Origin of the sequence: Spirilliplanes yamanashiensis (assembly GCF_016863475.1) — a bacterium.
GTDB lineage: Bacteria > Actinomycetota > Actinomycetes > Mycobacteriales > Micromonosporaceae > Spirilliplanes > Spirilliplanes yamanashiensis.
Window position 1 is genome coordinate 1 of sequence record NZ_BOOY01000008.1, and the last position, 57,013, is coordinate 57,013.

At 72.7% G+C, this 57,013-nt stretch carries 56 protein-coding genes (1 of these 56 cut by a window edge); 43 read left to right on the forward strand and 13 right to left on the reverse strand.

What is annotated here, in order from left to right:
- Positions 1-110 precede the first annotated feature (110 nt).
- The 30 genes from fliD (at position 111) to Sya03_RS07055 (ending at position 26,636) form a co-directional block, all read left to right on the forward strand.
- Positions 111-1,430, forward strand: coding sequence for a flagellar filament capping protein FliD (fliD, locus tag Sya03_RS31480; RefSeq protein ID WP_203937353.1), 1,320 nt, complete (start codon positions 111-113; stop codon positions 1,428-1,430).
- A 23-nt stretch (positions 1,431-1,453) separates the two neighbouring features.
- Positions 1,454-1,846 carry a flagellar export chaperone FliS gene (gene fliS, locus Sya03_RS06915; RefSeq protein WP_203937354.1) on the forward strand — a complete coding sequence of 131 codons (393 nt, stop codon included), beginning with the start codon at positions 1,454-1,456 and terminating at the stop codon, positions 1,844-1,846.
- 4 nt (positions 1,847-1,850) lie between these two features.
- Entirely contained in the window at positions 1,851-2,171 is a 321-nt protein-coding gene (locus Sya03_RS06920; RefSeq protein WP_203937355.1) for a hypothetical protein, read from the forward strand.
- Positions 2,172-2,349: 178 nt separating this feature from the next.
- A complete protein-coding gene (gene flgB / locus Sya03_RS06925; protein ID WP_203937356.1) occupies positions 2,350-2,697 on the forward strand; it encodes a flagellar basal body rod protein FlgB in 348 nt (115 codons plus the stop codon).
- A gap of 2 nt (positions 2,698-2,699) precedes the next feature.
- Positions 2,700-3,095: a flagellar basal body rod protein FlgC gene (locus Sya03_RS06930; RefSeq protein ID WP_203937357.1), complete on the forward strand. Its 396-nt coding sequence runs from the start codon at positions 2,700-2,702 to the stop codon at positions 3,093-3,095.
- Positions 3,095-3,418 (forward strand): flagellar hook-basal body complex protein FliE, encoded by a 324-nt coding sequence (fliE, locus tag Sya03_RS06935; RefSeq protein ID WP_203937358.1) that lies wholly within the window; start codon positions 3,095-3,097, stop codon positions 3,416-3,418. The genes Sya03_RS06930 and fliE overlap by 1 nt, the downstream gene beginning before the upstream one ends.
- Positions 3,418-5,019 (forward strand): flagellar basal-body MS-ring/collar protein FliF, encoded by a 1,602-nt coding sequence (fliF, locus tag Sya03_RS06940; RefSeq protein WP_203937359.1) that lies wholly within the window; start codon positions 3,418-3,420, stop codon positions 5,017-5,019. Before fliE ends, fliF begins: the two co-directional genes overlap by 1 nt.
- 75 nt (positions 5,020-5,094) lie before the next feature.
- A complete protein-coding gene (fliG, locus tag Sya03_RS06945) occupies positions 5,095-6,114 on the forward strand; it encodes a flagellar motor switch protein FliG (protein WP_203937360.1) in 1,020 nt (339 codons plus the stop codon).
- Complete coding sequence (locus Sya03_RS06950) at positions 6,098-6,781, forward strand: FliH/SctL family protein (RefSeq protein WP_239107173.1); 684 nt, start codon at positions 6,098-6,100, stop codon at positions 6,779-6,781. Before fliG ends, Sya03_RS06950 begins: the two co-directional genes overlap by 17 nt.
- Positions 6,778-8,076 carry a FliI/YscN family ATPase gene (locus Sya03_RS06955; protein ID WP_203937361.1) on the forward strand — a complete coding sequence of 433 codons (1,299 nt, stop codon included), beginning with the start codon at positions 6,778-6,780 and terminating at the stop codon, positions 8,074-8,076. Before Sya03_RS06950 ends, Sya03_RS06955 begins: the two co-directional genes overlap by 4 nt.
- A 529-nt stretch (positions 8,077-8,605) precedes the next feature.
- A complete protein-coding gene (locus Sya03_RS06960; RefSeq protein ID WP_203937362.1) occupies positions 8,606-9,109 on the forward strand; it encodes a flagellar FliJ family protein in 504 nt (167 codons plus the stop codon).
- Positions 9,106-10,107, forward strand: coding sequence for a transglycosylase SLT domain-containing protein (locus tag Sya03_RS06965; RefSeq protein ID WP_239107174.1), 1,002 nt, complete (start codon positions 9,106-9,108; stop codon positions 10,105-10,107). The genes Sya03_RS06960 and Sya03_RS06965 overlap by 4 nt, the downstream gene beginning before the upstream one ends.
- A gap of 15 nt (positions 10,108-10,122) precedes the next feature.
- Positions 10,123-11,607: a flagellar hook-length control protein FliK gene (locus tag Sya03_RS31485; protein WP_203937363.1), complete on the forward strand. Its 1,485-nt coding sequence runs from the start codon at positions 10,123-10,125 to the stop codon at positions 11,605-11,607.
- Positions 11,608-11,624: 17 nt separating this feature from the next.
- A complete protein-coding gene (locus Sya03_RS06975) occupies positions 11,625-12,071 on the forward strand; it encodes a flagellar hook assembly protein FlgD (RefSeq protein ID WP_203937364.1) in 447 nt (148 codons plus the stop codon).
- Between the two features lie 39 nt (positions 12,072-12,110).
- Positions 12,111-13,274 (forward strand): flagellar hook protein FlgE, encoded by a 1,164-nt coding sequence (locus tag Sya03_RS06980; protein ID WP_203937365.1) that lies wholly within the window; start codon positions 12,111-12,113, stop codon positions 13,272-13,274.
- 191 nt (positions 13,275-13,465) lie between these two features.
- On the forward strand, positions 13,466-13,759 hold the full coding sequence (locus Sya03_RS06985; protein ID WP_203937366.1) for a flagellar FlbD family protein: 294 nt from the start codon (positions 13,466-13,468) through the stop codon (positions 13,757-13,759).
- A 2-nt stretch (positions 13,760-13,761) separates the two neighbouring features.
- Positions 13,762-14,541 (forward strand): flagellar motor protein, encoded by a 780-nt coding sequence (locus tag Sya03_RS06990; protein ID WP_203937367.1) that lies wholly within the window; start codon positions 13,762-13,764, stop codon positions 14,539-14,541.
- Positions 14,542-14,546: 5 nt separating this feature from the next.
- Complete coding sequence (locus Sya03_RS06995; RefSeq protein WP_203937368.1) at positions 14,547-15,512, forward strand: flagellar motor protein MotB; 966 nt, start codon at positions 14,547-14,549, stop codon at positions 15,510-15,512.
- Positions 15,513-15,542: 30 nt separating this feature from the next.
- The gene (locus tag Sya03_RS07000) at positions 15,543-16,007 is read left to right on the forward strand and encodes a flagellar basal body-associated FliL family protein (RefSeq protein WP_203937369.1); all 465 of its coding nucleotides are present in this window, start codon (positions 15,543-15,545) and stop codon (positions 16,005-16,007) included.
- A 97-nt stretch (positions 16,008-16,104) separates the two neighbouring features.
- Positions 16,105-17,010, forward strand: a complete 906-nt coding sequence (locus tag Sya03_RS07005; RefSeq protein ID WP_203937370.1) for a flagellar motor switch protein FliM — start codon at positions 16,105-16,107, stop codon at positions 17,008-17,010.
- On the forward strand, positions 17,007-17,744 hold the full coding sequence (gene fliN / locus Sya03_RS07010) for a flagellar motor switch protein FliN (protein ID WP_203937371.1): 738 nt from the start codon (positions 17,007-17,009) through the stop codon (positions 17,742-17,744). The genes Sya03_RS07005 and fliN overlap by 4 nt, the downstream gene beginning before the upstream one ends.
- 4 nt (positions 17,745-17,748) lie before the next feature.
- Positions 17,749-18,156 carry a flagellar biosynthetic protein FliO gene (gene fliO / locus Sya03_RS07015; RefSeq protein ID WP_239107175.1) on the forward strand — a complete coding sequence of 136 codons (408 nt, stop codon included), beginning with the start codon at positions 17,749-17,751 and terminating at the stop codon, positions 18,154-18,156.
- A complete protein-coding gene (gene fliP, locus Sya03_RS07020; RefSeq protein WP_203937372.1) occupies positions 18,153-18,932 on the forward strand; it encodes a flagellar type III secretion system pore protein FliP in 780 nt (259 codons plus the stop codon). Before fliO ends, fliP begins: the two co-directional genes overlap by 4 nt.
- Before the next feature lie 74 nt (positions 18,933-19,006).
- Complete coding sequence (locus Sya03_RS07025) at positions 19,007-19,282, forward strand: flagellar biosynthetic protein FliQ (protein WP_203937373.1); 276 nt, start codon at positions 19,007-19,009, stop codon at positions 19,280-19,282.
- A 25-nt stretch (positions 19,283-19,307) separates the two neighbouring features.
- Positions 19,308-20,075: a flagellar biosynthetic protein FliR gene (locus Sya03_RS07030; RefSeq protein ID WP_239107176.1), complete on the forward strand. Its 768-nt coding sequence runs from the start codon at positions 19,308-19,310 to the stop codon at positions 20,073-20,075.
- A 46-nt stretch (positions 20,076-20,121) separates the two neighbouring features.
- Positions 20,122-21,219, forward strand: a complete 1,098-nt coding sequence (locus Sya03_RS07035) for an EscU/YscU/HrcU family type III secretion system export apparatus switch protein (RefSeq protein ID WP_203937640.1) — start codon at positions 20,122-20,124, stop codon at positions 21,217-21,219.
- A 102-nt stretch (positions 21,220-21,321) separates the two neighbouring features.
- The gene (locus Sya03_RS07040; RefSeq protein ID WP_239107177.1) at positions 21,322-23,376 is read left to right on the forward strand and encodes a flagellar biosynthesis protein FlhA; all 2,055 of its coding nucleotides are present in this window, start codon (positions 21,322-21,324) and stop codon (positions 23,374-23,376) included.
- Positions 23,366-25,045 carry a hypothetical protein gene (locus tag Sya03_RS07045; RefSeq protein WP_239107178.1) on the forward strand — a complete coding sequence of 560 codons (1,680 nt, stop codon included), beginning with the start codon at positions 23,366-23,368 and terminating at the stop codon, positions 25,043-25,045. Before Sya03_RS07040 ends, Sya03_RS07045 begins: the two co-directional genes overlap by 11 nt.
- A gap of 44 nt (positions 25,046-25,089) precedes the next feature.
- The gene (locus Sya03_RS07050; protein WP_239107179.1) at positions 25,090-25,317 is read left to right on the forward strand and encodes a hypothetical protein; all 228 of its coding nucleotides are present in this window, start codon (positions 25,090-25,092) and stop codon (positions 25,315-25,317) included.
- A gap of 137 nt (positions 25,318-25,454) precedes the next feature.
- The gene (locus tag Sya03_RS07055; protein WP_203937375.1) at positions 25,455-26,636 is read left to right on the forward strand and encodes a sulfotransferase family protein; all 1,182 of its coding nucleotides are present in this window, start codon (positions 25,455-25,457) and stop codon (positions 26,634-26,636) included.
- A 36-nt stretch (positions 26,637-26,672) separates the two neighbouring features.
- Here Sya03_RS07055 and Sya03_RS07060 read toward each other — a convergent pair whose 3' ends face one another.
- The 10 genes from Sya03_RS07060 to Sya03_RS07105 are packed head-to-tail and all read right to left on the reverse strand — an operon-like array spanning position 26,673 to position 34,901.
- Complete coding sequence (locus Sya03_RS07060; RefSeq protein WP_239107180.1) at positions 26,673-27,143, reverse strand: hypothetical protein; 471 nt, start codon at positions 27,141-27,143, stop codon at positions 26,673-26,675.
- 46 nt (positions 27,144-27,189) lie between these two features.
- Positions 27,190-27,552, reverse strand: a complete 363-nt coding sequence (locus Sya03_RS07065; protein ID WP_203937377.1) for a response regulator — start codon at positions 27,550-27,552, stop codon at positions 27,190-27,192.
- Complete coding sequence (locus Sya03_RS07070) at positions 27,549-28,037, reverse strand: chemotaxis protein CheX (protein WP_203937378.1); 489 nt, start codon at positions 28,035-28,037, stop codon at positions 27,549-27,551. The genes Sya03_RS07065 and Sya03_RS07070 overlap by 4 nt, the downstream gene beginning before the upstream one ends.
- Positions 28,034-28,420 (reverse strand): response regulator, encoded by a 387-nt coding sequence (locus tag Sya03_RS07075; protein ID WP_203937379.1) that lies wholly within the window; start codon positions 28,418-28,420, stop codon positions 28,034-28,036. The genes Sya03_RS07070 and Sya03_RS07075 overlap by 4 nt, the downstream gene beginning before the upstream one ends.
- Positions 28,421-28,425: 5 nt before the next feature.
- Entirely contained in the window at positions 28,426-29,271 is an 846-nt protein-coding gene (locus tag Sya03_RS07080; RefSeq protein ID WP_203937380.1) for a CheR family methyltransferase, read from the reverse strand.
- The gene (locus Sya03_RS07085; protein ID WP_239107181.1) at positions 29,271-30,410 is read right to left on the reverse strand and encodes a protein-glutamate methylesterase/protein-glutamine glutaminase; all 1,140 of its coding nucleotides are present in this window, start codon (positions 30,408-30,410) and stop codon (positions 29,271-29,273) included. Before Sya03_RS07085 ends, Sya03_RS07080 begins: the two co-directional genes overlap by 1 nt.
- Positions 30,410-31,285, reverse strand: a complete 876-nt coding sequence (locus tag Sya03_RS07090) for a hypothetical protein (RefSeq protein ID WP_203937381.1) — start codon at positions 31,283-31,285, stop codon at positions 30,410-30,412. The genes Sya03_RS07085 and Sya03_RS07090 overlap by 1 nt, the downstream gene beginning before the upstream one ends.
- A 6-nt stretch (positions 31,286-31,291) precedes the next feature.
- Positions 31,292-31,729 (reverse strand): chemotaxis protein CheW, encoded by a 438-nt coding sequence (locus Sya03_RS07095; protein ID WP_203937382.1) that lies wholly within the window; start codon positions 31,727-31,729, stop codon positions 31,292-31,294.
- Positions 31,726-34,146 (reverse strand): chemotaxis protein CheW, encoded by a 2,421-nt coding sequence (locus Sya03_RS07100; RefSeq protein ID WP_203937383.1) that lies wholly within the window; start codon positions 34,144-34,146, stop codon positions 31,726-31,728. Before Sya03_RS07100 ends, Sya03_RS07095 begins: the two co-directional genes overlap by 4 nt.
- A gap of 56 nt (positions 34,147-34,202) precedes the next feature.
- Positions 34,203-34,901, reverse strand: coding sequence for a response regulator transcription factor (locus tag Sya03_RS07105; protein WP_203937384.1), 699 nt, complete (start codon positions 34,899-34,901; stop codon positions 34,203-34,205).
- 166 nt (positions 34,902-35,067) lie between these two features.
- On the opposite strand from Sya03_RS07105, the gene Sya03_RS07110 reads away from it, so the two are divergent.
- From Sya03_RS07110 to Sya03_RS07130, 5 genes are all read left to right on the forward strand, one after another.
- Complete coding sequence (locus Sya03_RS07110; protein WP_203937385.1) at positions 35,068-35,787, forward strand: sensor histidine kinase; 720 nt, start codon at positions 35,068-35,070, stop codon at positions 35,785-35,787.
- A gap of 141 nt (positions 35,788-35,928) precedes the next feature.
- Positions 35,929-37,617 carry a substrate-binding and VWA domain-containing protein gene (locus tag Sya03_RS07115; protein WP_203937386.1) on the forward strand — a complete coding sequence of 563 codons (1,689 nt, stop codon included), beginning with the start codon at positions 35,929-35,931 and terminating at the stop codon, positions 37,615-37,617.
- Positions 37,614-41,867 (forward strand): alpha-(1->3)-arabinofuranosyltransferase, encoded by a 4,254-nt coding sequence (locus tag Sya03_RS07120; protein ID WP_203937387.1) that lies wholly within the window; start codon positions 37,614-37,616, stop codon positions 41,865-41,867. The genes Sya03_RS07115 and Sya03_RS07120 overlap by 4 nt, the downstream gene beginning before the upstream one ends.
- Before the next feature lie 968 nt (positions 41,868-42,835).
- The gene (locus Sya03_RS07125) at positions 42,836-44,800 is read left to right on the forward strand and encodes an MmpA family trehalose lipid delivery protein (RefSeq protein ID WP_203937388.1); all 1,965 of its coding nucleotides are present in this window, start codon (positions 42,836-42,838) and stop codon (positions 44,798-44,800) included.
- Positions 44,797-44,970, forward strand: a complete 174-nt coding sequence (locus Sya03_RS07130; protein WP_203937389.1) for a DUF2613 family protein — start codon at positions 44,797-44,799, stop codon at positions 44,968-44,970. Before Sya03_RS07125 ends, Sya03_RS07130 begins: the two co-directional genes overlap by 4 nt.
- A gap of 568 nt (positions 44,971-45,538) precedes the next feature.
- Here the strand turns inward: Sya03_RS07130 and Sya03_RS07135 are convergent.
- Positions 45,539-46,666 (reverse strand): glycosyltransferase family 4 protein, encoded by a 1,128-nt coding sequence (locus Sya03_RS07135; RefSeq protein ID WP_203937390.1) that lies wholly within the window; start codon positions 46,664-46,666, stop codon positions 45,539-45,541.
- A gap of 92 nt (positions 46,667-46,758) precedes the next feature.
- Between Sya03_RS07135 and Sya03_RS07140 the strand changes: the two genes are divergently transcribed.
- Positions 46,759-47,481 carry a class I SAM-dependent methyltransferase gene (locus tag Sya03_RS07140; RefSeq protein ID WP_203937391.1) on the forward strand — a complete coding sequence of 241 codons (723 nt, stop codon included), beginning with the start codon at positions 46,759-46,761 and terminating at the stop codon, positions 47,479-47,481.
- 43 nt (positions 47,482-47,524) lie between these two features.
- Here the strand turns inward: Sya03_RS07140 and pgfA are convergent, their stop codons facing one another.
- Positions 47,525-48,583, reverse strand: coding sequence for a cell envelope lipid trafficking protein PgfA (pgfA, locus tag Sya03_RS07145; RefSeq protein WP_203937392.1), 1,059 nt, complete (start codon positions 48,581-48,583; stop codon positions 47,525-47,527).
- Between the two features lie 265 nt (positions 48,584-48,848).
- Between pgfA and Sya03_RS07150 the strand changes: the two genes are divergently transcribed.
- Positions 48,849-49,334: a CAP domain-containing protein gene (locus tag Sya03_RS07150; RefSeq protein ID WP_239107182.1), complete on the forward strand. Its 486-nt coding sequence runs from the start codon at positions 48,849-48,851 to the stop codon at positions 49,332-49,334.
- A gap of 3 nt (positions 49,335-49,337) precedes the next feature.
- Here the strand turns inward: Sya03_RS07150 and Sya03_RS07155 are convergent, their stop codons facing one another.
- Positions 49,338-50,411: a UDP-N-acetylmuramate dehydrogenase gene (locus Sya03_RS07155; RefSeq protein WP_203937393.1), complete on the reverse strand. Its 1,074-nt coding sequence runs from the start codon at positions 50,409-50,411 to the stop codon at positions 49,338-49,340.
- 55 nt (positions 50,412-50,466) lie between these two features.
- On the opposite strand from Sya03_RS07155, the gene Sya03_RS07160 reads away from it, so the two are divergent.
- From Sya03_RS07160 to Sya03_RS07185, 6 genes are all read left to right on the forward strand, one after another.
- Positions 50,467-51,222, forward strand: a complete 756-nt coding sequence (locus Sya03_RS07160; protein ID WP_203937394.1) for a maleylpyruvate isomerase family mycothiol-dependent enzyme — start codon at positions 50,467-50,469, stop codon at positions 51,220-51,222.
- Positions 51,223-51,455: 233 nt separating this feature from the next.
- Entirely contained in the window at positions 51,456-52,778 is a 1,323-nt protein-coding gene (locus Sya03_RS07165; protein ID WP_203937395.1) for an ABC transporter substrate-binding protein, read from the forward strand.
- Between the two features lie 106 nt (positions 52,779-52,884).
- A complete protein-coding gene (locus Sya03_RS07170; protein WP_203937396.1) occupies positions 52,885-53,883 on the forward strand; it encodes a carbohydrate ABC transporter permease in 999 nt (332 codons plus the stop codon).
- Positions 53,884-54,000: 117 nt separating this feature from the next.
- On the forward strand, positions 54,001-54,813 hold the full coding sequence (locus Sya03_RS07175) for a carbohydrate ABC transporter permease (protein ID WP_239107216.1): 813 nt from the start codon (positions 54,001-54,003) through the stop codon (positions 54,811-54,813).
- Positions 54,810-56,243 carry a GH1 family beta-glucosidase gene (locus tag Sya03_RS07180; protein WP_203937398.1) on the forward strand — a complete coding sequence of 478 codons (1,434 nt, stop codon included), beginning with the start codon at positions 54,810-54,812 and terminating at the stop codon, positions 56,241-56,243. Before Sya03_RS07175 ends, Sya03_RS07180 begins: the two co-directional genes overlap by 4 nt.
- A 1-nt stretch (position 56,244) precedes the next feature.
- Positions 56,245-57,013 carry the 5' portion of a LacI family DNA-binding transcriptional regulator gene (locus Sya03_RS07185; protein ID WP_203937399.1) on the forward strand. It continues 248 nt past the right edge of the window, so 769 of the gene's 1,017 nt are visible here — the first part of the coding sequence; its start codon is at positions 56,245-56,247; the stop codon falls past the right edge of the window.

The following is a 57,013-nucleotide window of genomic DNA, read 5'->3' on the forward strand; positions in this document are numbered from 1 at the left end:
AAAACTAAACAAGCGACATCGACAACCGAATAGGAAGGGCGACCGGCCCCGCGCCGGTCGCCCTTTCCCATAGTTCCGCGCACGTCCTCCCCCCTCCCGAAGGGACCGCCATGACCAGCACGATCGACGGCCTCGTCAGTGGTCTGTCCACCAGCGCGCTCATCTCGAGCCTGATGCAGGTCGAGGCGGCCCCCCAGAACCTCCTCAAGAGCAAGGTCACCAAGCAGCAGACGGCGCTGACGGCCTACCAGGGCCTGAACACGAAGCTGGCCGCGCTGGAGACCGCCGCGCAGAACATGCAGAAGCTGTCGACCTGGCGGTCGGTGGCGCCCAGCTCGACGTCGACCTCGGTGACCGCCAGCGCGACCAGCTCGAACTCGAACCAGACCGGCTCGGTCACGTTCGACGTCACGCAGCTGGCCACCACGCAGGTCTCGACCGTCGACGCCGCCTCGCCGACCACGCAGATCGTCAAGAACAACGTCCAGAACCTGACCGTCACCGTCGGCGGCGTCGCCACGCAGGTCGACGTGAGCGCGGACCGGACGATCACCGGCGTCGCCGCGGCCATCAACAACTCGGGCACCGGCGTCAAGGCCACGCTCGTCACCGACAGCGCCGGCAAGACGATCATGCAGCTCACCGGCCCGAAGGCCGGCGCCGCCAACTCCTTCACCATCACCGGCCTCGACACCGGCTACGCGATGGCGCCGATCACGGCCGCCGCGGACGCGAAGATCAAGGTCGGCGGCGCCACCGCCGGCGCCTACGAGGTGTCCAGCCCCACGAACACGTTCACCAACCTGATCCAGGGCACCTCGATCACCGTCAGCAAGGTCGAGTCCGGCGTCACCGTCGGCGCCGAGACCGACGTCGCCGCCATCTCGAACATGATGAAGGCGCTGGTCGAGGCAGCCAACAGCGCGCTGTCCGAGGTGAAGACCAAGTCGGCCAGCAGCACCAGCACCACCGGCGGCAAGACCACCGTCACGGGCGGGCCGCTGTCCGGCGACTACATGGTCAAGCAGGTCGCCGACAAGATCCTCAGCAGCGTCAGCACCGGCCTCGACGGCTACGGCAGCCTCAGCAAGTTCGGCGTCCAGCTCAGCCGGGACGGCAAGCTGACCTTCGACGAGGCCAAGTTCAAGTCGGCGTACACCGCCGACCCGGCCGCGCTGAAGACCGCCGCCAGCGGCTTCGCCGCCAAGGTCGAGAAGATCGCGGACGACCAGCAGACGAACGTCACCAACGTCGTCACCAGCCGCACCAGCGTCATCAAGACCCTGAACGACCAGATCAGCGCCTGGGACATCCGCCTCTCCAGCCGGCAGGCGGCGCTGCAGAAGCAGTTCGCCAGCCTGGAGACGTCCATGGGCAAGATGCAGAGCCAGTCGCAGTGGCTGGCCGGCCAGATCTCCAGCCTCGGCTGAGACCGGCAACGAAGAGGGGACCCATGAGCACTGCCGCGATGCGTGAGCGTTACCTGCAGGACTCCATCAGCACCGCGTCACCGGCCAAGCTCCTGGTGATGCTGTACGACCGTCTCGTGCTCGACCTGGTGCAGGCGGAGGAGGCCCTCGCCGGTGGCGACAAGGTGGCCGCCGGCCCGCCGCTGATGCACGCGCAGGAGATCATCCTGGAGCTGCGCAGCACTCTCGACATGGACGTGTGGGAGGGCGCCCAGGGGCTGGCCGACCTCTACGGCTTCCTGCTCACCGAGCTGATCGACGCCAACGTCAAGGGCGACGCCGGCAAGGTGGCCACCAGCCGGCAGATCCTCGAGCCGCTGCGCGACGCCTGGCGGGAGGCCGCCCTGACGGTCGGCGCCTCCGCCGGCGCGCGCTGAGGAGATGACCGGCGACTGGCGCACCGAGTGGACCACCGCGCTCGACGCGCTGGAGCTGGACGTGAGCCGGGCCGAGGCGATGCTCGCCGAGGGACACCGCCTGGCGGACGAGCCGGCGGCCGACCCGTGGCACCCGCCGGCGAACATCGGGCCGCTGCCGCTGGACCTGCGCCCGCGCGCCGACGCGATCCTGGCCCGCCAGATCGCGGCGGCCGAGGCGATCGCCGGCCGGCTGGCCTCGAACCGCCAGCAGTCCGCCGTGGTGTCGCGGATGGAGACGGGCGAACGCGTCAAGCGCCCCGTCTACCTCGACTGCGCCATGTGACACAGCAGCACCCCGGACCCGGGCGCCCGACGGCGCCCGGGTCCTGTGCTGCAACCGACCTGCTCCGCGGCGCCCCTCAGCGCGCAACCGGAGCCACCGATCGTTGGGTACGAGCACGGAACGCTCGACGACCTCGCCACGGACCGGCGGCCCAGATCTGCGAACAGGAGCTGCCGCCGTGTTCAACGACGTGTCGACGTCCTCCCTGCGCGTCGCCCTCTCGGGGTTGCACGCGCGGCAGAACGCCATCGCGGACAACATCGCGAACATCGAGACCCCCGGCTACCGCGCCAAGAAGGTCAAGTTCGAGGAGGCGCTCAACCAGGCCGTGGCCGACGGCGACGCGCCCGGCTCGGTCTCGCCGGCGCAGCTGACGTCGCTGGAGCCCACCCGCCTCAACGGCAGCAACGTCAACCTGGACCAGGAGACGCTGTCGCAGGTCGACACCTCCATGCGCTACCAGCTGGCGATCCGCGCGCTGGACGGCAAGTACAGCACCCTCCGCTCGGTCATCAAGGGAGCCTGATCGTGGCCATCTTCAACGCGGTCGGCGTGGCCGGCACCGGCGTGACGGTCTACCGCAAGTGGCTGGACGCCGTCAGCGACAACATCGCCAACATGAACAACGTCAGCCGGACCTCGGAGAACGCGTTCCAGGCCCGCTACGTCATCGCCCAGGAGGCGCAGGACGGCAACGGCGCCCAGGTCGGCGGCACCGTCCTGGGCAGCGCCGAGGGCAAGCTCGTCTACGAGCCGTCCCACCCGCTCGCCGACTCCGACGGGTACGTGCGCTACCCGGACATCGACCTCGGCAGCCAGATGGGCCAGATGATCATGGCCCAGCGCGCTTACCAGGCCAACCTGTCCGTCGTCGACCGCGCCCGTGACGCCTACACGGCCGCCATCCAGCTCGGGAGCAAGTGATGACCTCACCCATCGGCGGCATCGGCTCCATCGGCTCGATCACCGGCCTGTCCGGCATCGGCGAGCTCAGCGGCGCCGGCAACGATGCTGCTACCGGCCCCAACTCAGACTTCGCGAGCGTGCTGTCGAACAGTCTGAAGAACGTGCAGGAGCTGCAGAACAAGTCGAACGAGCTGGCGGTGAAGGTGGCCGACGGCACGCTGCAGGACCCGGCGCAGTACACCATGGCCAGCACGGAAGCGGGTCTGGCGCTCGATCTCACGATGGCTGTCCGGAACAAGGCCGTTGAGGCCTTCCAAGAGATCATGAGGATGCAGGCCTGATGGGTGACCGTCTTCCGAAGCCGCTCCGCAAGGCCCTCGCGGCCTTCGGGTCCTTCACCGCCGGCCAGAAGGCCGTGACCATCGCCGCTGTGCTGGCGCTGGCGGTCGGTGGCTACTTCTTCGCCACCTGGGCTTCGACGCCGGCCTACGCCATGCTCTTCAACAACCTCTCCGGCAAGGACGCCTCGGCCGTCGTCGAGTCGCTGCAGGCCTCCGGCACCCCGTACGAGCTGGAGAACAACGGCGCCACCATCATGGTGCCGGCCGACAAGGTCAACGACCTGCGCATCCAGCTGTCCGGCGAGGGCCTGCCCGCCGAGGCCGACAGCGGCTACGCGCTGCTCGACGAGCAGGGCATCACCACCAGCGACTTCATGCAGCACGTCGGCTACCAGCGCGCCCTGGAGGGCGAGCTGTCGAAGACCATCAAGTCGATCGACGGCGTCGAGGCCGCGACCGTGCACCTCGTCATCCCGCAGAAGGACGTCTTCAGCGACGACGAGAACAAGCCGACCGCCTCGGTCCTGGTCGCCTCGCAGGGCAGCTCCGGGCTGTCGAACCAGCAGGTGCAGGCCATCGTGCACCTGGTCGCGTCCAGCGTCGAGGGCCTCGAGCCCGCCGCCGTGACCGTGGCCGGCGCCGACGGCAAGGTGCTCTCCTCCGGCGACGGCACCGCGGTCGTGTCCGGCGACGGCGACGCCCGCAGCCAGGCCACCAACGCCTACCAGAACAAGCTCAACACCCAGCTCCAGCTGATGCTCGACAAGATCGTCGGCCCGGGCAACACGGTCGTCACCAGCACCGTGGACCTGGACTTCGACCAGACGCAGACGCAGAGCGAGACGTTCTCCTCGGACCCGAACACCGCCCCGCTGGCCGAGTCCAACAAGAGCGAGACGTACAACGGCGCGGGCGGCCCCAACGCCGGCGGCGCCCTGGGCCCGGACAACATCCAGAACCCGGCGGCCGGCGCCAACGGCAGCGGCCAGTACCTCTCGTCCGAGTCGACCAAGAACAACGCCGTCAACAAGGTCATCGAGACCCGCAAGAACGCCGGCGGCAACGTCCGCCAGCAGAGCGTCTCGGTGCTGCTGAACAGCCGCACCGCCGGCAACGTGCAGGCCGCCGACGTGCAGCAGCTGGTCGCCGCGGCCGCCGGCATCGACGCCGCCCGGGGCGACACCATCGCGGTCAGCGCGATGCCGTTCGACACCAGCGCCGAGCAGGCCCGCAAGGACGCCCTGGCGCAGGCCGGCGCGGCCGAGCAGCAGGACGCCATGATGGGCTACATCCGCATCGGCGCGATGGCGTTCGTCGTCCTGGTGCTGCTGTTCCTGGCCTGGCGGGCCAGCAAGCGCAACAAGCGCTCGCAGCTCACCGAGGCCGAGCTGGCCCAGCTGGAGGAGATGCAGGCGGCCCTCGAGCGCCAGCGCCAGCTGGAGCTCGCCGGCGGCGGCCTGACCGCCCTGGAGGCGGCGCCCGGCCCCACCGCCGACGACGAGGCCCGCGAGGCCCGCCAGAAGGAGATCGCGCAGATGGTCCAGGACCAGCCGGACGAGGTCGCGGCGCTGCTGCGCGGCTGGCTGGCCGAGCGCCGCTGACGGAACCAGGCGGGTCGCCCCGAACACGGGGCGGCCCGCCTTCTTCGTCCTCAGAATGGGATGGGGGGTGACGACATGACCAGTGTGACGTCGACGGAGCTGAGCGGCCTGCGGAAGGCAGCGGTGCTGCTGGTGCGCATGGGCAAGGAGAACTCGGCCAAGATGATGGCCAATCTCCGCGAGAACGAGGTCGAGGAGCTGTCGGCCGAGATCGCCCGCCTGGGCAAGATCGACCCCGACACGGCCGACGACGTCGTCGACGAGTTCTACGCGCTCGCCACCGCCCGCAACGGCGGCGTCGGCGGCATGGAGTACGCCCGCGAGCTGCTGGAGGCGTCGCTGGGCCCCGAGCGGGCCTCGATGATCCTGGACCGGCTCCAGGCGCAGATGACCGACATGCCGTTCAACTTCCTCAGCCACGCCGACCCCCGGCAGGTCCTGTCGTACGTGCAGTACGAGCACCCGCAGACGATCGCGCTGGTGCTGGCCCACGTGCCGTCCGCGCTCGCGTCCTCGATCCTGTCCGGCCTCGACCCGGACGTGCAGTCGGACGTCGCGCACCGCATCGCCGTCATGGACCGCACCTCGCCCGAGGTGATCCGGCAGGTCGAGGCGGCGCTGGAGCGCAAGCTGTCGACCGTCCTGCAGCCCACCGAGATGAGCACCGTCGGCGGCCTGCAGCCGCTGGTCGACATCATCAACCGCGCCGACCGCACCACCGAGCGGCTCATCCTGGAGGCGCTGGAGCAGCGCAGCCCGGAGATCGCCGAGGAGATCCGCCGGCGCATGTTCATGTTCGAGGACGTCGTGCAGCTCGAGGACCGCGCCGTGCAGCTGGTGCTGCGCCAGGTGGAGGCCGCCGACCTGGCCACCGCCCTCAAGGGCGTCTCCGAGGAGGTCCGGGACAAGATCACCCGCAACCTGTCGGAGCGCGGCCGCGAGAACCTGCTCGAGGAGATCGACCTGCTCGGACCGGTGCGCGTCAAGATGGTCGAGGAGGCGCAGACGAAGATCGTCTCGGTCATCCGCTCGCTCGAGGACTCCGGGCAGATCGAGATCCAGCGAGGCGGTGACACCGATGAGCTCATCGCCTGAGTACCGGCCCGGCAAGCCGATCCTGCGCGGCGGCGACGCCCAGCAGGCGACCCGGCCGGCGTTCCAGACGGACCTGCGGCGCGCCGTGCCCGTCGACAGCGACGCCGTCGCCCGGGTCAAGGAGGAGGCCCGCACCGCCGGGTACGCGGAGGGCTGGGCGCAGGGCCAGCGCGAGGCCGCCGTCGCCGCCGCCGCGCTGCTGGACCAGACCGCCGCCGCCGAGCGCGCCGCCGCGGCCCAGCACGCCGCCGCGGTCCAGCAGGCGCTCGGCGCCCTGGCCCGGGCCGCCGGCGACCTCGACGCGCGCACCGCCGCCACCGTCGAGGAGGTCGAGCAGACCGTCGCCCGGTACGCCGTCGAGCTGGCCGAGGCGATCCTGGACCGCGAGCTCGCCGACCCGGCGGGCCGCGGCGCCGACGCGCTGCGCCGCGCGATGTCCCGGGCGCCCAGCGCCGGCGTCGTCACCGTGTCGCTGCATCCCGACGACTACCGCCTGCTGACCGAGGACCACCCCGGCGGCGAGCACGTCGTCGACGGCCGCCCGGTGCGGCTGCGCCCCGACGCCGCCCTGCGCCCCGGCGACGCCGTCGCCGAGATCGGCGCCATGACCGTCGACGCCACCGTCGCCGCGGCGGTCGCCCGCGTCCGGGAGGCCCTGGCCGGGTGATCATCAGCGACCGCCTCACCTCCGCCCTGGACGCCGCCCGTCCCCTGACCCGCGGCACGGTGACGGGCGCGGTCGGCCTGCGCATCACCGTCGGCGGCGTCGCCGCCAAGGTCGGCGACCTGCTGCGCGTCGGCGAGGGCGCGGAGACGATCTTCGCCGAGGTGGCCGCCATCGACGGCGACCGGCTGAGCTGCCTGCCGCTGGGCTCCATCGCCGGCATCGGCACCGGCAGCCCGGTCGTGCCCACGGGCGGCCCGCTGCGCGTCACCGTCGGCCCCGACCTCGTCGGCCGCATCCTCGACGGCCTCGGCCGACCCATGGACGGCGGGCCGCCGCTGCGCGGCGAGTCGGTCAGCATCGACGCCAAACCGCCGTCCGCCCTGGACCGCGGGCTCGTCGACGCGCCGATGTCGCTCGGCATCCGCGTCCTCGACACCCTCGTGCCGTGCGGCAAGGGTCAGCGCATCGGCATCTTCGCCGGCTCCGGCGTCGGCAAGTCCACCCTCATGTCGATGATCACCCGCGGCACGTCCGCCGCCCTCAACGTGGTCGCCCTGGTCGGCGAGCGCGGCCGCGAGGTGCGCGAGTTCATCGAGCACGACCTCGGCCCCGAGGGCCTGGCCCGGTCCGTGGTCGTCATCGCCACCTCCGACCAGCCGCCGCTGGTCCGCCTGCGCGCCGGCGCGGTCGCCACCCGGATCGCCGAGTACTACCGCGACGAGGGCCAGGACGTGCTGATGATGATGGACAGCGTCACCCGCGCGGCGATGGCCCAGCGCGAGGTCGGCCTGTCCGTCGGCGAACCCCCGGCCACCCGCGGCTACCCGCCCTCGGTGTTCGCGATGCTGGCCAGCCTCCTGGAACGCGCCGGCCCCGGCGCCACCGGCAGCATCACCGGCCTCTACACCGTGCTGGTCGAGGGCGACGACCACAACGAACCCATCGCCGACGCGGCCCGCTCGATCCTCGACGGCCACATCGTGCTCGACCGCAAACTCGCCACCGCCGGCCACTTCCCGTCGATCGAGTCCCTCGACTCCATCTCCCGCGTCGCCAACAAGATCACCACCCGCGACCAGAAGGCCGACGCCACCACCCTCCGCCGCCTCATGGCGGCCCGCCGCGACGTCCGCGAACTCGTCGAGATCGGCGCGTACGTCCCCGGCAGCAACCCCGACGCCGACCGCGCCAACGAGATCTGGCCGCAGATCCTCGACTTCCTGCGCCAGGGCCTCGACGAGCGGGTCACCGCCGAGCAGGCCTGGGAGCAGCTGCATCGCCTGTTGCACGGCTGATTTCTCTGGTCGCTGTGGGGGTTTCGGGGGGAGGGTGCCTCCCGGAGCCCGTCAGGCTTGATGTCTCCGGGAGTCACCCTCCCCCCGAAACCTGACCCGGTCACGGCCCGCGGATCGGTCACCCTCCAGATCCGCCACCACGACTACGGCGCCAGCGCGACGTGCAGCCGATGCGCGGCCCTCTGTCCCGAGAGCGACCTAATCGCGGGCGGTGACCAGGTCGGGGTTCCGGGGGAGGGTGACTCACGGAGACATCAAGCCTGACGGGCTCCGTGAGGCACCCTCCCCCGGACCCCCCCACCGCAACCACAGGAATGGCCGCAACCGCGCGGCACCCGAGCGCATAACCCGGAAGCCACCGCGAGACCGGAGATTGGTGCAGGAGCCGGACGCCATCCGGCCGCACTCCCGGAACGCCCGGCGACGGATCGCCCACGGCACCGGACAGCCCGCTCGCCCTGGCCGCAGCAACGGATCTGCACCCGGACAGGCACCCTCGTCGCACCACGCCCCGAGGAGGCTTCCCTCCGTGAATCGCCGTTTCAAGCTCGGACCGGTCCTGCGTGCCCGTCAGGCGCAGGAAGACCTGTCCCGCAGTGCCGTCATCCAGGCCCGGGTCGAGGCCGAGTCCGCCGCCGCTCTCGTGAAGCGCCGGCAGCTCGAGCTCGTCGGCGGGGACGCCCCCAACGAGGGCACCGCCCGCGCCATGGTCGCGTCCATGGTGGCGCGGCAGTCGCTCGCCGCCGGCCTGTTCGCGGCCGCCCGGCTCGCCGACGAGGCCACCGACGTCATCGAGGTGCGGCAGGCCGAGCTGGCCGAGGCCGCCAAGCGGCGCCGCGCCGTCGAGCTGCTCGCGGAGCGGCACGCCGCCACCGTCAAGGCGCACGAGCTGGCGTCCGACCAGCGTGAGATCGACGAGCTGGCCGTCACCATGAAGGCGCGGAACGCCGCCCGTGGCCTCGACGGCACCAGCGAGCGCCGCGCGCACACCATGCGGCACGGGCACGCGCGGCCGGCGGGTGACACGGCGTGACCCTCGGCGTCGCCGGGGTGATGTCCCGGATCCAGGAACTGCAGACCCAGCTGGGCGCGGCCCCGGCCACCACCGCCACCACCGCCACGAGCGCCACGTCGGCCACGTCGGCGGCCAAGGCCACCAGCGGCACCAGCTTCGCCGCCGCCCTCTCCGCCGCCACGGGCAGCACCGGCACCACGAAGTCCGTCACCGGTGACGCCGTGGTCGACGCCGCCAAGAAGTACCTGGGTGTGCCCTATGTGTTCGGTTCCGCCAACCCGGACAAGGGACTGGACTGCTCGGGCCTTCTCCAGCAGGCGTTCGGGGACGTGGGCGTTAAGCTGCCGCGTATCTCGTCCGAACAGGCCAGGGTGGGGACGAAGGTCGACAGCCTCGCCGAGGCCAAGCCCGGCGACATCCTCGCGTTCAACCGCCCCGTCGACCACGTGGCGATCTACCTCGGCAACAACAAGATGATCGCGGCGCCGCACAGCGGCGAGGTCGTCAAGATCCAGAAGGTGTACGAGACGCCGTCGGCGATCCGCCGCGTCGTCCCGGACGCCGCTGCCGCCCCGGTGGCCGTGCCGGCGCTGCGGCCGGCCGCGCTCGGCGCCGCGGGCAGCAACACGGTGTCCGGTGTGAAGTACGCGGACCTGTTCAACGCGGCCGGCGCCAAGTACGGCGTCTCGCCGAAGCTGCTCGCCGCCGTCGCGAAGGTCGAGTCGGGCTACAACCCGAACGCCGTCAGCAAGGCCGGCGCGCAGGGCCTCATGCAGATCATGCCGTCGACGGCCAAGGGCCTGGGCGTGCGCGACGCGTTCGACCCGGCGCAGGCCGTGAACGGGGCGGCGAAGCTGCTCGCGAGCAACATCAAGGAGTTCAAGTCGGTGCCGCTGGCCCTCGCCGCGTACAACGCGGGCGGCGGCGCGGTGAAGAAGTACGGCGGCATCCCGCCGTTCGCGGAGACGCAGGCGTACGTGCCCAAGGTCCAGGCGGCCCTCAAGGCCCTCGGTTAAGGAGTGGTGCCCCGGATGGCGACCCCGAACATCGTGACGACGCAGTCCGCACCGGCCCGCGCCACCGGCACCGACGGCACCCGCCGGTCGGCCGGGCAGCGCGGCGGCACGGACTTCAGCGAGGCGATGTCGGCCGCGCTGGACAAGCGCCCCACCGAGCGCCCGACCGAGCGCCCCACCGAGCGCCCGACGGAGCGGGCCACGGAGCGCCCCACCGAGCGGCGCGACGACCGCAACCAGCGGGCGGACCGCAAGGACCGCCCCGACCGCCCCGAGCGCCACGAGCGGGCCGAGCGCCCCGACCGCCCCGACCGCCGAGACCGGGCCGACCGCGCCGACCGGGCCGAGCGCGCTGACCGCCCGCACCGCAACGAGCGCGCGGAACACCGCCGCGCCACCACCGTGGACGACGCCGCCGCGACTACCGAGACTTCTGAGGCCACCGAGACGGCCGAGGCCACGGAGGAGACCGCGACGGCCACGACCGCCACCGCGACCCCACCGGCCACTGTGGCCCCGGTCGTCGTGCCGGCCGCCCTCGCGTCGGCCCAGCCCACGCAGCCCGCCGAGACGACGGCACCGGAAACCGACGCCACCGCGACGGTCCCGGCGGCCACCCCGGCCACCCAGACCCAGGCCGCAGCGACGGCCACGGCCACGGCACCGGCCACCGCACCGACCCCGGCCGCCACCGAGACGGCCGCGGCCGCCGAGACCCCGGCGACGCCGGGCGCGCAGGCCGGCGCGGAGGCCCCCACGGCCGCCACCACAACCACCACGACCGCAACCCCGGACCAGGGGGCCGCCGACCCCGGCGCCGACCAGTCCACGCCGCGCCAGCCGGCCCCGGCCGCCGCCACGCCGGCGACGGCCGCCGCCGAGGCGCCCACCACCGACCCGGCCGCGGCGCCCGCGGCACCGCAGGCCACCACCACCGCCACCGCCGCCACACCGGCACCCGGCGTCCCGCAGGTCGCCCCGGCCGCGCCCGCGGCGCCCGCCGCCCCGGTGGCACCGGCCGCGCCGGTCGCCGCCGGCACCCCGGCCGCGCCGCTGCCCGCGGCCGCGCAGGTGGCGACCCGGATCGTGCCGTTGAAGCTGGACGCCGACGGCGTGCACCGGCTCACCGTCCACCTGCACCCGGCGGACCTCGGCGGCGTGCAGATCGTGGCCGAGATCCGCAACGGCGACATCTCCGTGCAGCTGGCCGGCGCGACCGAGGCGGGCCGGGAGGCGCTGAAGCAGTCGCTCGGCGACCTGAAGCGCGAACTTCAGCAGGCCGGCTTCGGCAACTGCAACCTCGACCTCAAGCAGGGCTCGCCCCAGCAGGAGCAGGCCCGCCAGCAGTTCGCGTCCCTCGGCAACGGCGGCGGCGACAACGGCACGCGCGGCGGCTCACGCACCGGCGCCGGCGTGCCGAACGGGAACCAGAACGCCCAAGGACAGGCCGAGACGCGGGTGCGCCCCGGCGACACCACCCGCCTCGACCTCACCGTCTGAACCGGAAGGACAGCCTCATGGCCAACGACATCTCGGGTTTCGTCACACCCAGCAGTGGCAACGTGTCCGGCGCGTCCATGTACACCGGTACCACCACGGGCGTCACGAAGAAGTCAGATCTGTCCGACAAGGACACGTTCCTGAAGCTGCTCGTCGCGCAGCTCAAGTACCAGGACCCCAGCAACCCGGCCGACTCCACCCAGTTCCTGGCGCAGACCGCGCAGTTCACGCAGGTGGAGAAGCTGGCGGAGCTCGCCAAGAGCCAGGCCAGCATGCTGCAGGCCCAGCAGTCGCTCTCGGCCAGCAACCTAGTCGGCCGCACAATCTCTTATACCGACGCGGCGGGTGCCGAACAGACGGGCGTCGTCACGAAGGCGACGCTCGGAGGAAGCGAACCGACCCTCACGGTCGGCAACACGGACGTGCCGCTCTCCTCGGTCAAGGATGTCCGACAGAGCTCCTGATCAGTCTCCCGGCTCCCGACCCAGAAAAGAGATCAGTACATGCTCCGTTCGATGTTCTCCGGCATCTCCGGTCTGCGCGCCCACCAGCAGATGATGGATGTCACCGGCAACAACATCGCGAACGTCAACACCACCGGCTTCAAGTCGAGCACGGTCACGTTCCAGGACACGCTGTCGCAGATGGTGCGCGCGGCCGGCTCGCCGCAGGGCGAGGTCGGCGGCACGAACCCGGCGCAGATCGGCCTCGGCGTGCGGCTCGGCACCGTCGGCACCAACTTCGGCCAGGGCGCCGCGCAGAACACCGGCAAGAGCACCGACCTGCTGATCCAGGGCGACGGCTTCTTCATGGTCCGCTCCGGCGGCGAGCAGCTGTTCACCCGCTCGGGCGCCTTCGACTGGGACAACAACGGCAACCTGGTCAACGCGAACGGCAACATGGTGCAGGGCTGGCTGGCCGACGCCGACGGCAACCTGAACACCGCCGCCGTCCCGGGCAAGATCACGCTGCCGCTGGGCCAGACGATCGCCCCGCAGGTCACCACGAACATGAAGATGATCGGCAACCTCCAGGTCGACGCCCCGACGGGCACGGTCAAGGAGGTCCAGACCACCGCGTTCGACGCGACCGGCCGGGAGAACCCGGTCACCCTGACCTTCACCAAGCAGGCCGACGGCACCTGGAACGTGGGCGACGGCACGAACACCGGCAACCTGGCGTTCGGCGTCGACGGCCGGCCCACCGCCGGCACGCTGACCCTGGGCGGCGTCACGGTCGACGTGGCCGCGATGACGCACTACAGCGGCGTCAGCGCCCCGTCGGTCAACACCCGCGACGGCTCGGCCGCCGGCACGCTGAACGCGTACAGCTTCACCGAGACCGGCGAGATCGTCGGCGTCTTCTCCAACGGCCTCACCCAGGTGATGGGCCAGGTCGCCATGGCGAACTTCAACAACGTCAGCGGCCTGGAGAAGGTCGGCAACTCGATGTACCGGATGACCGTCAACTCCGGCCTGCCGCAGGTCGGCCCGGCCGGCACCAACGGCCTGGGCTACATGTCGGGCGGCCAGCTGGAGATGTCGAACGTCGACCTGGCGCAGGAGTTCACCAACCTGGTCATCGCGCAGCGCGGCTTCCAGGCCAACTCGCGCGTCATCACCAGCTCGGACGAGATCCTGCAGGACCTGGTCAACATCAAGCGCTAGCACCTGCACCAGCACGCGAGAGGGGCCCGCCGCCGGCGGGTCCCTCTTCGTGTGTGCGCTCGTCCGGTTGCGGTGCGGTGGCAATGCCTCCGACCAGCCATTTCGGCCTCAGCGGACCGGGCCAGGCGTCGAAGGACAAGTGACGGGGCCACGGAGGGTCCCACACGAACACAAGCCAAGGACGGTCAGTCGTGATCCTCGTAACCCGCCTCAACGGAGCCGTCTTCGGCCTCAATCCCGACCTGGTCGAGCGCGTGGACTGCACGCCCGACACGGTCGTGACGCTGGTCGACGGCACCAAGTACATCATCGCCGAGTCCGTGCCCGAGTTCATCGAGCACGTCCGGCACTACCGCGCCTCGCTGATCGCCCAGGCGAGCCGCATGGAGACCGAGCAGCTCGCCCCGGCCTCCGCCAAGACGACCGACGACCTGGACGACGCGGCCCCGGCCAACGTTCTCCCGCTGCACCGTAAGGAGCGCTGAGCATGGACATCGCTGCCCTTGTCGGCATTGTCGTCACCTTCATCATCGTGTTCGTCGTGCAGGCGCTCGAGGGCGGCCACGCCGGCTCGATCATCCTGTTCCCGGCCATGCTGCTGGTGTTCGGCGGCGCCCTCGGCGCGGCGATGGCCGGCGGCATCCTGAAGGACACCCTCGGCATCGGCGGCCAGCTCAAGAAGGCGCTGCTGCCCAAGGTGACGCCCCCGACGAAGCTGGTCGACGACGTCGTGAAGCTCGCCGAGCGCGCCCGCCGCGAGGGCCTGCTGGCCCTGGAGGACGCGATCAAGACGGTCGACCACGCCTTCCTGAAGCGGGGCCTGCAGCTGGCGATCGACGGCACGGACCCGGAGGAGCTGCACGACATCCTCCACGCCGAGATCGCGGCCAAGAAGAAGGCCGACAAGGCCGGCATGAAGATCTTCGAGAACATGGGCGGCTACGCCCCGACGATCGGCATCATCGGCACCGTCATGGGCCTCGTGCACGTGCTCGAGAACCTCGACAAGCCGGAGACGCTCGGCCACGCCATCGCCGCGGCGTTCGTCGCGACGCTGTGGGGCGTGCTCAGCGCCAACGTGCTGTTCCTCCCGCTCGCCGCCCGCCTCGGCCGGCTGTCCGGCATCGAGGTGGAGGAGATGGAGCTGGCGATCGAGGGTGTGCTCGCCATCCAGTCCGGCGCCAACCCGCGACTGGTGGCCCAGAAGCTCCGCAGCCTGCTGCCGCCGGACGAGGCGGCGAAGGCCGAGACGAAGAAGGCGGCCTGATCTAGATGAGCGCTGCGAAGAGCGGTTCCCCCCGCAAGCGGAAGGGGGGCCACGAGGAGCACGAGGAACACGTCAACCACGAGCGCTGGCTGGTGTCGTACGCCGACATGCTGACCCTGCTCTTCGTGCTCTTCGTGGTGCTGTTCTCGATGAGCAACGTCGACAAGCAGAAGTTCGCCGAGCTGGCCGCCGGCCTGTCCGCGGGCTTCGGCGCGCAGAGCGCCGCGTTCGCCGGTCAGACGTCGTCGCTCGACGGCGCCGGCCAGAGCACGAACGTCGTGCCGATCGACCCGGGCACCAACCCGGGCCTGGGCGGCAAGGGCGACGCGAAGACGAAGGAGCAGAAGGAGCAGGACGAGGCGGTCCAGCGGGCCGTCGCCGCCGAGAAGCGCGCCGAGGCCTCGGCCGACGCGCAGGCCGCCGTCAAGGAGGCCGAGAACCTGAAGAAGATCCAGGAGCAGATCACCGCGGCGCTCAAGAAGAAGGGCCTGCAGGACAACGTCAAGTTCACGATCGACGAGCGCGGCCTGGTGGTCACCGTCGTGACGAACGAGATCGTGTTCGAGGGCAACCGGGCGGAGCTGCGCCAGGGCGGCGTGGCGATCCTGAACGCCATCGACGCCACGCTCAAGGGCCTGCCGAACAACCTGCAGATCGACGGCCACACCAACCAGCTCAACGTGAAGACGACGTTCTACCCGAGCGGCTGGGAGCTGTCGACGGCCCGCGCCTCGTCGGTCGTCCGGCACCTGGCGGCGCACGGCATCTCGCCGCTGCGGATGACGGCGTCCGGCTACTCGGACACCCGTCCGCTGATCGACCCGAAGGACCCGCGCTCGGTGACCATGAACCGCCGCGTGGACATCGTCGTGCTGTCGAGCCTGCCGGCCGACCAGCGCGTCCTGCTGCCGGCCGCCGCGGGCACGAAGAACGTCACCGCGGCTGCCGATACGACTACCGCACACGACTGACACACCGAGCCGACCAGGAGGGGGATTCCGATGGCTGAGAACGAGGCGGCGGAGGCCGCACCGAAGAAGAAGTCCAAGCTGCTGCTCGTCATCATCATCGCGGTGGTCGCCCTCGGTGGCGCGGGCGCCGGCGCGTACATGATGCTCAAGCCGTCCGAGGACGCCGCCGCGACGGCGGAGGCCGAGAAGGCCGAGCCCGGCGAGGTCGTGAAGGTCGAGGCCGTCACGATCAACCTGGCCGACGGCCACTACCTGAAGATGGCGTTCGCCCTGCAGGCCACCGCCGACGCCGCCGAGGCGCCGGACCCCAGCAAGGCGCTGGACGTCGCGATCAGCACCTACACGGACAAGCCGATCGCCGAGCTGTCCACGGCCAAGGGCCGCGACACCGCCAAGAAGGAGTTCCTCGAGAAGATCGAGGCGGCGTACATGAATAAGGAGACCAAGACCTCGTCGGTCATGGACGTCTACCTCACCACGTTCGTCACGCAGTGATCTTCCGTCCCGGGCTCAGGAGGCCGCGGACGGTGCCGATGGGCACTTTGTGACCACGTCGCCGTCCGCGGCCTCCCCCGCCCGATCGCCGGGCCGGATGTCGCGCCGGACCGGCAACGCCGGGCCGGCGCCGTACGACTTCCGGCGGCCGATCAAGCTCTCGCGCGAGCACGTGCGGGCGCTGCAGATCGCGTTCGAGACGTACGCCCGCAGCTGCGGCACCCAGCTCACCACCCGGCTGCGGGTGACCAGCAGCGTCACGCTCGCCGGCATCGACCAGGTGAACTACGACGAGTACGTGCAGTCGCTCAACAACCCGACCGTGATCAGCATGGTCACGCTCGACCCGCTGCCCGGCGTGGTGCTGATGGAGATGTCGTCGGCGGTGACGATGGCCTGCATCGACCACATGCTGGGCGGGCCGGGCGGGCCGCAGCCGGAGCGCCCCCTCACCGAGGTGGAGGTGCCGCTGCTGCGGGGGCTGCAGGAGAAGATGCTCGGCGAGCTGCGCTACGGCTTCGAACAGCTGGTCGACATCCGCCCGCAGCTGGGCGGCCTGGAGTACAACGCGCAGTTCCTGCGGGCCCACCAGCCCGGCGACGCGGTGATCGTGGCCGCGTTCGACATGAAGGTGGGCGCCGCGGAGTGCACGGCGACGTTCTGCATCCCGTTCAACACGATCCTGCCGGTGCTGCAGAAGGAGGAGGCGGTCGAGACGACCGCCGCCGAGCGCCGCGTGAAGGACCTGGCGCACCGGAACCTGTCCGCCGGCCTGTCGGCGGCCCCGATCGACGTGGCCGTCCGGTTCCACCCGATCCGGATGCGCACGGACGACATCGTCGGCCTCCAGCCGGGTGACGTCGTCCCGTTGACGCACTCCACCAGCAGTCCCCTCGACATCGTCGTGAACGGCACCACGTTCGCCCACGCGGTGCCCGGCAACCAGGGCGCGCGGCTCGCCGTCCTCGTCGTCCCCTCGCCCATGGAGGAACCCCGCTCATGACCGCCCTCACCATCGCCGAGCCGCAGCTCGCCCTGGCCCGGTCGGCGGCGCAGGCGGCGCTGGAGGTGCTGCCGACGAGCCGGACGCTGTCCGTGGGCGCCCCCGCCGTCGTGGCGCCGGACGCGCTCCCGGCGGGCCAGGCGGTGACGGCGAAGTTCAGCGGCGCCGCGACCGGCGAGGTCGTCGTGGTGGTCGGCCAGGATCTGGCGGACGCGCTCAAGGCCAGCCCGCTCGGCGAGCTGGACGTCGCGGCCGCCGTGCGCCCCGCGCTGGAGGCCGCCGTCCGCGTGTTCGGCCCCGTCGTGCTGGACCCGGGCCAGCTGATGGAGGCCCAGGTGGCGCTGAGCGCGCTGGCCGCGAAGCCCGACGCGGTCGCCGTGCCGCTGCTGGACGGCGCGGAGACCGGCGGCGTGATCGCCCTGGCGCTGACCCCGTGGCCGGCCGAGACCCCGGCGTTCCGCCCGAGCCCGCTCGGCGGCGGCCGCAACAGCGGCCTGGACATGCTGCACGACGTGGAGATGGAGGTCTCCGCCGAGCTGGGCCGCACCCGGATGAGCGTGCGCGAGCTGCTCACCCTGCACCCGGGGGCCATCGTCGAGCTGGACCGGGCCGCGGGCAGCCCTGCCGACCTGCTGGTCAACGGGCGGTTGATCGCCCGCGGCGAGGTCGTCGTGGTGGACGAGAACTTCGGCATCCGGATCACCGAGATCGTGTCACCGGGCAGCGAGGGCTAACCGGGTGGAAGCGGTCAAGCTGGGTCTCCAGATCGTCTTCTCGCTCGCCGTCGTCTTCGGGCTGATGTGGCTGCTGGCGAAGATCGCCAAGCGCCCGCTGACCGGCGGCCGGGGCGGGGCGCTGTCGGTGGTCGCGCGCCAGCAGCTCACCCGCACCGCGAGCGTGGCCGTGGTCCGGGTGGCCGACCGCGCGCTCATCGTGGGCGTGACCGAGAGCCAGGTGAGCCTGCTCGGCGAGACCGAGCTGGAGGCGCTGGAGGAGACGGTCCCGCACCCGGAGCACCGCGACTCGATGCTGCTGTCGGCCGACGCCACCCAGCCGCACCAGGGGCCCCTGGCGGGTTCCGCGCTGTCGCCGCGCACCTGGTCGGCGGCGGTCAACGCGCTGCGCGAGCGGACGGCCCGCCGATGACCGGCCGGCGCCGGCTCCTGCTGGGCCTGGCCGTGCTGCCGGCGGTGCTGGCCGGCACGGCGTCGGGCGCCGCCGCGGCGCCGGCGCCGCCCAGCCCGGCCGTGAGCCCGTCGGCGCCGACCGTCGGCATCAACATCGACGGCTCCACGGTGCCGCCGTCCAGCTCGCTGACGATCCTGCTGGCGCTGACCCTGCTGTCCGTCGCGCCCGCCCTGCTGCTGCTGTGCACGTGCTTCACGAAGGTGTTCGTCGTGCTCGGCATCACCCGCAACGCCCTGGGCCTCACGACCGTGCCGCCGAACCAGGTGCTGGCGGGGCTGGCGCTGTTCCTGACGCTGTTCATCATGGGCCCGACGCTGTCGGAGATGAACGACCAGGGCGTGCAGCCCTACATCAAGGGCGTGAAGAGCCAGTCGGTGGCGTTCAAGGACGGCGTGGAGCCGCTGCGCGAGTTCATGCTCAAGCAGACCCGGCCGGACGAGATCGCGCTGATGACCCGGGTCTCCGACGCCGAACGGCCGGCGACGCCCGAGGACGTGCCGCTGACCACGCTCATCCCGGCGTTCATCCTGTCGGAGCTGCGGGCCGCGTTCATCATCGGTTTCGTCATCTTCATCCCGTTCCTCATCATCGACATGGTCGTCTCCGCGTCGCTGATGTCGCTGGGCATGATGATGCTGCCGCCGGTCACCGTCGCCCTGCCGTTCAAGCTGCTGCTGTTCGTCCTCGTCAACGGCTGGGGCCTGGTCATCACCGCCCTCGCGGGCAGTTATTAGGCTTTCCGTGGCTGCCACCGAGCGGCAACGGATCGCTGCTCGGCCCGCACCCGAGCAGGGCCGAACAGGATCGCGTGACCGACGTACAGATCATTCAGATCGGCCTTCAGGCCATGACCATCGCCGCCAAGCTCTGCGCGCCGATCCTGCTCACGGCGCTGCTGATCGGGTTCGCGATCTCGCTGTTCCAGAGCGTGACGCAGATCCAGGAGGCCACGCTCTCCTTCGTGCCCAAGGCGCTCGGCGTCGGCATCGCGCTGCTGCTCAGCGGCAACTGGATGCTGCACGAGATGATCACGTTCACCACCCAGCTGTTCGAGAAGATCCCGACGCTGCTGGCCGCCGGCTGACCCGGCGGCCCGGACGGGGGGCGTCGTGATCGACATCGACGCCCAGATCGGCAACCTGGTCGCCCTCATGCTGGCGGCCCTGCGCACCTCGGCGTGGATCATCATCTGCCCGCCGTTCAATTCCCGGCTCATCCCCCGCCAGGTCAAGATCCTGCTGGCGATCGGGCTGTCCCTGCCGATGGCCGACAAGGTCCAGGGGACGCTGCCCGACATCGGCACCATGGCGCTCATCGCGACCGCCGCGCTCCAGGTGGTCATCGGCGCCTCGCTCGGCTTCGTGACCCTGCTCTTCTTCGCGGCCATCCAGGCCGCCGGCGACATGCTCGACCTGTTCGGCGGCTTCTCCCTCGCCCAGGCCTACGACCCGCTGTCGCAGTCGCAGAACTCCGTCTTCGGCCGGTTCTACAACCTGCTCGCCGTGACGCTGCTGTTCGGCACCCAGGGCCACATGCTCATCATCCGGGGCTTCCTGCAGACCTTCGACACGCTGCCGCTCGACCGCGCGCTGTCGATGGCGACCCTGAACCGCTTCCTGACCGCCGGCGTCGGCGAATTCTTCGTCTCCGCGCTGCAGATCGCCGGCCCGCTGATCGCCGTGCTGTTCCTCACCGACATCGCGTTCGGCCTGCTCAACCGCGCCGCGCCCGCGCTCAACGCGTTCGGCCTCGGCTTCCCCGCCAAGATCTTCCTGACGCTGTCGCTGGCCGGCACGGCCATCGCGGTGCTCCCCCGCGCCCTGGAGGGCCTCGTCGACCAGGCGGTCCGGGCGGTCGTGACACTCAGCGGCGGCTGACGCCCGCCGATCAGGATTACCGGTAGGGCAGAGGGGGTGATCCGGCATCAGCGGCGAGAAGACCGAGAAGCCGACACCGCAACGGCTCGCGAAGGCCAAGCGCGAGGGCCAGATCGGCCGGTCCCAGGAGGTCGGCGCCTGGTTCGGCATGCTGACGGCCAGCTTCATCCTGCCGCGCACGCTGGAGGCGGCCGTCGGGCACGCCCGCGAGGCGCTGACCCGCCTGCCCGCCGTGATCCAGAACCCCGACATGGCCGTCGCGATGGACATCCTCAAGTCCGGCGCGATGGGCGCCGCCACCGCCGTCGCGCCGCTGGCCTTCGCCGTGATGCTGGTCGGCATCATGGGCGCCGGCGCGCAGGGCGGCATCCGGGTCGCCACGAAGCTGTTCATCCCGAAGTTCAACCGGCTGAACCCGTTCCCCGGCATCAAGAAGATGCTCGGCACCCAGTCGCTGTGGGAGGGCGCGAAGGCGCTCATCAAGACCGGCGTGCTGGGCGTCGTGCTGTACCTGACGGTCAAGGACCTGCTGCCCGTGCTGCTGACCGCGGGCCAGCTGCCGCTGGGGGCGCTGCTGACCATCGTCAAGGACACCGTGCTGACGCTGGTGCGGTACGCCGCCGCGGCCGGCATCGTGCTCGCCGCCGCCGACTACGCCGTGATCAAGAAGAAGTCGATGAAACAGCTCAAGATGTCGAAGGAGGACATCAAGCAGGAACACAAGCAGCAGGAGGGCGACCCGCACGTCAAGGGACAGATCCGGTCCAGGCAGATGGCGATGGCCCGCAACCGGCAGATGGCCGACGTGCCGAAGGCCGACGTGGTGCTGGTCAACCCGACCCACGTGGCCGTCGCCCTGCGCTACGACCCGATGCGCGGCGCCCCGCGCGTGCTGGCGAAGGGCCAGGGCGCCATCGCCACCAAGATCCGCGAGCTGGCCACCGAGCACCGCATCCCGATGGTGCAGGACGTGCCGCTGGCCCGCGCGCTGCACAAGGGCACCGAGGTCGGCCAGGAGATCCCCGCCGAGTTCTACGGCGCGGTCGCCAAGGTGCTGGCGTTCGTGATGAGCCTCAAGGCCAAGGGATCCGCCGCCGGCACCCACCGCAACCCCAACCCGACACCCATCCCGACGGCCGCCTGAGCATCTGCCGAAACATTGCCCTCAGAACGACGGCCTTGTCGCCGAAAAGGATGACGCCAGGGATGGCAGTCGTCAGGGCATGGAACGCCCGGCCGTAGCGCCGTGCGAGGTGTTGTGAAGAACCAGCAGCTGGGCAAGCTCGCCGTACCCGTGGGCGTCATCGCGATCATCGTGATGATGGTCGTTCCGCTGCCCACGTTCCTGCTGGATCTGCTCATCGCCGTCAACATCACGGGTGCGCTGCTCACGCTGCTGGTCAGCATGTTCGTCACCCGCGCCCTTGACTTCTCGGTCTTCCCCGCGCTGCTGCTGGTCTTCACCCTGTTCCGGCTCGCGCTGAACATCAGCGCCACCCGCCTCGTGCTCAGCGAGGGCGACGCCGGCAAGGTGATCCACGCGTTCGGCGACTTCGTCATCGCCGGCAACCTGGTCATCGGCCTGGTGGTCTTCGCGATCCTGGTGATCGTCCAGATGATCGTCGTGACCAAGGGCGCCGAGCGCGTCGCGGAGGTGGGCGCCCGGTTCACCCTCGACGCGATGCCCGGCAAGCAGATGGCGATCGACGCCGACCTCAACGCCGGCCTGATCGACGAGGACACCGCCCGCAAGCGCCGCGCCGAGGTGGCCGCCGAGGCCGACTTCCACGGCGCCATGGACGGTGGCTCGAAGTTCGTCAAGGGCGACGCCATCGCCTCGATCATCATCACGCTGATCAACCTGATCGGCGGCTTCGCCATCGGCATGCTGCAGATGGGCATGTCGCCGGGCGACGCGATCCACACCTACAGCCTGCTGAGCATCGGCGACGGCCTCGTCTCGCAGATCCCCGCCCTGCTGCTGTCCGTCGCGACCGGTCTGATCGTGACCCGGTCGGCGACCGAGGGCGACATGGGGTCGAGCGTGCTGGAGCAGCTGGGCCGGCACAAGCTGGCGCTGCGCATCGTCGGCGGCGCCGCCCTGGCCCTGTGCATCATCCCGGGCCTGCCGAAGATCCCGTTCCTGCTGGTCGGCGCGGGCTTCCTGTTCGCCGCCCACAAGATCAAGCCGCCGCCGCCCGTCCTGGAGTCGGCCGCCGCGGACGACCCCGACCGGCCGTCGCCGGACTCGCCCGAGATGCTGCTCGGCGAGATGCGCGTCGACCCGCTGGAGCTGGCGATCGCGCCCGACCTCGTCGACCTGGTCGACCCGACCGGCGGCGACCTGCTCGACCGGGTCCGCGCGCTGCGCCGCAAGATGGCGCTCGAGCTGGGCATCATCATGCCGCCGGTGCGCACCCGCGACGACCTGGACCTGCCGCTGTCGTCGTACGCGATCCGGATCTCCGGCGTCGACGCGGCAGCGGGCCAGGCCCCGCCCGGCACCGTCCTGGCGATCGGCGACGGGCTGACGGCCCTGCCCGGCCGCGCGGGCGTCGAGCCGGTGTTCGGCCTGGCCGGCAAGTGGGTCCCCAGCGAGCTGCACTACCAGGCGGAGCTGACCGGCGCGACGGTCGTCGACCGCGCCTCGGTGATCATCACGCACCTGGCCGAGGTGGTCCGCGCCAACGCCAGCCGCCTGCTGGGCCGCGAGGACGTCCGCGCCCTGGTCGAGATGGTCAAGCGCACGAACCCGGTGGTCGTGGACGAGCTGACCCCGGCCGCGATGAGCCTGGGCCAGGTGCAGAAGGTGCTGCAGGCCCTGCTCGACGAGGGCGTGCCGATCCGCGACCTGGTGCGCATCTTCGAGGCGCTGTCGCTGCGGGCGAAGGTCTCCGTCGACCACGACGGCATGGTCGAGGCCGCCCGCGCCGCGCTGGGCCCGGCCATCGCCGCCCACCACACCAACGACGGCCGCCTGACGGTCATCACCCTCGACCCGCAGCTGGAGCAGCACCTGCTCGAGTCGCTGCGCCCCGGCGAGAACGGCAACTTCCTCGCCATCGACGGGATGCGCGCCGAGTCGATCGTGACCGAGTCGGGCCGGCTCATCGAGAACGCCGAGGCGTCGGGCGTGACGCCCGCCCTGGCGTGCTCCCCACAGCTGCGGGCGCCGCTGGTGCGCCTGCTCAAGGCGGGTAACCGCCGGGTGTCCGTGCTGTCGTACGCGGAGATCGCGGAGTCCAGCGCCCAGATCGAGACGATGGGGGTGGTGAACGGTGCCTACGCGGGTGTTGCTTGAGGGACCGGCCATCGAGCCACTGCTGACGCAGGTGCGTGAGGAGTACGGCTCCCAGGTGAAGATCATCTCTGCGGACAAGGTGCGCACCGGTGGCATCGGCGGGTTCTTCGCCAAGCAGAAGTACGAGCTGTCCGTCGAGGTGCCCGACGGACCGCCGGCGCCGGAGTCCGCCGAGCCGGGCGGGCCGCCGCCGAAGCGCAACGGTAACGCCAACGGCAGCGCCAACGGCAACGGCAAGGCGTCGCGGTCCGGCGTGACCGGCGGCAGCGTCACCGAGCCGGAGGAGGCGCTCACCCTGGAGCAGCTGCTGGCCCGGGTCGAGTCGCAGGACAACTTCAACGACGAGCCGGTCTCCCCGGCGCCCGCGCGCGGCCACCTGCCGCCGCGCGCCGGGATGCTGTCCACCAACGGAGCGGCGTTCGCCGAGGTGATGGCCGGCCTCGGCGCCGGGCCGGCGGCCACCGCCGACGACTCCGACGCCCCGGCCAAGCCGACCGTCAAGCCGTTCAAGCCCAAGCCCGCCAACGGCACTCCTGTGAACGGAGCCTCGACGAATCCCATGAAAGCCTCGACGAAGCGCAACCCGTACCTGGACGACGCCCTCATCTCGGACCTGACCTCGACGGCGGCCGCGCTGCTCGACGCGGCGGCCGCCCCCGAGGAGCAGCCGCCCGCGCCGCCCGTGCGCCCGGCCGAGCCGGCCCCGGTCGCCGCCCCGGCGCCGGTGGCCGCGCCGACGCCCGCCGCGGTGTACATCCAGCCCGCCGCGGTCGCGCCGCCGCCCGCCCCGGAGCCGGCCCCCGCGCCGGCCCCGGCGCCCGCGCCCGTCGCGCCGCCGCAGGCCGTGGCCCCGCCGGCCCCGCCGGCCCCGCCCGCCGCGCCGGCCCCGGCGCCCGCGCCCGCCACCGTCGTGGTGGAGACGCCGGCCGCCGAGCCGCCGGTCACGGTCGCGGGGACGCCCGCGGACGCCCCGACCCTGAAGCTCATGGCCGACCTGCGCGGGCTGGGCATGCCCGAGCACCTCGCGGCCGCCATCGAGGGCCCCGACGCGTACTCCGGCGTCATGAAGGCCCTGTCGCAGACCGAGCCGGCCCCCGGCCCGCCGGACCGCCCGGGCGACATCCTGGCGATCGCGGGCGAGCTGTCGCACGTCATGCCGGTGGCCCGCGCCCTCATGGAGGAGCTGCGGCTCGACGAGACCCAGCTGCTGCTGGCCGGGCCGTCGTGCGCCGGGACGGGCATCCACGCCTCGCGCCGGATCGAGAGCCTGGAGGACGCCGAGCGCCGCGCCCGGCGGATGCACCGGGCCGAGGCCGCGCACATCGTGGTCGTCGACGCCCCGATCTCCGGTTCGGGCGGCTCGTCGGTGCGGGACATGTGTGACGCGCTGGGCGCGAGCGCCGTGTGGGCCGTGGTGGACGCGACCCGCAAGACGACCGACTCGATCCGGCACGTCGACGCGATGGGCGACGTCGAGGCGATCGTCGTGCACGGCGTGCAACAGACCGCGGATCCGGCCTCAGTTCTGGCCCTGGACCTGCCGATCGTGTCCATGGACGGGCAGCCCGCCACGCGTCGTGCGTGGGCCACCCTGATCTGTGAGCGGCTGACCGCCGACCTCGACGAGACCGCGCCCGCCCGCCGGCGGCGCCGTACCCGGGAGCGCTGACCTTGGGCCTGATCCGACCCTCCGTACTGCTGCTCGCTCTGGCGATGGCTTCTCCGGCGCTGTACCAGTACCTCGTGGCGCAGGACCTCGACCTCGCCGAGACGCTCGCCCGGTACCTCATCGCGGTGCCGATCGCGGCGATCATGCTGGCGCTGTTCCGGATGGTGACGGCCGGCTACGGCCGGGAGAAGCGGGCCCTGACGCTGCAGAACGCCCAGCCGCCGGCCCCGCCGGTGGTCGAACCCGAACCGCTGTCCGCGCCGCCGAACTGAGCGGCCCGGCGTACCGTATCTCCGGTGAGACGCGGGGCGTTACCGAATCAGCGCATTCTGCACTGATTCGGCCATAATGGCCAAGCTGGTGAACTAGCGTGCCATGCGCCCCGAGAACGTCGAACCGGAGGTGCCGCATGGCCAGCCACCAGGCGAACGACCGCCCGATCATCGTCGTCGGCTGCCCGCGGTCGGGCACCACGATGCTCCAGCTGATGCTGCACGCGCACCCGCGCATCGCCGTCCCGCCGGAGAACCGGTTCGTGCTGCCCGCCTACCACCGCCGGGCCGAGTTCGGGAACCTGGAGGACGCGGCCAACCGCCGCCGGCTCGGCGAGTGGATCGTCGGCCACAAGGGCTTCGGCGACTTCGGGCTCGACCGGGCCGGGCTGGTCGAGGAGATCGTCGCGGCGCCCGGCACGCTGGGCTCCGCCATCGGCACCGTCCTGCGGGCGTACTCGGCCCGGTTCGGCAAGCCGCGGTGGGGCGACAAGCGGCCCGCCTACCTGCGCAACCTCGACATCGTGCTGCGCCTGTTCCCCGACGCGCAGGTGGTCAACATCGTCCGGGACGGGCGCGACTGCGTCGCCTCGCTCAAGGAGATGCCCTGGCTGGGCGAGTCGTTCGAGGCGATCGTCGGCAGCTGGGCGCGGGCCGTGGACGAGGGCGACCGGTGGGCCCGGCGCCTGGACGCCTCCTCGTACCACCAGCTGCGCTACGAGGACCTGGTCACCGACCCGGAGCCGCACCTGCGGGCGCTGTGCGCGTTCCTGGGCGAGGACTACGACCCCGCCATGGCCAAGCCGGGCGAGCAGGCGACGGTGGCCGTGCCGGCGTACAAGACGTGGCACTCCCGCACGCGCGGCGAGGTGACCACCGAGCGGGTGCAGAGCTGGCAGCACCGGCTGACGGCCGAGGAGCTGGCGCTGTGCGAGACGGCGCTGGCGTCCCGGCTCCGGTCGTGCGGCTACGAGCTGAGCGGGGCCGGCTCGCCGGGCGCCGCGGCCCGGGCCCGCTACGAGTGGGCCACCGTGCGGCACCGGCTCGCGCCGGCCCGGCGGGCGGCCGTCGCGCTGGGCCTGAAGCTGCGCCCCGAGCCGCCCGTGGCGGCCCGTCTGACCAGCCGGCAGGGCGCGTCGGTGGAGGCGGCCGTGCCGGCGCCCAGCGCGCCCGTGACGCCGCCGCCGGCGGCTCCCGTGTCGCCGGCGAGCATCCACGCGGAGTCCCGCGCGAGCCGGGCCGAGGCGGCGCCCGCCCTGCCGCCCGCGCAGGCCCAGACGCACGAACGCGCGGCCCGGCAGGCGCAGCCGCCCGCCTGAGCCGCGCGCCCGTGACAGGAGCCCGCGACGGCGCCCCTACGGGGCCATCGAGAGGGCGAACCGGCCCTTGCCGTACCGCGCGACCTCGACGACCAGGTCGAGCCGGCGGCCCAGGGCGAGCAGGTGCGCGGCGGCGTCGCTGGGCAGCGCCTGCCCGGGGACGACCACCTGGTGCAGCTTGACGTGCGGGGCGCCCTCGCGGTTGAGCAGGCTGGTGAGCACGTTGCACAGCTCGGCCACGTTCTCCGCCAGCACCGGCGTGAGGGTCTTCTCGTCGATGGCGTCCTCGGCCGCGCCCGCCGGGAGCAGGCCCAGGGCGGCGCCCGCGTTGGCGGCGAGGCTCAGGTCCATGCCGAGGACGGCGGCGATCTGCGAGCGCTCCGTGAAGATCGCCACGACCGCCTTGTCGAGGTCGGCGCGCTCCATCGGCATTCCGGGGGAGACGGTGACCTCGCGGCCGAGCAGGTCCTCGAAGAGGTTGCGCACGGCCAGCGAGGCAGGAATCACCGAAGTATCTGACATGGCTTAATCATCCCATTAGTTCAGAGAAGTCCTACCCCAGAATGCCGGAGAAGACCTCGTCGAATCGCTCCGCGGTGAACGGCTTGACGATGAAGAACTTGGCGCCCGCGGCCTCCGCCTGCGCCTGCATCTCGGCGGTGCACTCCGACGTCACGAACCCGAAGGTCACGTCGTTGCCGGCCGCCCGCAGCTTGCGCAGCACCTCCACGCCGGTCATCTCCGGCATGTTCCAGTCCGAGATGACCAGGTCGGGCGACTCCGCCACCGTCTTGTCGTACGCCTCGCGGCCGTCCGCGGCCTCGACCAGGTCGTGCCCGTCGAAGCCGGCCTGGCGCAGCGTCCGGGTGACGATCTGCCGCATGACCCGGCTGTCGTCGGCGATCAGGATCTTCACGCGACCCCACCTTCCTTCACGTCGGTACGGCTCTGCCACATCGTGACCGAGATCGGTTCGCCCTTCCACGTGCCGTAGAGGCCCGCGACCTGCACCGCCGAGGGGTACCGCGACGCCGACTCGGGAGCCAGCACCACCTGCGGCAGGGACAGGAAGCAGCCCGCCGGCAGCATCGCCTTGACGTTGCCGCCGACGATGTTGGCCAGCTCGCCCAGCACGTCCGCGAGGTCCTCGGCGCTGACCTCGTCGGGCTCCATCGCCAGGAAGGCCGCCGCCGCCTGCTTAGCCGCCTCCTGCGACGAGCCGTACACGACCACGCCCTGCCAGCTGCCGGTGATCGACACCGAGGAGTGCACCTCGGACGAATTGGCGCCCTTCTCGACCGGGATCAGGGGCTCGACGCCCTCCGGATCGAGGTACGACGTCCAGACCTGCTCGACCATCTCGGCCAGGTCGGCGACGTTCGGAACCGTCTGCACACTCATGGGTTCGCTCCGGTCGGTGTGAGGCCCAGCAGGGCCAGTTTGTCGATCATGGAGTCCTCCGTGAACGGCTTGATCACGTACTCGTGGGCGCCGGCCGCGAGAGCTCGCACGATCTGGCTCTGCTCGCTCTCCGTGGTGACCATGACCAGCGTCATGTCCCGCAGCCGCGGGTCCTTGCGGGCGCGCGTGACGAACTCGAGCCCGTTCATGACCGGCATGTTCCAGTCCACGAGCGCCAGCTGCGGCGGTTCGGTCAGCTCCGCGATGGTGTCCAGGGCGGCCTGGCCGTCGCCGGCCTCCACCGCGTCGAAGCCGATCTTGGCGATGATGCGGCGCAGGATCAGCCGCATGGCGCGCGAGTCGTCGATGATGATCGCCAGCACGGTGCTCACATCCTCCCCGCGGCGCCCGCCGGCACCGCAGCCCGCAACCGGTAGGCCGACGTCCGGCCGGCCGTGACCCGCTCGTAGTTGTCGTCGATGCCGATGGTGGTCTCGGCCGCGCCCAGGAACAGCCAGCCGTCCGGCCGCATCAGCCGCGCCACGTTGCGCAGCACGGTGCGCTTGGTGGCCACGTCGAAGTAGATGAGCACGTTGCGCAGGAAGATCACGTCGAACGGGGGCAGCGGCGGCAGCGGCGCGGTCAGGTTCAGCCGCTGGAAGCTGACGTGCCGGCGCAGGCTCTGCACCACCCGCCAGTGCGCGCCCGAGCGCTCGAAGTACTGCACGAGCTGCTGCGCCGCCAGGCCCCGGTTGACCTCGACCTGGCTGAACTCCGCCGCCTCCGACCGCTTGATCATCTCGGTGGAGATGTCGCTGCCGACGATGTCGTAGTCCCAGCCGGGCGGCAGCGACTCCTGCAGCGAGATCGCCAGGCTGTACGGTTCCTGCCCGCTGGAGCTGGCCGCCGACCACACCCGCAGCCGGCGCTGCGCGCCGCGGGCCTTGACCAGCTGCGGCACCACCACGTCGGTGAGCGCGGTGAACGGCTCCCGGTCGCGGAAGAACGACGTCTCGTTGGTGGTCAGCGCGTCGACGACCCGGCGCTGGTGGTCGGCGTTGGGCATGCGCTGCAGGCTCGCGAGGAACTCGGCCACCCCGGCCGCCCCGACCTGCCGGGCAACCGGGATCAGCCGGGCCTCCACCAGGTACTCCTTGCCGGGCGCCAGCACGATCGACGACTCGCGCCGGACCAGCGCGGCGACGAACGCGAAATCGGACGCGGAGAGGCCCATCAGACGCCCACCGTCCGGCCGCCGAGGCGCGCCAGCAGGGCGGCCGGGATCTGGTCCAGCGGCAGCACCGCGTCGGCCAGACCCGCCTGCGCCACCGCGCCCGGCATGCCCCACACCACCGAGCTCTGCTCGTCCTGCGCCACGACGGTCGCCCCCGCACCCTTCAGGTCGCGGGCGCCCTCGCGCCCGTCGTAGCCCATGCCGGTCAGCACCACGGCCAGCACCGACTTGCCGTACAGCGCGCGGACCGACCGGAACATCACGTCCACGGCGGGCCGGCAGCTGTTCTCGGGCGGGGCGCTCGACAGCTCGGTGGACACGTCGGTGCCGCGGCGGCGCAGCACCAGGTGCCGGTCGCCCGGGGCGACGTAGACCGTGCCGACCCGCAGCGGCATGCCGTCCTCGGCCTCGACCACCGTCAGCGGGGTGGTCCGGTTCAGCCGCTCGGCGAACATCTTCGTGAACACCGGCGGCATGTGCTGGGTGACCACCACCGGCACGGGCAGCGAGGTGGGCAGCGCCTGGAAGAGGTGGGCCAGCGCGTCCGGGCCGCCGGTCGACGAGCCGATCGCCAGCAGCTCCACCCGGCCGCCGCCGGGCAGCGGCGCCACCGGCTGGGTGAGCGCCGGCGCGGCGGTGACGCCCGCGGGGCGCAGCGGCGCGGGCGGCGCCGAGAGCCCGGGGCGGGCCGCCAGGCCGGGCGTCGGCGGCCGGACCGGCGCGCCCGGGCGCCGCCGGCCGAGCGCGTGGATCTTCGGGACGAGCTGCTCGCGCACCGCCGCGATGGACTCGCGCACCGAGCCCACGTTGGCGGGCTTGGTCACGTAGTCGGTGGCGCCGGCCGCCAGCGCGTCCAGGGTGGCCGCCGCGCCGGCCGACGACAGCGTGCTGAACATGATCACGGGCAGCCGCGGGTGCCGCTTGCGCAGCTCCTTCACCGCCTCGATGCCGTCCATCTCCGGCATCTCGATGTCCATCGTCACCACGTCCGGCCGGAGCTGGTCGATCTTCTGCTGGGCGATGCGCCCGTTCGCCGCGGTGCCCACGACCTCGACGTCGGGGGCGCCCGTCAGGGCGTCCACGATGAGGCGGCGCACGACGACCGAGTCGTCCACGACCAGCACGGAGACCACGGGCATCAGCTCCACCAGCTCGGTCCGAGGGCCGCCACCACCGGCGCGAGCAGCCGGTGCGCGGTTGCCGTGTCCAGCAGGTCGCGGACCACGAGGGCCTGCACGCAGCCGCTGAGGGTGTTCCAGACGCCGCCGGCCCGGTCCGCCACCGGGATGTCGGCCGTGTCGATCGCCTGCACGAGCAGCAGCTGCGCGGCCGCCGCGGTGCGCACCCGGCCCGACAGGTACGCCGCCCAGGACGCCGAGTGGACGGCCGGCGACCAGCCGCTCGACGCGCGGCGGGCCTCGTCGGCGGCCTGCACCAGCCGGGTGCGGTCGCCCGGGCGCGCGGAGCGGATCTTGTCCAGCAGCGCCGAGACGGCGTAGTGGTGCGGGCCGAGGTCGACGGGCGGGCCGGCCGCCAGGTGCCGCATCGCCCGCACCCAGCCCGCGCCCAGGCCCCGGCGGGTGTCGGCGTCCAGGTAGTCCTTCAGGTAGCTGGCGACGGCCGCGTCACACAGCAGCGCGGCGGCCGCGGCGGCGGCGTCGCTCTGCCGTGCCTGGTTGCCGGTGCCCGCCCACGTCCACTCCAGCACGTCGTACCGGATGCAGGTCAGCAGCTCGTCGACCGAGCCGATCGGCGCCCGCTCGACCGTGGCGAGGGTGCCGGCCGGGTCGTCCGCCTCGTTCATCCCGCGCAGGCTCGGCACCTGCCGCGCGGCGCTCTCCACCGCCACCCACAGCGGGCCGCGCACGTCCTCGCCCGGCACGTGCTCCGCCAGCACCGGCAGGTCGTCGGCCGTGAGCCGCAGGCCCCGCAGCAGCACCTCGGCGGTCGCCGAGCCGCCGGGCAGGCGGGTGAGATCGAACCCGAGGACGGGCGCGCTGACCAGGCTGTACATCGGCGATCAGCTCGTGACCCGGTACGTGTCCACGGCCGAGCGCACGTCCAGGGCCAGCATCAGCCGCCCGTCCATCTTGTAGGTGCCGACCACCAGGTCGCGGGTCGGGCCGCTGAGCGTCACGGGCGGCGGCTCGAACGTGTCGTCCTCCAGGTCGACGACCTCGCCGATCTTGTCGACGAGCAGGCTGACCGGCTCGCCGTCACCGCGCAGGATCACGTTCATCACCGGGCCCTGCAGCGCCTGGCGGGCCAGGCCGAGCTGCACCCGCAGGTCCACCGCGGCGATGACCTGGCCGCGCAGGTTGAACAGGCCGCCGACGGCCGGCGGGGCCAGCGGCACCGGGGTGTACTCGTTGTACGAGAGCACCTCCTGCACCGCCTCCACCTCCACCCCGAAGAGCTGGTCGGCCACCTCGAACGTGGCGAACTGCCGGCTGCTCATCGGGCCTCCACCAGGGACGGGTCGAACCGCTCGGTGTAGAAGTCGGGGTCGGCCGCGAGGATCGCCCGGCGCACGTCCAGCAGTTCGGTCACCCGCTGCTGGATGACGGCGGTGCCGACCAGGCCGTCCTCGTGGGTCTCGTTGCGCGCGGTCACGGCGTCCTCGGCGATGTCGACGATCCGGTCGACGACCAGGGCCACGCTGCGGTCGCCCTCGCTGTAGACCACGACGCTGACGGTGTCGCGGACCTCCGGCTCGTCGTACACCCCGAGCAGGTTCGCCAGCCGCACCAGCGGCAGGATCCGGCCGCGGTACTGCACCACCTCGCGCGAGCCGCTGCGCTCGATCTTCGTGCGCGGGAACTCCTCCAGGCGGGTCACCGTGTCGAGCGGGATCGCCACCCGGCGCTCGCCGACGGCCGTGACGAGCAGCCGCTCGCCGCTGCCGGCCGCGCCGACCGACCGGGACGTGCCCACCAGCGACTCGCGCTCCGCGTCGCCCTGCGCCAGGTGCGAGCGGCGGGCCAGCGACTGCACGTCGAGGATGAGGCCCACCTTGCCGTCGCCGAGGATCGTGGCGCCCGCGTACAGGCCGATGTCCTTGAACCGGCTGTTGATCGCCTTGACGACGACCTCCTCGGTGTTGAGGACGCGGTCGACGACCAGGCCGAAGCGGCGGCCGTCCGCCTGCAGCACCACCAGGTAGACGCCCTGGTCGGTGCCGATCTCCAAGCCGAGGGTGTGGTCGAGGCGCACCAGCGGCAGCAGCTTGCCGCGCAGCCGGTAGACGGGCGCGCCCGAGGCGTACTCGATCTTCGTGCTCTGGCCGTCGATGTAGACCAGCTCCAGCACCGACACCTGCGGCACGACGTAGCGGTGGTCCCCGCAGTCGACGGTGAGCGCCTGGATGATCGCCAGGGTCAGCGGGATCGTCAGCCGCCAGACGGTGCCCTCGCCGGGCGTCGAGTCGACGTCGACGGCGCCGCCGATGCGCTCGATGTTCGTCTTGACGACGTCCATGCCGACGCCGCGGCCGGAGACGTTCGTGACCGCCTTGGCGGTGGAGAAGCCCGGCTGGAAGACCAGCGCCATGATCTCCCGGCGGTCCATCTGGGCGATCTGGTCGGCGCGCACGACACCGTTCTCCACGCCCTTGGCGGCGATCCGCTCCACGTCCAGGCCGCCGCCGTCGTCGGCCACCTCGACGGTGACGTGCCCGCCCTCGTGGTACGCGCGCAGCGTCAACGTGCCCTCGGCCGGCTTGCCGGCGGCGACGCGCTGCTCGGGCGTCTCGATGCCGTGGTCGACGGCGTTGCGCACCAGGTGGGTCAGCGGGTCCTTGACCGCCTCCAGCAGGCTGCGGTCGAGCTCGGTGTCCTTGCCCTGCATGACCAGCTGGATCTGCTTGCCCATGCTGTTGCTGAGGTCGCGGACGACCCGGGGCAGCTTCGACCAGATGTGCTCGATCGGCTGCATGCGGGTCTTCATGATCCCGGCCTGCAGCTCGCTGGTGATCAGGCCGAGCCGCTGGGCGCTGCGGGTCAGGGCGGCGTCGCCGGTCTCCATGACGCCGCGCAGCAGCTGGTTGCGGGCCAGCACCAGCTCGCCGACCATGTTCATCAGCGAGTCCAGCAGGTCCACGTCGACGCGGATCGCCTGGTCGGCGACGCTGCGCTTGGGGGCGGCCTGCGCCTGCAGCGCCTCCACCACCGCGCCGGGCGCGGCCTTGCCCTCGTCCAGCAGGATCGTGCCGAGCTTGCGCTCGTCGCCCTCCAGCTGGCGCTGCAGCGCGGACGCCACGTCACCCGGCGAGGTGGCGCCCTTCTCGATGAGCACCTCACCGATCGGCCTGCGCTGCTCCTCGACGGGCTCCGGCGCGGGCCGCCGCGGGGTGTCGTCCAGCGACGCGGTGTCGCCGGCGACCGCGGCGGCCGCCTGCGCACCGGCCGCCGCGCCGGCCTCGGCGCCGGCGGCGGCACCGGCCGCGGCACCCGCCTCGACCGCCTGCTCGACGGCCTCCTCGGCGGCGTCGTTGCTGTTCATCTGCGCGTGCACGGCCGCGACGATCGGCTCGATCGCGACGTCGCCCTCGGCGCCGGTCTCCTCGATCGAGGCGAGCAGCGCGCGGACGCCGTCGATCATCTCCAGCAGCGTGGTGATGGTCGCCGGGGTCACCGGCTGCACGCCGTCGCGCAGCCGCGACAGCAGCGACTCACCCGCGTGGGCCAGCGCCTCCAGGCGGCCGAACGCGAGGAACCCGCTCGTGCCCTTGATCGTGTGGATCGTGCGGAAGATCCGCGAGATGAGTTCCCGGGACCCGGGCTGTTGCTCCAGGTCGACGAGGTCCCGGTCCAGTTGGTCCAGGTTCTCGTGGGACTCCATCAGGAATTCGCCGACGATCTCGCCAAGGTCTTCCACGGCGCCAGCCTTTCGATCGGACTACCCGAGGCCATTCGGCTCAGACGAGCTGTTACTTAGGCGTCGCCGCCGTTGCGCCGGTACCGGTAGCCGAATCCGCGCACACTCTCGATGGGCGAGTCGTCCGGTTCGGACCAGCCGAGCTTGCGGCGCAGGCGCAGGACCGCGAACTTGACGCGCTCCTGGCCGATGCCGGTCGGGTCGTCCCACGCCTGAGCCAGCAGCTGGTTCGGGCTGAGCACCGCGCCGGCGTGCCGCACCAGGGCGTTGAGCAGCCGGAACTCGGTCGGCGTCAGGCGCTTCTCCTCGCCCTTGACGTAGACCCGGCGCTTGGTGGGGTCCAGGTGCACGACGCCGTCGTCGTAGATCTGGCTCGCCCAGTTGTTCTGGCTGCCGGCCGAGCGGCGCAGCAGCGCCTCGACCCGGGCCAGCAGCTCGGCGTTGGCGAACGGCTTGGTCAGGTAGTCGTCGGCGCCGCCGCGCAGGCCGCGCACCTTCTCCGCCTCCTGGCCGTGCGCGGTCAGCACCAGCACGGGCACGTCGGAGACGTCGCGCAGCCGTTCGAGCACCTGCCAGCCGTCCATCTCCGGCAGGCCCACGTCCAGCACCACCAGGTCGGGGTGCTCGACGTACGCCTCCTTGAGGCCGCTGCGGCCGTCGGTGGCCTGCTTGACCTCGTAACCGGCCCGCGTGAACAGCAGCCGCAGGGCGAGGGAGATGTCCGGGTCGTCCTCGACGACCAGCAACCGGCTCACGAGTCGTACCTTCCGGGTGCGTTCACAACCCACCTCCCCGGGACGTCGACACCGCACGGAGAGGCCGGGCGGTGAGATCAATTCGCGACACTCACGATAACGTGAGGTCTCAGGCGAAATCCGGAAAGTTATAGTTTGTCGTGCGCATCCGACCGATCACCGCGCTGTGACCCCGCCAGCCACCAGCCCACCCGCCGGCGACCTGCGCCCCGGCGCGATGGAGGCCCGGTTCCTCGCGGTCGTCTCCCACGAGCTGCGCACCCCGCTGACCACCATCGCCTCGTTCACCGAGAGCATGGCCGCCGACGAGGACATGGCGCCGGCCGAACGGTCGCTCGCCCTGTCCGCCGTGCGCCGCAACACCGACCGCATGCTCACCCTCGTCGAGGACCTGATGCTGCTGTCCCGGCTGCAGACCGGCGACCTCGAACTCACGCTCACCCCGGTCGACCCGGCCGGCATCGTCCGCGCCGCCGCCGACGCCCTCGCCAAGCACGAACCGCACACCGCCGCCACGCTCGACCTGCCCGCCGGTCCCCCGGTCCGCGGCGACGCCGCCCTGCTGCACCTCCTGGCGTACGCGATGGTCGGCACCGTGGCCGCGGGCGCCGCCGACCGCTCCGCCACCGTCCACGCCGAGGCCGGCGGCGCCGGCTGGACCGTCACCGTGTCGGCGGTCCAGGCCGAGCAGCTCACCGACGAACTGCTCATGGCGGGCACCCTCGCCCTGCCCGAGCCCCCGCACCGGCGCCGCAGCACCGCCCTGTGGATGCTGCTGGCCACCGCCATCGCCACCCGCCACGGCGGCCAGGTCGACCTCACCTACGACCCGGCGGTCGGGGCGGGCGCGGTCGCGTTCCTGCCGTACACCCCCGTCCCCGACTGACCGGCCGCCCGCGCCGCCGACGTGTTACCGATCGGTAGTGCGGGACGTCTACCGTGACCGCCGCCACCGTGGCACGCTGCTCGTCATGGTGACGCGAGTCGATGCTCCAGGCGGTCCCGCGCGCGGTGGTGTGGGCGGGGCATGACTGGGCCGGCCCCCCGCGTGCCGCTGCGGCACGCCCTCCGGCGCGGCCGGTCGCCCGTCGTCTGGCTCAGCGCGCTGCTCGTCGTCGTGCTGCTCGGCTGGGCCGGCTGGGCGTGGCTGGACCGGGCGCTGGAGCCCGCCGGCTGCCAGGTGCGCACCGTCGTCGACGTGGTCGCCGCGCCGGCCGTCGCGGACGCGGTCGGCCGCGCCGCCGCCGCGCGGCCCGCCACCGGGTGCGTGAAGGTGCAGGTGTCGCCGCGCGACTCGGCCGGGTTCGCCGACGACCTCGCCAACCCGCCGTCGGGGGCCCGGCCGCACGTCTGGATCCCCGAGTCGACGTACTGGCTGCAGCGGGCGCAGTCGCTGGGCGCGTTCGAGGTGCCCGCGACCGGCACGTCGATCGCCACATCGCCCGTGGTGCTGGCCATGTCCGACCAGGTGGCGGCCGAGCAGGGCTGGCCGGACCGGCCGGTGTCGTGGGGCGCGCTGCTGCGCGGCCGGTCGTCCGACGTGCCCGTCGGCCTGCCCGACCCGGCGACCGACCCGGTCGGGGTGGCGGCGCTGGTCGCGGTGCAGGCCATCGTGGCGGACGACGACGACCCGGCGGCCGCGCAGAGCGCGGTGCTGCGCCGGTTCACCGAACAGACCGTGACCCGGGCGGCCGACCTGTACCGGCGGCTGCCGGAGGCCGGCAGCGGCGCCCGCACGCTCGGCGCGTTCGTCACCAGCGAGCAGGCGATGCTGCGGCACGCCCAGCGACCGGGGGCGTCGCCGCTGGTCGCCGCGTACCCGCCGGCGGACGTGCCGACGCTCGACTTCCCGTACGTGGTGCTGCCCGGCACCGCCGACGAGACCCTCTCGGCGGCGACCGCGTTCCTCGGCGAGCTGCTCGCCCCGGCCGGGCGGCGCACCCTCGACGCCGCCGGGTTCCGCGGGGTGGACGGCACCGCGTCCGGGCTGGCGCAGGAGAGCGCGGGCCGGGCCGGCACGGCCGCGGTGCCGCCGGTGCCGATGCCGGCGGACGCCACGCTGGTGCAGCTGCTCAGCGCGTGGACCGGCGTCCAGCTGTCGTCGCGGATGCTCGGCGTGATCGACGTGTCCGGGTCGATGGCGGAGCAGGTGCCCGGCGGCGGCAGCCGGCTCGGCCTGACGATCGACGCGGCACAGCAGGGCCTCGGGCTGCTGCTGGACACCACCGAGGTCGGCATCTGGCTGTTCTCCACGAACCTCGACGGCGACCGCGACTACCGGGTGCTGGCCCGCGCCCGGCCGCTCGGCGAGTCCCGCGACGAGCTGCGCCGGCGCCTCGACCAGGTGCGGGTGAAGCCCGACGGCGACACCGGCCTGTACGACACGACGCTCGCCGCGTACCGGGAGGCGCGCCGCACCTGGGCGCCAGGCCGGATCAACGTGCTGCTCATCGCCACCGACGGCAAGAACGACGACGCGTCGAGCATCAGCCGCGCCCAGCTGCTCGCCGAGCTGCGCGAGCTGGCCGACCCGCGCCGGCCGCTGCCGATCGTGTTCATGGGCATCGGCGGCGACATCGACCCCGACGAGCTGGACGACATCGCGTCGGTCACCGACGGCCGGGTCTTCCAGGCGAAGAAGGCGTCCGACATCCGCGACATCTTCTTCACGGCCCTGTCCGACTTCAGCTGTCAGCCGCCCTCGTGCCGCAAGTGATCGGCTGGCTGCGGGAACGCCGCTGGACGGTCGCCGGCCTGGCGGCGCTGACCGTGCTGGCCTTCGCGCAGCAGCCGGGCCGGGCCACCTTCGACACCAAGCTGGACCTGGCGGTCGACCCGGTCGGCTTCATGGCCCGCTCGCTGCACCTGTGGAACCCGTGGGCCACGTCCGGGGAGCTGCAGAACCAGGCGTACGGCTACCTCGTGCCGATGGGCCCGTTCTTCGCGGCGGGCCAGCTGCTCGGGCTGCCGGTGTGGTTCACCCAGCGGCTGTGGTGCGCGCTGCTGTTCGGGGTGGCGTTCGTCGGCGTGCTGCTGCTGGCCCGCGCGCTGCGCATCGGCACCGAGGGCAGCCGGCACGCGGCGGCGCTCGCCTACGCACTGGCCCCGCGCATGCTGACGGAGATCGGCACGCTGTCGTCGGAGATGCTGCCCGCGGCGCTGCTGCCGTTCGTGCTGCTGCCGCTCGTGCGGGTGGACCGGATCGGCTCGCCGCGCCGGGCGGCCGGGCTGAGCGCGCTGGCCGTGCTGGCCATGGGCGGCATCAACGCGGCGATGGTGCTGCTGGCGCTCGTGCTGCCCGGGCTGTACCTGGTGACCCGGCGGTTCACCCGCGACCACCTGCGGCTGGTCGCGTGGTGGTGCGCGGGCGTGCTGAGCGTGGTGCTGTGGTGGTTCGTGCCGCTGCTGCTGCTGGGCCGGTTCAGCCTGCCGTTCCTGTCGTACATCGAGTCGGCGGCGACCACGACCGGCGTGACGTCGACGTTCCAGGTGGTGCGCGGCACGAACCAGTGGGTGGCGTACGTCGTCGAGGGCGTCCCGTGGTGGCCGGCCGGCTGGCTGCTCGTCGACAACCCGGTCCTGCTGGTGGCGACCGCCGCGGTGGGCGGCATCGGGCTGGTCGGGCTGGCGCTGCCGCGGCTGCCTGAGCGCGGGTTCCTGATGCTCGGCATGCTGGCCGGGGTGGTGCTGCTGACGGTCGGCTTCGTCGGCACCCTCGACTCGCCGCTGTCCGGTGTGGCGCGCGGCCTGCTCGACGGGCCGCTCGCGCCGTTCCGCAACGTCCACAAGCTCGAACCCGTGCTGCGCCTGCCGCTGGTGCTCGGCTTCGCGCACGCCGTCGCGGCGGCGGCCCGGTGGCGGGCGGCGCCCGCCCGCGCGTGGGTGGCCCCCGCGGCCGTCGGCCTCGTCGTGGTCGTGGCGGCGCCCGCGTGGCTGCTGCACCTGCGGCCCGGCCCCGGCTGGACGGACATCCCGGCCCACTGGCACCAGGCCGCCGACTGGCTCGCCGAGCACGACCCGGCCGGGCGCACGCTGGTGGTGCCCGGCTCCGGCTTCGGCCACTACACGTGGGGCCGCACCGTCGACGAGCCGATCCAGCCGCTGGCCCGCACCGCGTGGGCGCTGCGCAACCAGGTGCCGCTCGGCTCCGAGGGCAACACCCGGGTGCTGGACACCGTCGAGGCGGTGCTGTCCACGGGCCGCGGCTCCCCCGCGCTGGCGGGCTACCTGACCCGCAACGGCTTCCGCTACCTGCTGCTGCGCAACGACCTCGACCGGGCCCGCACCCAGGCGCCGCCCGCCGCGGTGCTGCGCGCCGCGCTCGCCGCGTCGCCCGGCGTCCGGCTCGCCGCGTCTTTCGGCCCGCCGGCCGACGCCCGGCCCGAGCAGCGCAGCCCCGTCGACGACACCGAGGCCGCGCCGCCGGCCATCGAGGTGTACGACACCGGGGCGCCCGTCCCGCGCGCCCGCACGGTCGACGCCGCCGACGTCGCCACCGTCAGCGGCGGCCCGGAGTCGCTGCTGCCCGCGCTGGAACAGGGGCTGCTGGCCGCCGACCGGCCCGCCGTGCTGGCCGGCGACGGCGCCGGCGGGACCGCCCGGGTCGTCACCGACGGCCTGCGCCGGCGCGAGCGCAACGTCGGCCGGGTCCGCGACAACGTCAGCCAGACCATGACCGCCGACGAGGAGTCCCGGCAGCGCCGGGCCGCGCTGGACCTGCTGCCGTTCGAGGACGAGGCGCACCGGACGGTGGCGGCGTACTCCGGCATCCGCGCGGTCACGGCGTCGTCGGCCGCCAGCTACGCCGACGCGCCCGGCGGCGGCTCGCAGCCGTCGTACCAGCCGTTCGCGGCCCTCGACGGCGACGACCGCACCGCCTGGCACAGCGCCTCGTTCGGCGACCCGCGCGGGCAGTGGCTCCAGGTCGACCTGGGCACCCCGCGCCGGATCGACGCCGTCGGCCTGTCGTTCGTCGACGACGTGCGGGTCGGCTGGCCGGTCGCCCGGTTCGCCCTGACCACCGAGTACGGCACCACCGAGCACGACGTGGGCGCCGGGCCGTACCCGCTGCCGCCCGGCGGCCTGGTCACCACCGTGCGGGTGACGGTGCTGGAGCTGGCCGGCGACGCGGTCGGCGGCAACGTCGGCATCCGCTCGCTGACCCTGCCCGGCGTGGAGCCGAGCCGCAGCCTGCGGGCGCCCGCCGACGTCGGCGCGGGCGACGGCGGCCCGCCCGCGTACGCGTTCACCCGCGAGCACCACGCCCGCCCGGCGTGCTTCCCGGCCGACGGCGCGGTGCGCTGCGACCCGGGACTGGCCCGCGTCGGCGAGGAGCCGGGCGGGCTCGACCGGCTGTTCCGCACGCCGCTCACCGCCACGTACGGGCTGTCGGTGACCGCCGTCGCCCGGCCCGGCGGCCGCACCCCCGCCCCGCCCGAGGGCGTCACGGCGGAGGCGTCGTCGTGGCTGGCCGGCGACCCGCGGGTCGGCCCGTGGTCGGCCGTGGACGGCGACCCGCGCACCGCCTGGCTGGCCGACATCGGCGACCGCGACCCCCGGCTGCGGGTGCGCTGGGACGGCGAGCAGCGCGTCGACCGGCTCACGTTCCGGCTGGCCGGCCCGCCGGTGGCCGCCCGCCCCACCGTCGTCGAGGTGCTCAGCCCCACCGAGGCGCACGTCGCCGACGTGCGCGCCGACGGCTCCGTGCGCTTCCCCGCCATGACGACCGACCGGCTCGACATCCGCGTCGTCGCGTTCGACAGCCGCGTCTTCGACCGGCGCGGCAACCGGGCCGACGCGGTGCCCGGCTTCGCCGAGGTGACCGTCCCCGGCGTCGACCGGGCCACCGTCGCGCCGGAGTTCGCGGTGCCCTGCGGCAAGGGCCCGGTCGTCGAGCTGGACGACATCCGGTTCCGCACCGCCGTCAGCGGCACGCTCGCCGACTACCTGTCCGGCCGGCCCCTGTCGGTGCGCATCTGCGACCTGTTCGCCGCCGACGACCTGCGGCTCGGCGCGGGCGAGCACCGGCTGCGCAGCACGCCGTCGGACAGCTTCGTCGTGCAGGACGCCACCCTGCGCCCGACCGGCTGGGCCGCGGCGGCGCCCGCCGGTCAGCGCGCCACCACAGTGGACCGCTGGGACGAGACCGCGCGCGCGGTGACCGTCGCCCCCGGCGGGCAGGCGCTGCTCGTCGTGCCGGAGAACGCCAACGCCGGCTGGACCGCCCGGCTCGGCGGCGTCCCGCTCGCCGCCACCCGCGTCGACGGCTGGCAGCAGGCGTGGATCGTGCCCGCGGGCGACGGCGGCACCGTCACCCTCGACTTCACGCCCGACCGCACGTACCGGGCCGGGCTCGCCGCCGGCGCCGCCGCCGTCCTCGTCGCGCTGCTCATGGCCGCCCTTCCGGTCCGCCGGCGGCGCCCGGTCGCGGCCCCGCGCCCCATCGGGGGGTACGCGGTGACGATCGCGCTCGCGGTGCTCGCCGTCGCGCTGGGCGGGGTGCCGGCCGCGGTGCTACTGATCGCCGCCGTGCTGCTGCGGCAGGTGCGGCCCCGCCTGCTCGTACCGGTCGCCGCCGCCGGGATGGCGGTCGCCACCGCCGTCACCGTCGTGGAGCGGCTGGCGGGGCACGGGCAGGCGGGGGCGTACGGCGCCCCCACCCAGCTCGCCATGCTCGCCGCCGTCTGCGCCGTCGTCGCCGCCGCCGTGCGGGTGCCCGGCGCCCCGCTCCACCAGCAGCCCGACGGCGACGAGGAGGCCCGCGGCGACGGTGGCGGCGGCCGCGACCTGGCCCACGCCGCCGTCCAGCCAGGTGAGCACCAGAACGGCCTCGACGGCGGCGGCCACCCAGACGGCGGCCATCGGCCGCAGCTCGGCGCCGGCGATCCGGGAGTACAGCAGGATCTGCGCGACGGCGAGCAGCAGGCCGGTCAGCGCGAACAGCCACAGCGGGGCGGACGCGGCTGAGTAGCGGCCGCCGCCGAGCAGCGGCAGCAGCCACGACCCGGCGGCGGCGCACGCCACCACCACCGGCGCGTCCACCACGAGCACCGCCAGCAGCGCCGAGCGCACCGCGCCCCGCCGCACCGACGGGTCGGCCAGCCGGGGCAGCACCAACACGCCCACCGCCTGCGGCAGCCAGTAGGCGACCTTCGTGACGATGAGGCCGACCGCGTACACCCCGGACTGCTCCGCGCTCAGCACGTGCCGGGCCAGCAGGACGTCCAGGTTGAGCAGCAGCACCAGGCCGATCGTCGCGTACGCGGCGTGCGACACCCGCCGCACCAGCGCCCGCGACGGCACCCCCGGCACCGGCCGCCCGCACAGCAGCCACCCGAACACCGTGCTGGCCACCATCCCGGCGGCCACCCCGACCAGCACTGCGGCGGGCGTGCGCCCCACCACCAGCCCCGCGATGCCGCCCCCGGCCCGGCCCACCGTCTCCACCCCGAGCAGCAGCGCCAGCGTCCCGAACCGCTGCCGGCCCTGCAAGACTCCCGCCAGCGCCCCGGCCACGGGGAACGGCAGCAGCGCCAACGGCAGCACCAGCGCCGCCGACCACCCCGACAGGTGCAGCACCGCGGTCAGCGCGGGCGCCGCCAGCGCCACGACCCCCGCCACGGCGACGCCGACCGCCAGCCCCAGCCCGACCGACCCGCGCAGCGCCGCCCGCCCGCCACCGGTGCCCGCCACGTGCAGCGCGATGCCGGTCTGCGCGCTCATCGCCGGCACCACCCCGATGACCAGCAACGCCATCAACGCACTCAGCTCGCCGAACGCCGGCACGTCCAGCAACCGCGCGGCCACGATGGTCAGCAGATAACTGGCGGCGTTCGCGCCGAGCAGCACGGCGGAGACGCCGACCGCACGGCGGTGCGCGGAGCCGGCCATCCACGCACCCTATCGGCCGCCCTACCTCCCGGTAACCTTCCGGCGTGACGGAACGCGGGACGCGCGGGTGGGTGCTGCCGCTGGCGGCCGCCCTGCCGGCGCTCGCGATGCTCCTGCCGGTGCTGCGCCCCGGCTTTGTCCTGCGCTACGACATGGTGTTCACCCCCCGCCAGCCCCTGCTGCCCGAGTCCGTCGGCCTCGGCCCCGCCCTGCCCCGCGCCGTCCCCGCCGACGCCGTGGTGGCCGTGCTGACCTCGGTGCTGCCCGGCGAAATCGTCCAGAAGGCCGCCCTGCTGCTGCTCGTCTGGGCGGCGGCCCTCGGCGCCGCCCGCCTGCTGCCGACCCTGCCCACCCAACTGGCGGCCGGCGCCGCGTACGGCTGGAACGCCTACGTCGCCGAACGCCTCCTCATAGGCCACTGGTCCCTGCTGCTCGCGTACGCCGCATTGCCCTGGACCGTCGCCGCGGCCCTGCGCCTACGCGACCGGGCCGACCCGCACACCCTCGCCCGCCTCGCCCTCGCCCTGGCCCCGGCGGCCCTGGTCCCCACCGGCGGCGTCCTGTCCGCCGCGGTGGCCCTCGCGGCGGCGGGCCGCCGCCGCGCCCTGCCGACCGCCCTGCTCGCGGCCACCCTGAACGCCCCGTGGTGGGTGCCCGCGGTCTGGCACGGCTCCGCCGCCACCTCCGACCCCGCCGCGGTCGCCGCCTTCGCCTCCCGCTCGGAGGGGCCCGGCGGCGTCCTCGCGGCGGTCCTGGGCCTGGGCGGCATCTGGAACGCCGCCACCGTCCCACCCGGCCGGCACGGCCTGCTCGTGCCTTTGACGGCCTTGCTGGTCGTGGCCGGCACGCTGTACGGGTTGCGCCCGCTCGCCGCCGTGTGGGGGCGGCGGGTGGTCGTGTCGCTCGGCGTCCTGGCTGTGCTGGGCCTGGTGCTCGCGGTGTTCTCGGCTGTGCCGGGTGGGGCTGGGTTGCTGCGGGGGGTCGTCGACACGGTGCCGGGGGCGGGGCTGCTGCGGGACGCGCAGAAGTGGGTGGCGTGGTGGGCACTGCTGGCGGCGCCGGCCTGCGCGATGGCGACGACGCGCCTGGCGGCGGTGGCGCCGCGCGCCCTCACCGGCCCATTCGCCGCCCGACCCACGGACCCACACCCCTCGCCCCCCGCCACCTCATCCCCCACCTCGCCCGCCGCCCCTGCCTCGGCCGCCGCGGTCTCTCCCGCCTCGCCCGCCGCGGTGTCCTCCGCCTCCACCGCCGCCTCCACCGCCGCCTCCACCGCCGCCTCCACCGCCGCCTCCCCCATCTCGTCCCGGGTCGTTTCGCCACCGAGGGTGGATTCGGGCGCGGGCGGGTCGCCGGGGGCGCGGCTGGTGCGGGCCGCGGTGGCGCTCGTGGCGATCCTGCTGCCGGTGGTCCTGCTGCCCGGGCTCGCGCTGGGCGCGGGCGGCCGGCTGGAACCCGTGCGTTACCCCGCCGAATGGTCCACCGTGCACGACCTCCTGGCCGCCGACGAGCGACCCGGCGACGTCGTCGTGCTGCCGTGGCAACCGTTCCGGCGGTTCGCCTGGAACGACGACCGCGTCCAGCTCGACCCGGCGCCCCGCCTCCTGCCGTACGGCGCGATCGTGGCCGACGCCCTCACCGTCGGCGGCGTCACCGTCCGCGGCGAGGACCCCCGCGCCGCCCGCGCCGAGGCCGCCGTCGCAACCGGGGACTACGGCGCCGCGGGCATCGGCTGGGTCCTCGTCGAGCGGGGTACGCCCGGCGACCTGCCCTCCCTCGCCGGGCTCGACGTCGTCCACAGCGGAGAGTGGCTCACGCTCTACCGGGTGCCCGGCGCCGTCGCGGCGGCCCCGCGCGGCGGCCCGCCGGTCGTCCCGGTGATCGCGGCCGACGTGCTCGCCGTGCTGGTGCTGCTGGCCGCGGTGGCAATCGTGACCCGTGATCTGTTGCACAGGAGGTTACCGGTCGGTAGATTGAGCGCCGTATATGGCAGCCGGAGAGGCGGATGACGATGCGAATCGTGGCGGGAATTGTGATCTCGGCCGTGGTTGGCGTGGCGCTGGCCGTGACGGCGTCGTACGCGCTCGCCACGTCGAACGCGCCCGACCGGGAAGTCGAGGACGCCATCACCACCGGCAACCTCCGCGCCGGCGTCGTGGTGGAGTACGGCACCCGCTGAGCCGCACGACCCTCCTGCCGCCGGCATCACCGGCGGCGGTCGAGGCACGGCATGACCCGGCGGCCGGAGGATCCACCCAGAGCCGGGATGCGGGCCGGAGCACCGGAATGAGGCGGGGTTGGCCCTGCGGCCGGGCATCGGGTCAGCGAGGCGACGCCGCTACCGGGCGCGATATCGGATCACGGCGGCAGCATCCCGAACCCCACCCTGGCCACCGCCGGGGCGGGGCCACGGTCGCCGGTAGGCCCGCCACCGCCAACAGGACCGCGACCACCGCCGAGACCGCGACCACCTCCCGGACCACGACCACCGGGAAGACGGTGACCACCGGCAAGACCGCGGCCGCGACCGCCGGCAAGACCGCGACCGGTGACGTGACCGCCGCCACCGCCGGCAGAACCGTCGCCGCAAGCAGGGCCACTGGCACCCGCCGGCAGAACCACGACCACCACGCGGTGCGAGACCGCCTCAACCGCCCCCGCGCTTGCGGCCTCCATGGTCATTCGTGCCGGAAGGCTGGACCGGCCGCCGCGGGCAGAGACACCCCGCCGCAGCGCCAAGAGCAGCCTCAGGCCGGTACCGGCCGGCGCTCCCGGACCGGTGTGGCCAGGACCCCGTCGATGACCCGCGCGAACGCCGCAGCGCTCTCGTCCCAGTCGTGCCGGCGGGCGAAGCGGCGGCCCTCGCCGCCCATGCGCACCCGGAGCATGCCGCAGCGCAGCAGGAGTTCGACGTCGGCGACGAAGTCGTCCGGGTCGTCGGCGAGGAGGCCGGTGTGGTTGTGCTGAATGGACTCGCGGACGCCGCCCGCGGAGCGGTACGCCACGGACGGGACGCCGTGGGCGGCGGCCTCCATGACGACGATGCCCCAGCCTTCCTTGACGGACGGGATGACGTGGACCCAGGAGCGGGCGAGCAGTTCGTGTTTGGTCTGTTCGTCGACCCAGCCGTGGAAGTGGACGACGTCGGCGACGCCGAGGGTGGTCGCGTACGCCTCCAGGGTGTCGCGCCAGTGGCCGCGGCCGACGATGTCGAGGCGCAGGGCGGGCCAGCGGGCGCGGAGGCGGGCGACGGCGTCGATGGCGTGTTCGAGGCGCTTGTGGGGGACGAGGCGGCTGACGGCGACCAGGGTGGGGACGGTGCTGCGCGGGGTGACGGTGGCGGGCACCGGGTCGAGGCCGTTGGGGACGACGGCGACGCGGGTGGCGTCGACGCCGAGGGCGACGAGTTCGGCGCGGGTGGTCTCGGAGACCGTGACGTACTGGGAGCGGCGGTAGACGTACGGGGCGACGCGGGATTCGATCCACCAGCCGAAGCGGCCGACGGTGGCGCCGTACGTGGTGATCCACTGTTCGCGGTGCAGGTGGTGGACGAGCATGACGACGGGGCGGCGGGTGACGAGCCGGCAGAAGAACGGCAGCCCGTTCTGGACCTCGATGACGAGGTCGGGCCGGTGCAGCACGGTGATCAGCATGGCCCACAGGTAGACCGTGTACATGCCGCCGCGGCGCAGGAAGGTGACGCCGTCGGCGACGGTGTCGCCGGGGGCGTTCTCGTGGCGGGGGCAGAGGATCGTGACGTCGTATCCTCGCTCGGCCAGGCCGCGCGCGATCTGCTCGACGTACCGTTCGGAGCCGCCGCCGGACGGGTGCGACGTGTCGCGCCAGTTCGCGACGAGCACCCGGGGCGCGGTCACAGGGCCACCCGAACGACGAGACGAGCCACCCGCACGACGAAACAGGCCACCCGCACGACGAAGCGGGCCACCCGCACGACGAAGGAGGGGCGATGACGCACGAGGCGACGTTGCGGCGTTCCGTGGGGCTGTTCCGCGCGTTCCTGGTGGAGCAGACCGACCCGGACCGGTTCTACCGCACCCTGGCGGACGACTCGGTGGCGCAGCTGCGGCGCTACACCCCGCTGGTGGGCCGCACGGTGCTGGACGTGGGTGGCGGGCCGGGCTACTTCACGGAGGCGTTCGCTGCGGCCGGCGCCACGTACGTGCGGCTGGAGCCGGAGGCGGGTGACATGCCGGGCGGGGCGGCCGGGGCGGGGGTGCTGCGCGCCAGCGGGATGGAGCTGCCGATCCGCACCGGGGCGGTGGACGTGTGCTACTCGTCCAATGTGCTGGAGCACGTGCCGGACCCGCCGCGGATGCTGGACGAGATGGTGCGGGTGACCCGGCCGGGCGGCACGGTGTTCGCCTCGTTCACGCCGTGGTGGTCGCCGCACGGCGGCCACGAGACCGCGCCGTGGCACTACCTGGGCGGGGAGTACGCCCGGCGACGGTACGTCCGGCGTACCGGGCGCCAGCCCAAGAACCGCGTGGGTCACAGCCTGTTCCCCTTCTCGGTGGCGGCGGCCCTGGCGTGGGCGCGCGGCACCGAGGGCGCGACGGTCGTCGACGTCCTGGCGCGCTATCACCCGCGGTGGGCACAGTGGATCGTCCGGGTCCCGGTCGCCCGGGAGGTGCTGACGTGGAACGTCGCTCTGGTGTTGCGCCGCCGGTGAGCCGGCGGCCCGCGGTGGGCGGGCCGCCGGGCCGGCGACCGGTTCAGCCGACCGGCACGCGTTCGGTGACGGGTTCGGGGGCCCGTCCGCGGCGGTGCCGGGTCTTGATGTAGCGGTCGGGGCCGAACAGCAGGAACAGGGCCCCGGCGATGAGCAGCGCGCCGAGGATCCAGGCGGTCCACGGCCCGGTGGAGGTGAGCAGCCGCAGCTTGCCGGCCGCCTCGGAGGCGGAGTCGACCTGCCGGGCGACGGTCTGGTCGGTGAAGGTCAGGGTGCCGGCGAGCAGGACCTGGCCGTCCTGGCCGTCGGGGCCGCGCAGCACCTGCCGGACCTGCTCCTGGCCCTTGACGATGGTGCCGCTGAGCGGCTCGACCCACAGGGTGCGCACGTTGGAGTACCAGCGGGTGGCGCTGACGGTGGGCACGCCGGGCTGGTTGACGAGCGCGCCGGGCACCTCGCGGGTGTCGAGCTGCACGGGCTCGATGGTCTGCACGAACCGGTACGTGTCGAGCCCGTTGATGGTCTCGGTGCCGTTGTACGAGATCGGGGTGGCCTTGCGCAGGGTGATGTCGAAGAACGTGTAGTTCTTCTGCTCGGTGCGGAACGGGAACTTGTAGTTGAGCCCCGACATGTCGACCTCGGTGGTGGCGGGCTGGCCGCTGCCGTCGTCGACCTTCTGCTGGGAGCAGGGCTTGACGCCCTCGGCGGTGCGCCGGTCGACGCAGACCCACTGCTCGACGGCGTTCACGAGGTTCTTGTTCTCGTCCTCGACGACGAGGCCGACGCGCCACAGGGCGACGTCGCCGAGCACCTCGGTGTCGGGCCCGAGCTTGCCGTCCTTGACGACCTCCTGGGCGTCGAGCTTGCCGCCGACGACGCGCCGCGCGGTGACGGTGGCGTCGGTGCGCACGGGCTCGATCGTCGTGTCCTTGGCCGACGCCGGGTAGAACACGGTCATGCCGGTGCCCTGGGCGACGGTCTCGACGTCGGGGTCGAGCGGCGCCACGGCCAGCTGGTCGTACACGACGGTGCGCAGCAGCACCCCGAAGGTGAGCGCGAACACCCCCAGAGTGAGCAGGACGATGCCCACGACACGCCTCAACGGATCCTCCTTGACGTGAGCCAACTCACAAGTCAGCGAGGACGTTACCGCAGAGTAGCTTTTCGTGGAAGAACCTCGATTTAACGGGATGGCCACGCCGCGGTCCATCGACGACGGTCGTGCACGCCCATCGATGACGGTCGGCAACCGCATGGCAACCCAAGGCTCACGCCTGGACACCAAAGCGTCCCGCGCACATGCCGAACTTGGGTCACGTCAGCCCGGCGACACCGCCGGGAAGCGTGATCCGAGAGGGCCCAGAATCTTGCTGTCGAAGACGACCCGCCGCCTCGCACTGCTCGCCCTGGTCCCGGCCATGCTGCTCGGCTCGCTCATGATCGCGACGCCCGCCTCCGCCGCCACCGCGACGACCACCCTCGAGTCGCAGATCGTCGGCTACACCAACTGGCAGCGCAAGGCCCACGGCTGCGGCCCCGTCCGCCTCGACAACCGCCTCGCCCTCGCCGCCCGCGGCCACAGCTACCACATGGCCCGGACCGGCCGATTCAGCCACACCGGCTTCGGCGGCTCCTCCTTCGGCTACCGCATCACCTACAAGGGCTACACCGCCCCGCTGTCCGAGAACATCGCCTGGGGCTACCGCGACGCCGCCACCACCGTCCGCGCCTGGATGGCCTCCCCCGGCCACCGCCGCAACATCCTCAACTGCAAGGCCAAGGCCGTCGGCGTCGGCGTCGTCTACAACACCCGCGGCCAGGCCTACTACACCCAGGACTTCGGCTGGCGGTGACCGTCAGAGCGCACAGTTGACCAGGACCGGCTCGGGGTGCAGGACGACCCCGAACCGGTCCTGCACGCCGTTGCGGACCGTGCGCGCCAGCTCCAGCAGGGCGGCGGTCGTGCCGCCGCCGCGGTTGGTCAGCGCCAGGGTGTGCCGGCTCGAGATGGCCACGCCGCCCGCACCCCCGAACCCCTTCGTGAAGCCGGACCGCTCGATCAGCCAGGCGGCGGAGACCTTCATGGTGCCGCCGGCGCCGGGCCACGCCGGCGGCTCGCCCGCGTCCCCGGCCCGCTCGACGAGCCGCCGGTACGCCTCGGCGGACAGCACCGGGTTGGTGAAGAACGACCCGACCGACCACGTGTCCGGGTCGTCGTCGGCCAGCACCATCGCCTTGCCGGCGCGCAGCCGCAGCACCGCCGCGCGCGCGTCGGCCAGCGGCACCCGGGCGCCCACCTCGACGCCGAGGGCGCGGGCGAGCTCGGCGTACCGCACGGGGGCGGACTCGCCGGACGCGACGAGCCGGAACCGGACCCGCAGCACCAGCCACCGGTCGCTGTGCTTGAAGACGCTCGTGCGGTACGCGAACCGGCACTCCTCCGGCGTCAGCCAGCGGGTGTCCTCGTCGAGCCGGTCGTAGACCTCGACGGCCACGATCGTCTCGGCGACCTCCTGGCCGTACGCGCCGACGTTCTGGATCGGGGTGGCGCCGGCGGAGCCGGGGACGCCGGACAGGCACTCGACCCCCGACCAGCCCTCGGCGACCGTGCGGGCGACGAAGTCGTCCCAGGGCTCGCCGGCCGCGACCTCGACCTCGACGGCGCCGGTGCCCTCCGGGCGGGCGACGACCTCGATCCCGCGGGTGCGCAGCAGCAGGACGGTGCCGGGGAAGCCCTCGTCGGCCACGACGACGTTGCTGCCGCCCGCGAGCACGAGCAGCGGGCCGTCCGTCTTGCGGACGGTTGCGACCGCTTCGTCCGGATCAGTCGCGGTGACCACCCGGCCGGCGGGCCCGCCGAGGCGTAGCGTCGTGTACGCCCCCAGGGCCACGGGGGCAGCGGACGACGGTTCAGCGTAGGCGTCGGACACGGTTTCACCCTAGGCTGACGGGTCAGGGGTGGACCGGCCGGGCGGGGAGATCGCGATGAGGTTGCACGCCACGAAGGACTTCTGGCTGGCGGCGATGCGCGCCGACGGTCCGGCGCTGCGCGCCGCCGTGGGCGAGCCCGACCCCGCCACCCCGGTGCCGTCCTGTCCGGACTGGACCGTGGCCGACCTGACCCGGCACGTGGGCGGCATCCTCGCCTGGGTCGGCGGCTTCGCCGGCTCCGGCACCGCACACCCGGGCGAGCGCCCGTCCGCCCCCGAGCTGGCCTGGCCCGAGACGCTGGCCTGGTTCGACGAGACCTTCGCCCGGACGCTGGCCCGGCTCGACGCCCTCGACCCGGAGCAGCCGGCGTGGAACTGGGCGCCGCAGGCCAAGCGGGCCGCGTTCTGGCACCGCCGGCTGGCGCACGAGCTGTCGGTGCACCGCTGGGACGCGCAGATGGCGGTGGGCCGGGCCGAGCCGGTCGAGGCGAAGCTGGCCGCCGACGGCGTGAGCGAGGTGCTGGACACCTGGCTGCCGTCGGGCCGGCGGCGCGGCCCGACGGACCGGCACGGCGTGCTGCACCTGCAGGCCACCGACGCGCACCAGGAGTGGTTCGTGCGGCTGCGCGGCCCCGGGGTGGCGCTGCTCGACACGGCGACGATCCTGGACACCGACGACCACCACGCGCGGGTGGGCGCGGCCGGCACGGCGAGCGACCTGCTGCTGACCCTGTGGGGGCGCACCCGCCCCGAGGACGTGCTGACCGTCACGGGCGACGCCGGGCTGCTCGATTCGCTGCGCACCGGCTGAACGCTCTCCGTCACCCGCCTCTGACCTGCGGTGATGCGGCGAGAACACGTGTAACCAGGACAGACGCGGGCCAAACAGCGCCGCATGTAACACGCGTGCAACTTTGTGAGAGCGCTCTCTTGACATCCCGGTGACGTGGAAGCACTCTTCCGGGGAGCGCTCTCTCGGTGAGGCGCATCACCCTTCGAAACGCTTCCCACCCGACATCCCTTACGCCTGAGAGGGGCACCCACATGGGCGTCACTTCGCGTCGCGGCCGCCTGGCCGCCGCAGCCCTCGCCGCCGTGAGTGTCTTCGGTGTTGCCGCCTGTGGCGGCGGCAACGATGACGCTGCCGGCACCACCCCCGCGGGGGGCAAGATCAAGCTGATCGTCGACACCTTCGGTGAGTTCGGCTACGACCAGCTCGCCAAGGACTACATGGCGAAGAACCCCAACATCGAGGTCGAGATCCGGGGCAAGGGCAAGACCCTCGACAAGTACTCGCCGGCGCTGACCCAGCAGCTCGCGACCGGCAAGGGCGCCGGCGACATCGTGGCCATCGAAGAGGGCCTGATGATCGAGTACAAGGCCAACCCGAAGAACTTCGTGGACCTGAACCAGTACGGCGCCTCGGAGCTGAAGGACAACTTCCTGCCCTGGAAGTGGGACGCCGGCCTGAGCCCCGACAAGTCGCAGGTCATCGGCCTCGGCACGGACGTCGGCGGCATGGCGATGTGCTACCGCAAGGACCTGTTCGAGAAGGCCGGTCTGCCGACCGAGCGCGACGAGGTCTCGGCCCTCTGGCCGACGTGGGACGACTACGTGGCCACCGGCCAGAAGTTCGCCGCCAAGAACACCGGCGCCGCCTTCCTCGACGGTGCCGCGCAGACCTTCAACGTGATCCTGCTGCAGGAGGCCGGCAAGTCGACCGGCTACACGTACTACGACAACAGCAACAACCTGGTCGTCGACTCGAACCCGGCCGTGAAGGCCGCGTTCGACCAGACCAACAAGATCATCAGCGCCAAGCTGTCCGGCAAGTACGGCCAGTGGGGCCCGGAGTGGACCGCCGCCTTCAAGCAGGCCAAGTTCGCGACGATCGCCTGCCCGGCGTGGATGACCGGCGTCATCGAGGGCAACGCGGGCCCGTCCGCCAAGGGCAAGTGGGACATCGCCCGCATCCCGGGCGAGGGTGGCAACTGGGGCGGCTCGCACCTCGCGGTGCCGGCGCAGAGCAAGCACCCGAAGGAGGCGTACGAGCTGGCCAAGTTCCTGACCTCCAAGGAGGGCCTGATCGGCGCGTTCAAGGAGAAGGGCCCGCTGCCGGCCAGCACCCAGGCGCTGGACGACCCGGCCGTCAAGGACGCCAAGAACGCGTACTTCAGCGACGCCCCGATCGGCACGATCTTCGGTGAGGGCGCCAAGTCCCTGAAGCCCGTCTACATGGGCCCGAAGAACCAGGCCGTCCGCACCGAGGTCGAGAACGCGGTCACGCAGATCGACCAGGGCAAGGCCGACGCCGCCAAGGGCTGGGAGACCGCGATCTCCAACGCCAAGAAGGCCGCCGCCAAGTAAGGCACCTGATCGGGGCCCGCGTCGTCTCCGGGCGCGCGGGCCCCGTCCCTTTCCGGGTCACTCCTCCTGGTGCCCCCGGACGGCCCATCACCGAAGGAAAGCTCCGATGACCCTGCAGACGGACGTCGGCCGGCCCGCCGGGACCGACCCCCGCCGCTCGCCGAGGCAACCCACCAGGCGCCACAAGCCGCCGCGGGTGTGGTCCAACCGCTTCGACATGAAGGCATCCCCCTACTTCTACGTCGCGCCGTTCTTCGTGCTGTTCGGCATCTTCGGCGCGTTCCCCCTCGTCTACACCGCGTGGGTCTCGCTGCACGACTGGGACCTGATCGCGGAGGAACACCCCTTCGTCGGCCTGGACAACTACAGCCGGCTGCTGCAGGACACCGACTTCTGGAACTCCGTCGTCAACACGATGGGCATCTTCGTCCTGGCGACCATCCCCCAGCTGCTGCTCGCGCTCTGGCTCGCGAACACGCTGAACCGCCAGATGCGGGCGCGGACGTTCTTCCGGATGAGCGCGCTGGTCCCGAACATCACCTCGACCGCCGCGGTCGCCATCATCTTCGGCCAGATCTTCAGCACCGACTTCGGCCTGGCGAACTGGCTGCTCGGCTTCACCGGGCTCGACAACATCAACTGGCACGCCGAGCGGATCCCCGGCTGGATCGCGGTCTCGACGATGGTCAACTGGCGCTGGATCGGCTACAACGCGCTGATCTTCCTGGCCGCCATGCAGGCCATCCCGCGCGACCTGTACGAGTCCGCCGCGATCGACGGCGCGAACCGCAACCGCCAGTTCTGGTCGATCACCATCCCGATGCTGAAGCCGACCCTGATCTTCTGCCTGATCGTCTCCACCATCGGCAACCTGCAGCTGTTCACCGAGCCGCTGCTGTTCAGCGCCGGCGCCGACAGCATCCGCGGCGGCTCCGAGCGGCAGGTGCAGACGGTCGCCATGTACATGTACGAGAACGCGTTCGCCCCGTACTACAACTTCGGGTACGGCTCGGCGGTGGCCTGGCTGCTGTTCCTGCTGATCGTCATCATCGCGGTCGCGAACGCGCTCATCACCCGCCGGATCAGCGGCGAGGGGAAGAGGTAACCCATGGCCACCGGCACCTTCACCAACGCGCCCCCGCCGAACGCGGCCCTCAAGCCCGTCCGCGCCAAGGCCCGCAAGCCGCGCGAGAGCGCCGCCGCCCTGTGGCAGGCGTCGCCGATGACGTACGTGGCGCTGGTCGTCGCGGCGCTGCTGTCGCTGTTCCCGATCTACTACATGTTCGTGGTCGGCACCCGCAGCAACGACTCGCTGGGCCAGATCCCGCCGCCCGTGACCCCGGGCGGGAACTTCTTCGACAACGTCGAGCGCCTGTTCGCCAACCCGGACGCGATGTTCCTGGTCGGCCTCGGCAACTCGTTCATCGTGTCGACGGCCGTCACCGTCTCGGTGGTGTTCTTCTCGTCGCTGGCCGGCTTCGCGTTCGCCAAGCTGCGCTTCCGCGGCAGCAACGCCATGCTGTTGATCATCATCGGCACCATGATGGTCCCGACCCAGCTCGGCATCATCCCGCTCTACATGATCATGGCGTCGGAGACCCTCAGCTGGGACGGCCAGCTGCAGGCCGTCATCGTGCCCGCCCTGGTCACCGGCTTCGGCGTCTTCATGATGCGCCAGTACGCCTCCCAGGCCGTCAGCAACGAGCTGATCGAGGCCGCCCGGATCGACGGTTGCAGCACCTTCCGCATCTTCTGGCACGTCGTGCTGCCGGCCCTGCGGCCCGCCGCGGCCGTCCTCGGCCTGCTCACGTTCATGACCACCTGGAACGACTTCATCTGGCCGCTCGCCGTCCTCGGCAACGGGGACAACCCGACGGTGCAGTTGTCACTGAGCAACCTGTCCAACGGGTACTACAGCGACATGTCCCAGGTGTTCACGGGTACCGCCATCGCGTGCCTGCCCCTGCTGATCGTGTTCATCGTGTTCGGCAAGCAGATCATCGGCGGCATCATGCAGGGAGCGGTCAAGGGATGACGGCCATCGCAACGCAGCCCGCGTCCGCGAGCCAGGACGAGCCCGGGGAGCTGCGCTTCCCCGCCGGCTTCGTGTGGGGCGCGGCCACCGCGGCGTACCAGATCGAGGGCGCCGCGAACGAGGACGGGCGGGGCCCGTCCATCTGGGACACCTTCAGCCGCACCCCCGGCAAGGTGTACCGCGGGCACACCGGCGACATCGCCTGCGACCACTACCACCGCTACCGCGACGACGTCGCCATCATGGCCGACCTCGGCCTGGCCTCGTACCGCTTCTCGGTGGCCTGGCCGCGCATCCAGCCCGACGGCACCGGCCCGGTCAACCACCGCGGCCTCGACTTCTACGACCGCCTCGTCGACGAGCTGATCTCGCACGGCATCGACCCGGTCGTCACCCTGTACCACTGGGACCTGCCGCAGACGTTCGAGGACCGCGGCGGCTGGACCAACCGCGAGACCGCCGAGGCCTTCGCCGACTACGCCCTCGCGGTGTACGGCCGGCTGGGCGACCGGGTGAAGACCTGGACCACGCTCAACGAGCCGTGGTGCTCGGCGTACCTCGGCTACTCCAGCGGCCGGCACGCCCCCGGCGTGCAGGACCCGGCGGCGGCGTTCGCGGCCGTGCACCACCTCAACCTGGCCCACGGCCTGGGTGTGGCGGCGCTGCGGTCGGCGGGCGCGCAGACCATCGGCATCACGCTGAACCCGGCGTCGGTGCTGCCGCTCGACGAGGCCAGCGAGGCCGACCAGGCGGCGGTGCGGCTCGTCGACGGCCTGCACAACCGGATCTTCCTCGACCCGATCGTGAAGGGCGAGTACCCGGCCGACGTGCTGGAGCACCTGGAGCGGTTCGGCGGCACGCCGTGGCTGCGCGACGGCGACACCGCCCTGATCAACCAGCCGATCGACGTGCTGGGCGTCAACTTCTACAGCCCCACGTACGTCGGGGTCCGCGAGGGCGCGCCGGGCAACGTCGAGGAGTACCCGGGCACCGAGGGCATCGAGTTCCGCGAGCCCGTGGGCCCGGTGACCGACATGGGCTGGCAGATCGAGCCGTCGGCGCTGACCAAGCTGCTCACCCGGATCGGCCGCGACTACCCCGGGCTGCCGCTGCTCATCACCGAGAACGGGGCCGCATATCCGGACGGACCGGGCCCCGACGAGCGGGTCACCGACACGCTCCGGGTGAACTATCTGGATGGACACCTCCGCGCCTGTCACGATGCCATCAGCAACGGAGTCGACCTGCGTGGTTACTTCGTCTGGTCTCTGTTGGACAATTTCGAGTGGGCCGAGGGGTACAAGAAGCGCTTCGGCATCGTGCACGTCGACTACATGTCGCAACGGCGTACGCCCAAGGACAGCGCCCGGTGGTACCGGGAGGTGATCCGTCGGAACGGCCTGGCGGTCGCCGGCGGTACGGAGGAGTGACATGGTGACGCGGGAGCGGCCGACCCTCGAGGCTGTGGCACGTCGCGCCGGCGTCTCGCGGGCGACCGTCTCCCGTGTCGTCAACGGGTCGACGACGGTGGCCGAGGCGATCCGGGAGGCGGTCAACCAGGCGGTCGACGAGCTGGGCTACGTGCCGAACCAGGCCGCCCGCAGCCTAGTGACGCAGCGGACGGACTCGATCGCGCTGATCCTGCCCGAGGCGGCGAGCCGGGTCTTCTCGGACGACCAGTTCTTCGCCTCGATCGTGTGGGGCGTCAGCGCCGAGCTCGAGTCGGCCGACAAGCAGCTCGTGCTCATGATGGCGGGCTCGTCGGCCAGCCACGACCGGGTCGAGCGGTACGCCATGGCGGGCCACGTCGACGGCGTCATGTTCGCCTCGATCCACGGCGCCGACCCGCTGCCCGGCGCGCTGGCCCGGCTGGGCATCCCGGTGGTGTGCGGCGGACGGCCCCTCGCCCCGGCCGACGAGGCGTCGATCCCGTACGTCGACGTCGACCACAGCCAGGGCATCGCCGCGGCGATGAGCCGGCTGCTGGAGCAGGGGCGGCGGCGCATCGCCACCATCGCCGGCCCGCAGGACATGGTCGCCGGGCAGGAGCGCCTCCAGGCGTTCCGGGCCGCGGTGCCCGAGGAGCACCGCAGCCCGGTCGTCTCGATCGGCGCGTTCACCCGCGAGTCGGGCGCCGACGCGATGCGTCAGCTGCTGGAACGCGACCCGCGGGTGGACGCCGTGTTCTGCGCGTCCGACC

What these genes read in the sequence shown, in the direction of transcription:
- fliP (WP_203937372.1), top strand. Translation starts at nt 18,153, where the DNA reads ATGACCGGCCGGCGCCGGCTCCTGCTGGGCCTGGCCGTGCTGCCGGCG.
- Sya03_RS07085 (WP_239107181.1), bottom strand. Translation starts at nt 30,410, where the DNA reads ATGCCCGTGGTCTCCGTGCTGGTCGTGGACGACTCGGTCGTCGTGCGC.
- fliG (WP_203937360.1), top strand. Translation starts at nt 5,095, where the DNA reads ATGACCAGTGTGACGTCGACGGAGCTGAGCGGCCTGCGGAAGGCAGCG.
- Sya03_RS06995 (WP_203937368.1), top strand. Translation starts at nt 14,547, where the DNA reads ATGAGCGCTGCGAAGAGCGGTTCCCCCCGCAAGCGGAAGGGGGGCCAC.
- Sya03_RS07055 (WP_203937375.1), top strand. Translation starts at nt 25,455, where the DNA reads ATGGCCAGCCACCAGGCGAACGACCGCCCGATCATCGTCGTCGGCTGC.
- Sya03_RS07050 (WP_239107179.1), top strand. Translation starts at nt 25,090, where the DNA reads ATGGCTTCTCCGGCGCTGTACCAGTACCTCGTGGCGCAGGACCTCGAC.
- Sya03_RS07170 (WP_203937396.1), top strand. Translation starts at nt 52,885, where the DNA reads ATGACCCTGCAGACGGACGTCGGCCGGCCCGCCGGGACCGACCCCCGC.
- Sya03_RS06975 (WP_203937364.1), top strand. Translation starts at nt 11,625, where the DNA reads ATGGCCAACGACATCTCGGGTTTCGTCACACCCAGCAGTGGCAACGTG.
- Sya03_RS07095 (WP_203937382.1), bottom strand. Translation starts at nt 31,729, where the DNA reads ATGAGCAGCCGGCAGTTCGCCACGTTCGAGGTGGCCGACCAGCTCTTC.
- Sya03_RS07160 (WP_203937394.1), top strand. Translation starts at nt 50,467, where the DNA reads ATGAGGTTGCACGCCACGAAGGACTTCTGGCTGGCGGCGATGCGCGCC.
- Sya03_RS07005 (WP_203937370.1), top strand. Translation starts at nt 16,105, where the DNA reads ATGTCGCGCCGGACCGGCAACGCCGGGCCGGCGCCGTACGACTTCCGG.
- Sya03_RS07080 (WP_203937380.1), bottom strand. Translation starts at nt 29,271, where the DNA reads ATGGGCCTCTCCGCGTCCGATTTCGCGTTCGTCGCCGCGCTGGTCCGG.
- fliD (WP_203937353.1), top strand. Translation starts at nt 111, where the DNA reads ATGACCAGCACGATCGACGGCCTCGTCAGTGGTCTGTCCACCAGCGCG.
- fliS (WP_203937354.1), top strand. Translation starts at nt 1,454, where the DNA reads ATGAGCACTGCCGCGATGCGTGAGCGTTACCTGCAGGACTCCATCAGC.
- Sya03_RS07000 (WP_203937369.1), top strand. Translation starts at nt 15,543, where the DNA reads ATGGCTGAGAACGAGGCGGCGGAGGCCGCACCGAAGAAGAAGTCCAAG.
- fliF (WP_203937359.1), top strand. Translation starts at nt 3,418, where the DNA reads ATGGGTGACCGTCTTCCGAAGCCGCTCCGCAAGGCCCTCGCGGCCTTC.
- Sya03_RS07070 (WP_203937378.1), bottom strand. Translation starts at nt 28,037, where the DNA reads ATGAGTGTGCAGACGGTTCCGAACGTCGCCGACCTGGCCGAGATGGTC.
- Sya03_RS07090 (WP_203937381.1), bottom strand. Translation starts at nt 31,285, where the DNA reads ATGTACAGCCTGGTCAGCGCGCCCGTCCTCGGGTTCGATCTCACCCGC.
- Sya03_RS06990 (WP_203937367.1), top strand. Translation starts at nt 13,762, where the DNA reads ATGGACATCGCTGCCCTTGTCGGCATTGTCGTCACCTTCATCATCGTG.
- Sya03_RS07140 (WP_203937391.1), top strand. Translation starts at nt 46,759, where the DNA reads ATGACGCACGAGGCGACGTTGCGGCGTTCCGTGGGGCTGTTCCGCGCG.
- fliN (WP_203937371.1), top strand. Translation starts at nt 17,007, where the DNA reads ATGACCGCCCTCACCATCGCCGAGCCGCAGCTCGCCCTGGCCCGGTCG.
- Sya03_RS07175 (WP_239107216.1), top strand. Translation starts at nt 54,001, where the DNA reads ATGACGTACGTGGCGCTGGTCGTCGCGGCGCTGCTGTCGCTGTTCCCG.
- Sya03_RS31485 (WP_203937363.1), top strand. Translation starts at nt 10,123, where the DNA reads ATGGCGACCCCGAACATCGTGACGACGCAGTCCGCACCGGCCCGCGCC.
- fliE (WP_203937358.1), top strand. Translation starts at nt 3,095, where the DNA reads ATGACCTCACCCATCGGCGGCATCGGCTCCATCGGCTCGATCACCGGC.
- Sya03_RS06920 (WP_203937355.1), top strand. Translation starts at nt 1,851, where the DNA reads ATGACCGGCGACTGGCGCACCGAGTGGACCACCGCGCTCGACGCGCTG.
- Sya03_RS07180 (WP_203937398.1), top strand. Translation starts at nt 54,810, where the DNA reads ATGACGGCCATCGCAACGCAGCCCGCGTCCGCGAGCCAGGACGAGCCC.
- Sya03_RS06980 (WP_203937365.1), top strand. Translation starts at nt 12,111, where the DNA reads ATGCTCCGTTCGATGTTCTCCGGCATCTCCGGTCTGCGCGCCCACCAG.
- Sya03_RS07115 (WP_203937386.1), top strand. Translation starts at nt 35,929, where the DNA reads ATGACTGGGCCGGCCCCCCGCGTGCCGCTGCGGCACGCCCTCCGGCGC.
- Sya03_RS07165 (WP_203937395.1), top strand. Translation starts at nt 51,456, where the DNA reads ATGGGCGTCACTTCGCGTCGCGGCCGCCTGGCCGCCGCAGCCCTCGCC.
- Sya03_RS06950 (WP_239107173.1), top strand. Translation starts at nt 6,098, where the DNA reads ATGAGCTCATCGCCTGAGTACCGGCCCGGCAAGCCGATCCTGCGCGGC.
- Sya03_RS07130 (WP_203937389.1), top strand. Translation starts at nt 44,797, where the DNA reads ATGACGATGCGAATCGTGGCGGGAATTGTGATCTCGGCCGTGGTTGGC.